This is a genomic window from Rhizobium sp. BK313 (assembly GCF_014193655.1).
GTDB lineage: Bacteria > Pseudomonadota > Alphaproteobacteria > Rhizobiales > Rhizobiaceae > Rhizobium.
The window spans coordinates 1-56279 of the sequence record NZ_JACHZQ010000011.1 but is presented as its reverse complement, the minus strand read 5'-3'; the positions used below and the strand labels follow the sequence as shown (position 1 = coordinate 56279).

The 56279-nt window shown below is 60.2% G+C and carries 54 protein-coding genes (1 of these 54 running past the window's edge); 24 read left to right on the top strand and 30 right to left on the bottom strand.

Annotated features, from left to right (window positions below; translation table 11 throughout):
• The 6 genes from FHT86_RS35115 to FHT86_RS35090 form a co-directional block, all read right to left on the bottom strand.
• A protein-coding gene (locus FHT86_RS35115) for an amidase (RefSeq protein WP_133704541.1) crosses the window boundary here: on the bottom strand, positions 1-359 show its 5' portion. 1009 nt of this gene lie to the left of the window's left edge; the window shows 359 of its 1368 coding nt (coding positions 1-359); its start codon is at positions 357-359; the stop codon falls past the left edge of the window.
• 226 nt (positions 360-585) lie between these two features.
• Entirely contained in the window at positions 586-1416 is an 831-nt protein-coding gene (locus FHT86_RS35110; RefSeq protein WP_133704542.1) for an alpha/beta hydrolase, read from the bottom strand.
• Between the two features lie 37 nt (positions 1417-1453).
• Positions 1454-2701 carry a kynureninase gene (kynU, locus tag FHT86_RS35105; RefSeq protein ID WP_133704543.1) on the bottom strand — a complete coding sequence of 416 codons (1248 nt, stop codon included), beginning with the start codon at positions 2699-2701 and terminating at the stop codon, positions 1454-1456.
• A 16-nt stretch (positions 2702-2717) separates the two neighbouring features.
• A complete protein-coding gene (locus FHT86_RS35100) occupies positions 2718-3641 on the bottom strand; it encodes an ABC transporter permease (protein ID WP_133704544.1) in 924 nt (307 codons plus the stop codon).
• A gap of 4 nt (positions 3642-3645) precedes the next feature.
• Positions 3646-4425, bottom strand: coding sequence for an ABC transporter ATP-binding protein (locus FHT86_RS35095; RefSeq protein WP_133704545.1), 780 nt, complete (start codon positions 4423-4425; stop codon positions 3646-3648).
• Between the two features lie 87 nt (positions 4426-4512).
• Complete coding sequence (locus FHT86_RS35090) at positions 4513-5499, bottom strand: ABC transporter substrate-binding protein (RefSeq protein ID WP_133704546.1); 987 nt, start codon at positions 5497-5499, stop codon at positions 4513-4515.
• Between the two features lie 184 nt (positions 5500-5683).
• Between FHT86_RS35090 and FHT86_RS35085 the strand changes: the two genes are divergently transcribed.
• Both FHT86_RS35085 and FHT86_RS35080 read left to right on the top strand, forming a co-directional pair.
• Positions 5684-6445: a GntR family transcriptional regulator gene (locus tag FHT86_RS35085; RefSeq protein ID WP_133704547.1), complete on the top strand. Its 762-nt coding sequence runs from the start codon at positions 5684-5686 to the stop codon at positions 6443-6445.
• A gap of 130 nt (positions 6446-6575) precedes the next feature.
• Entirely contained in the window at positions 6576-7529 is a 954-nt protein-coding gene (locus tag FHT86_RS35080) for an NAD-dependent epimerase/dehydratase family protein (protein ID WP_133704548.1), read from the top strand.
• Positions 7530-7547: 18 nt separating this feature from the next.
• Here FHT86_RS35080 and FHT86_RS35075 read toward each other — a convergent pair whose 3' ends face one another.
• Positions 7548-8756, bottom strand: coding sequence for a TIGR03862 family flavoprotein (locus tag FHT86_RS35075; RefSeq protein ID WP_133704549.1), 1209 nt, complete (start codon positions 8754-8756; stop codon positions 7548-7550).
• Between the two features lie 248 nt (positions 8757-9004).
• Here FHT86_RS35075 and FHT86_RS35070 point away from each other — a divergent pair, with 248 nt between their 5' ends.
• The 5 genes from FHT86_RS35070 to FHT86_RS35050 all read left to right on the top strand — a co-directional run bounded on the left by FHT86_RS35070 (position 9005) and on the right by FHT86_RS35050 (position 13936).
• Positions 9005-9634, top strand: a complete 630-nt coding sequence (locus tag FHT86_RS35070; RefSeq protein ID WP_133704550.1) for a VOC family protein — start codon at positions 9005-9007, stop codon at positions 9632-9634.
• A gap of 251 nt (positions 9635-9885) precedes the next feature.
• Complete coding sequence (locus FHT86_RS35065; protein ID WP_133704551.1) at positions 9886-10605, top strand: TetR/AcrR family transcriptional regulator; 720 nt, start codon at positions 9886-9888, stop codon at positions 10603-10605.
• Between the two features lie 129 nt (positions 10606-10734).
• Complete coding sequence (locus FHT86_RS35060) at positions 10735-11892, top strand: Gfo/Idh/MocA family protein (RefSeq protein WP_133704552.1); 1158 nt, start codon at positions 10735-10737, stop codon at positions 11890-11892.
• Positions 11893-11905: 13 nt separating this feature from the next.
• Positions 11906-13081, top strand: a complete 1176-nt coding sequence (locus FHT86_RS35055; RefSeq protein ID WP_133704553.1) for a dihydrodipicolinate synthase family protein — start codon at positions 11906-11908, stop codon at positions 13079-13081.
• Positions 13082-13111: 30 nt separating this feature from the next.
• A complete protein-coding gene (locus tag FHT86_RS35050) occupies positions 13112-13936 on the top strand; it encodes a sugar phosphate isomerase/epimerase family protein (protein WP_133704554.1) in 825 nt (274 codons plus the stop codon).
• 89 nt (positions 13937-14025) lie between these two features.
• Here the strand turns inward: FHT86_RS35050 and FHT86_RS35045 are convergent, their stop codons facing one another.
• Both FHT86_RS35045 and FHT86_RS35040 read right to left on the bottom strand, forming a co-directional pair.
• Complete coding sequence (locus FHT86_RS35045) at positions 14026-15132, bottom strand: branched-chain amino acid ABC transporter substrate-binding protein (protein ID WP_133704555.1); 1107 nt, start codon at positions 15130-15132, stop codon at positions 14026-14028.
• A 233-nt stretch (positions 15133-15365) separates the two neighbouring features.
• Complete coding sequence (locus tag FHT86_RS35040; RefSeq protein ID WP_246779811.1) at positions 15366-16358, bottom strand: AraC family transcriptional regulator; 993 nt, start codon at positions 16356-16358, stop codon at positions 15366-15368.
• A 59-nt stretch (positions 16359-16417) separates the two neighbouring features.
• On the opposite strand from FHT86_RS35040, the gene FHT86_RS35035 reads away from it, so the two are divergent.
• Positions 16418-16756: a carboxymuconolactone decarboxylase family protein gene (locus FHT86_RS35035; RefSeq protein ID WP_133704556.1), complete on the top strand. Its 339-nt coding sequence runs from the start codon at positions 16418-16420 to the stop codon at positions 16754-16756.
• A 41-nt stretch (positions 16757-16797) separates the two neighbouring features.
• On the opposite strand, the gene FHT86_RS35030 is transcribed toward FHT86_RS35035, so the two are convergent.
• A complete protein-coding gene (locus FHT86_RS35030; RefSeq protein ID WP_409527647.1) occupies positions 16798-18864 on the bottom strand; it encodes a pyridoxamine 5'-phosphate oxidase family protein in 2067 nt (688 codons plus the stop codon).
• A 59-nt stretch (positions 18865-18923) separates the two neighbouring features.
• Positions 18924-19541, bottom strand: a complete 618-nt coding sequence (locus tag FHT86_RS35025) for a glutathione S-transferase family protein (protein WP_133704558.1) — start codon at positions 19539-19541, stop codon at positions 18924-18926.
• Between the two features lie 128 nt (positions 19542-19669).
• Here FHT86_RS35025 and FHT86_RS35020 point away from each other — a divergent pair, with 128 nt between their 5' ends.
• Positions 19670-20566, top strand: coding sequence for a LysR family transcriptional regulator (locus tag FHT86_RS35020; RefSeq protein WP_133704559.1), 897 nt, complete (start codon positions 19670-19672; stop codon positions 20564-20566).
• Between the two features lie 24 nt (positions 20567-20590).
• Here the strand turns inward: FHT86_RS35020 and FHT86_RS35015 are convergent, their stop codons facing one another.
• Positions 20591-21517 carry a LysR family transcriptional regulator gene (locus FHT86_RS35015; protein WP_133704560.1) on the bottom strand — a complete coding sequence of 309 codons (927 nt, stop codon included), beginning with the start codon at positions 21515-21517 and terminating at the stop codon, positions 20591-20593.
• A gap of 219 nt (positions 21518-21736) precedes the next feature.
• Between FHT86_RS35015 and FHT86_RS35010 the strand changes: the two genes are divergently transcribed.
• The 3 genes from FHT86_RS35010 (at position 21737) to FHT86_RS35000 (ending at position 23801) form a co-directional block, all read left to right on the top strand.
• Positions 21737-22450, top strand: a complete 714-nt coding sequence (locus tag FHT86_RS35010) for an SDR family NAD(P)-dependent oxidoreductase (RefSeq protein WP_133704561.1) — start codon at positions 21737-21739, stop codon at positions 22448-22450.
• 60 nt (positions 22451-22510) lie between these two features.
• Positions 22511-22750 carry a 4-oxalocrotonate tautomerase family protein gene (locus FHT86_RS35005; protein WP_133704562.1) on the top strand — a complete coding sequence of 80 codons (240 nt, stop codon included), beginning with the start codon at positions 22511-22513 and terminating at the stop codon, positions 22748-22750.
• Between the two features lie 91 nt (positions 22751-22841).
• Positions 22842-23801 carry a GlxA family transcriptional regulator gene (locus FHT86_RS35000; protein ID WP_133704563.1) on the top strand — a complete coding sequence of 320 codons (960 nt, stop codon included), beginning with the start codon at positions 22842-22844 and terminating at the stop codon, positions 23799-23801.
• A gap of 59 nt (positions 23802-23860) precedes the next feature.
• On the opposite strand, the gene FHT86_RS34995 is transcribed toward FHT86_RS35000, so the two are convergent.
• The 8 genes from FHT86_RS34995 to FHT86_RS34960 all read right to left on the bottom strand — a co-directional run bounded on the left by FHT86_RS34995 (position 23861) and on the right by FHT86_RS34960 (position 31815).
• Positions 23861-24511, bottom strand: coding sequence for an HD domain-containing protein (locus tag FHT86_RS34995; RefSeq protein ID WP_133704564.1), 651 nt, complete (start codon positions 24509-24511; stop codon positions 23861-23863).
• A gap of 104 nt (positions 24512-24615) precedes the next feature.
• Positions 24616-26001: an FGGY-family carbohydrate kinase gene (locus tag FHT86_RS34990; protein ID WP_133704565.1), complete on the bottom strand. Its 1386-nt coding sequence runs from the start codon at positions 25999-26001 to the stop codon at positions 24616-24618.
• On the bottom strand, positions 25998-26324 hold the full coding sequence (gene rhaM, locus FHT86_RS34985) for an L-rhamnose mutarotase (RefSeq protein WP_133704566.1): 327 nt from the start codon (positions 26322-26324) through the stop codon (positions 25998-26000). Before rhaM ends, FHT86_RS34990 begins: the two co-directional genes overlap by 4 nt.
• Positions 26321-27334 (bottom strand): ABC transporter permease, encoded by a 1014-nt coding sequence (locus tag FHT86_RS34980; RefSeq protein WP_133704567.1) that lies wholly within the window; start codon positions 27332-27334, stop codon positions 26321-26323. Before FHT86_RS34980 ends, rhaM begins: the two co-directional genes overlap by 4 nt.
• The gene (locus FHT86_RS34975; RefSeq protein ID WP_133704568.1) at positions 27331-28335 is read right to left on the bottom strand and encodes an ABC transporter permease; all 1005 of its coding nucleotides are present in this window, start codon (positions 28333-28335) and stop codon (positions 27331-27333) included. The genes FHT86_RS34980 and FHT86_RS34975 overlap by 4 nt, the downstream gene beginning before the upstream one ends.
• A 10-nt stretch (positions 28336-28345) precedes the next feature.
• Positions 28346-29881 carry a sugar ABC transporter ATP-binding protein gene (locus FHT86_RS34970; protein WP_133704569.1) on the bottom strand — a complete coding sequence of 512 codons (1536 nt, stop codon included), beginning with the start codon at positions 29879-29881 and terminating at the stop codon, positions 28346-28348.
• Positions 29882-29953: 72 nt separating this feature from the next.
• Positions 29954-30949: a rhamnose ABC transporter substrate-binding protein gene (gene rhaS, locus FHT86_RS34965; RefSeq protein ID WP_133704570.1), complete on the bottom strand. Its 996-nt coding sequence runs from the start codon at positions 30947-30949 to the stop codon at positions 29954-29956.
• Between the two features lie 53 nt (positions 30950-31002).
• Complete coding sequence (locus FHT86_RS34960; protein WP_133704571.1) at positions 31003-31815, bottom strand: DeoR/GlpR family DNA-binding transcription regulator; 813 nt, start codon at positions 31813-31815, stop codon at positions 31003-31005.
• 206 nt (positions 31816-32021) lie between these two features.
• Between FHT86_RS34960 and FHT86_RS34955 the strand changes: the two genes are divergently transcribed.
• Positions 32022-34118 carry a bifunctional rhamnulose-1-phosphate aldolase/short-chain dehydrogenase gene (locus FHT86_RS34955; RefSeq protein WP_133704572.1) on the top strand — a complete coding sequence of 699 codons (2097 nt, stop codon included), beginning with the start codon at positions 32022-32024 and terminating at the stop codon, positions 34116-34118.
• Positions 34119-34182: 64 nt separating this feature from the next.
• Complete coding sequence (gene rhaI, locus FHT86_RS34950) at positions 34183-35475, top strand: L-rhamnose catabolism isomerase (protein ID WP_133704573.1); 1293 nt, start codon at positions 34183-34185, stop codon at positions 35473-35475.
• A 4-nt stretch (positions 35476-35479) separates the two neighbouring features.
• Here the strand turns inward: rhaI and FHT86_RS34945 are convergent, their stop codons facing one another.
• The 4 genes from FHT86_RS34945 to FHT86_RS34930 all read right to left on the bottom strand — a co-directional run bounded on the left by FHT86_RS34945 (position 35480) and on the right by FHT86_RS34930 (position 40264).
• Positions 35480-35725, bottom strand: coding sequence for a type II toxin-antitoxin system Phd/YefM family antitoxin (locus FHT86_RS34945; protein ID WP_133704574.1), 246 nt, complete (start codon positions 35723-35725; stop codon positions 35480-35482).
• 53 nt (positions 35726-35778) lie between these two features.
• A complete protein-coding gene (locus FHT86_RS34940; RefSeq protein ID WP_133704575.1) occupies positions 35779-37392 on the bottom strand; it encodes a dipeptide ABC transporter ATP-binding protein in 1614 nt (537 codons plus the stop codon).
• Between the two features lie 18 nt (positions 37393-37410).
• Positions 37411-39000 (bottom strand): gamma-glutamyltransferase, encoded by a 1590-nt coding sequence (ggt, locus tag FHT86_RS34935; RefSeq protein WP_133704576.1) that lies wholly within the window; start codon positions 38998-39000, stop codon positions 37411-37413.
• Positions 39001-39061: 61 nt separating this feature from the next.
• A complete protein-coding gene (locus FHT86_RS34930) occupies positions 39062-40264 on the bottom strand; it encodes an ROK family transcriptional regulator (protein ID WP_133704577.1) in 1203 nt (400 codons plus the stop codon).
• A gap of 222 nt (positions 40265-40486) precedes the next feature.
• Here FHT86_RS34930 and FHT86_RS34925 point away from each other — a divergent pair, with 222 nt between their 5' ends.
• The 3 genes from FHT86_RS34925 (at position 40487) to FHT86_RS34915 (ending at position 43924) form a co-directional block, all read left to right on the top strand.
• Entirely contained in the window at positions 40487-41995 is a 1509-nt protein-coding gene (locus FHT86_RS34925; protein WP_133704578.1) for an ABC transporter substrate-binding protein, read from the top strand.
• 115 nt (positions 41996-42110) lie between these two features.
• Entirely contained in the window at positions 42111-43052 is a 942-nt protein-coding gene (locus FHT86_RS34920; RefSeq protein WP_133704579.1) for an ABC transporter permease, read from the top strand.
• Positions 43049-43924 (top strand): ABC transporter permease, encoded by an 876-nt coding sequence (locus FHT86_RS34915; RefSeq protein ID WP_133704580.1) that lies wholly within the window; start codon positions 43049-43051, stop codon positions 43922-43924. Before FHT86_RS34920 ends, FHT86_RS34915 begins: the two co-directional genes overlap by 4 nt.
• 2 nt (positions 43925-43926) lie before the next feature.
• Here the strand turns inward: FHT86_RS34915 and FHT86_RS34910 are convergent, their stop codons facing one another.
• Positions 43927-44574, bottom strand: a complete 648-nt coding sequence (locus tag FHT86_RS34910) for a TetR/AcrR family transcriptional regulator (protein WP_133704581.1) — start codon at positions 44572-44574, stop codon at positions 43927-43929.
• Between the two features lie 201 nt (positions 44575-44775).
• On the opposite strand from FHT86_RS34910, the gene FHT86_RS34905 reads away from it, so the two are divergent.
• Both FHT86_RS34905 and FHT86_RS34900 read left to right on the top strand, forming a co-directional pair.
• On the top strand, positions 44776-45897 hold the full coding sequence (locus FHT86_RS34905; RefSeq protein WP_409527648.1) for an HlyD family secretion protein: 1122 nt from the start codon (positions 44776-44778) through the stop codon (positions 45895-45897).
• A gap of 26 nt (positions 45898-45923) precedes the next feature.
• Positions 45924-47510 (top strand): DHA2 family efflux MFS transporter permease subunit, encoded by a 1587-nt coding sequence (locus FHT86_RS34900; protein ID WP_133704583.1) that lies wholly within the window; start codon positions 45924-45926, stop codon positions 47508-47510.
• A 121-nt stretch (positions 47511-47631) separates the two neighbouring features.
• Here the strand turns inward: FHT86_RS34900 and FHT86_RS34895 are convergent, their stop codons facing one another.
• Positions 47632-48552: a sugar phosphate isomerase/epimerase gene (locus FHT86_RS34895; protein ID WP_133704584.1), complete on the bottom strand. Its 921-nt coding sequence runs from the start codon at positions 48550-48552 to the stop codon at positions 47632-47634.
• Positions 48553-48802: 250 nt separating this feature from the next.
• On the bottom strand, positions 48803-49942 hold the full coding sequence (locus FHT86_RS34890) for a Gfo/Idh/MocA family protein (RefSeq protein ID WP_133704585.1): 1140 nt from the start codon (positions 49940-49942) through the stop codon (positions 48803-48805).
• 508 nt (positions 49943-50450) lie between these two features.
• Here FHT86_RS34890 and FHT86_RS34880 point away from each other — a divergent pair.
• From FHT86_RS34880 to FHT86_RS34865, 4 genes are read left to right on the top strand one after another with little or no spacing between them, the layout of a single operon-like run.
• Positions 50451-50828, top strand: a complete 378-nt coding sequence (locus FHT86_RS34880) for a hypothetical protein (protein ID WP_166656689.1) — start codon at positions 50451-50453, stop codon at positions 50826-50828.
• Between the two features lie 3 nt (positions 50829-50831).
• Positions 50832-51089, top strand: coding sequence for a hypothetical protein (locus FHT86_RS34875; protein ID WP_133704587.1), 258 nt, complete (start codon positions 50832-50834; stop codon positions 51087-51089).
• A 12-nt stretch (positions 51090-51101) separates the two neighbouring features.
• A complete protein-coding gene (locus FHT86_RS34870) occupies positions 51102-52499 on the top strand; it encodes a hypothetical protein (protein WP_133704588.1) in 1398 nt (465 codons plus the stop codon).
• A 9-nt stretch (positions 52500-52508) separates the two neighbouring features.
• Positions 52509-52814: a hypothetical protein gene (locus FHT86_RS34865; RefSeq protein ID WP_133704589.1), complete on the top strand. Its 306-nt coding sequence runs from the start codon at positions 52509-52511 to the stop codon at positions 52812-52814.
• 109 nt (positions 52815-52923) lie between these two features.
• Here the strand turns inward: FHT86_RS34865 and FHT86_RS34860 are convergent, their stop codons facing one another.
• Complete coding sequence (locus FHT86_RS34860; RefSeq protein ID WP_133704590.1) at positions 52924-53676, bottom strand: Crp/Fnr family transcriptional regulator; 753 nt, start codon at positions 53674-53676, stop codon at positions 52924-52926.
• Positions 53677-54099: 423 nt separating this feature from the next.
• Here FHT86_RS34860 and FHT86_RS34855 point away from each other — a divergent pair, with 423 nt between their 5' ends.
• Positions 54100-54498 (top strand): hypothetical protein, encoded by a 399-nt coding sequence (locus tag FHT86_RS34855; RefSeq protein ID WP_133704591.1) that lies wholly within the window; start codon positions 54100-54102, stop codon positions 54496-54498.
• A gap of 239 nt (positions 54499-54737) precedes the next feature.
• Here FHT86_RS34855 and FHT86_RS34850 read toward each other — a convergent pair whose 3' ends face one another.
• Entirely contained in the window at positions 54738-55460 is a 723-nt protein-coding gene (locus tag FHT86_RS34850; protein WP_133704592.1) for a 2'-5' RNA ligase family protein, read from the bottom strand.
• 537 nt (positions 55461-55997) lie between these two features.
• The coding region (locus tag FHT86_RS34845) for an SDR family oxidoreductase (RefSeq protein WP_133704593.1) at positions 55998-56279 on the bottom strand (282 nt) is incomplete at its 5' end.

Genomic DNA, 56279 nt, shown 5'->3' with positions numbered 1-56279 from the left:
CTTACGAGCTCCGCGTCATCAGCCGCCACTACGGGCGAGCGAACGCGGCTGCCAAAGCCGGTCGGTGCGTCGCGGACTTCAATCAAATCCTTGATGGCAACCGGAATGCCATGCAGCGGCCCGAGATCGCGCCCGGACCGGAGGTCGGCCGCTGCACGCGTCGCTTGTTCCAAGGCGGCGCTTCGCATGACATGGGCAACCGCATTCAGGCTTGGTTCGAGCGCTTCAATACGTTCCAACGCCGCCGCGACAACATCGACAGGCGACAGCGAGCCGTTGCGATAACGGCTGCCCAGCTCCCCCACGCTCAAAAATCCGATGTCGCTTTTTCTTTCGCCGCTATCCTGGGATCCGCCCATGGTTATTCCCTTTCATAGTGTTCTAACGGTCTCTCCGCTGGCGGCCGGCCAGCATGAAGCCGTAAAATGACTTTGGCTGAACATGATGGGTCGCGCCTAGCGGCTGACCCTGCCTGGAAGGTCATTGGAGAGAATGCGTTCGCTGATGACGTTCGGCAAGCGCATTGTTATGCCGGTCGGTCAAAGGTGCCAGCCATGAGCAGCGCTTCGAAAATCTCTGGACGCACTATTCGGAAAGCAAGGCCCGCGTCAGCGGATGCGCAGGATCGGCAAGTCCGTCCAATACCGTAAAATGATTTTGGTCGGGTTCAACGACGGCGTTGGTTGCCGCGCCAAGACCGGTCCAGATATTGGCGAGCAGAGCATTCTGGCGGATGAATTCGGCGCGTTCCGCACCGCCGACCCAGCAGGTGAGGCGGACATTTTCTACAGGTTCCAGCAGCGCCGGGCTTTCGGCCGTGGCTTCGGCTGCATCGATGTGCAGGTGCTCGTTCAGAGTCCTCTTCATGATCGGGCGCAGGTCGTGAAGTCCAGAGATGGAGACCACATGGCGGATGCGGGCCTGGACTGGCGCTGTTAGCGGCGACGTGGCCGTGACCACGCGGGTCGCAAGCTGGCCGCCGGCCGAATGTCCGACCAGCATCACAGGGCCATCGACCATATCGGCGGCTTTGCCGATTGCCGCCGCAACTTCCTTGGCGATGCCGGCGAGGCGGATGTCAGGACAAAGCGTGTAGGAAGGGACGGCAACAGCGTAGCCGTTGGCGATGGGGCCAGCGGCGAGATGCGACCAATAGCTCTTGTCGAGTTCCAGCCAGTAACCGCCATGAATGAAGACCACCAATCCCCTCGGTTTCTCAGCGGGCAGGAAGAGGTCGAAACGATTGCGTCCTCCGGGGCCATAGGCGAGGTCGAGGTTGGCGCGCCCGGTGGCGGCGAGGCTATCGCGGAAGGCTTGCGCGGGTTCTACCCAGGCTGCCGGCCAGCGGTCACCGCCGACCACATAGGCATCGCTGGTGTAGGCACTTTCCCAGTCGGTAATCCTGAAATAGCTCATCGCCCGATCCCCCTGCGTTGCCAGCGTCAATCCGATATCACGTCACGGTCGACCGCACGGCAAAGCGCGCTTCCTTCCACGATCCGCTGCTGAGAATTTCTTCCAGCACCTCCGCCGCGTGCCAGACATCGCGGTAGCCGACATAAAGCGGCGTGAAGCCGAAACGCAGGGTGGCGGGGGCGCGGAAATCGCCGATGACGCCGCGTTCGATCAAGGCTTGCATCACTTCATAACTGTTGCTGTGGGCGAAGGAGACCTGACTGCCGCGCCGTTCGCTGTTGCGCGTGGTTTCCAATATGACGCCATATTGGCCGCATTTCGCCTCCACCAACTGGATGAAGAGATCTGTCAGTGCAACACTCTTCCTGCGCAACGCGCTCATGTCGACCTCGTCCCAAACACCGAGCACGCCTTTCAACGCTCTGAGCGAAAGAATGGGCTGCGTGCCGCAGAGGAAGCGCTTGATACCCTCACCACCGGCAAAATTCTGCTCGAAGGCGAAGGGACGGGCATGGCCCCACCAACCACTGAGCGGTTGAATGATCGATGTGTGGTGGCGATACGCGGCATAGATGAAAGCCGGCGAGCCGGGGCCACCGTTCAGATATTTATAGGTGCATCCAACAGCGAAATCGGCATTGGCGCCGTCGAGATCGACAGGCAACGCGCCGGCGCTGTGGCAGAGATCCCAGATCACCAGCGCGCCGGCTTCGTGGATCCTGCGCGTCAGCGCCGCCATGTCGCGCAGCTCGGCGCTTTTGTAGTTGACGTGGTTGACCAGCACGACGGCAACCTGGTCGTCGATCAAATCCTCGATATTGTCCGCATCCTTGCCTTCGAGGCGAAGGGTAACGCCGGGCCGTGTCGAGGCGACACCTTCGGCCATGTAGAGGTCGGTCGGAAAGCTGTCGCCTTCGGCAACGATGACGCTGCGGCCGGAGCGCATCGCAAGAGCGGCATGCAGCGCCTTGTAGATGTTGATCGAGGTCGAGTCGGTGACCACGGTCTGGCCATGTGCAGCACCGATCAGCCGGCCGATGCGGTCGCCGAGTTCGAGCGGCAGGTGGAACCAGCCGGCGCTGTTCCAGCTACGGATCAGGCCGTTGCCCCATTCCTCCGTCGCGGCCTGCTGCAATTCGGAGAAGACGTCATGCGAGGCGGCACCGAGCGAGTTGCCATCGAGATAGATGACGCCCTCGGGCAAGGCGAAGCGGCTACGGAAGGGACGCAGCGGGTCGGCCGCATCCATGGCCTCGACGGCGGCGAAATCGGGAAGGCTGGTCATGGCGTCGGGTCTCTCTTTATTCGCGAATTGTTTCGCGGGCGGGCGCGCCGCCGCGGCTGCGCTTGATGCTGGGCAGGGCTAGCATCAGCAGCACGAATAGGCCGGTGGCCAGCTTCAGGTTCGGCGGCGGCATGCCTGCGGCGAGGCAGAGCGAGACGAGCTGGTAGTAGATGATCGAACCGACGAAGGGTGCGAGCAGCTGCCGCAGCACGGTCTGCTTGCCGGTGAACGCCTCGCCGATCATCAGCGCCGCCAGGCCGTTGATCAGGATGCCGATACCCATATTGACGTCGGCAAAGCCTTGCGATTGCACCATCAGCGCGCCGCTGGAGGCGGAAAAGGCGCTGGCAAGGCCGACACCGCCGATCGTCGCGGCCCACACATTGATGCCTTGCGCTTCGGCCATGTCCGGGTTGGAGCCGACGGCGCGCATGGCCGTGCCCTTTTCCGTCTTGAAATAGAGGTTGAGGGCGACGAGGACGATCAACGCGATCAAGCCGGCGACGACGATCTTGCTTGCCGGAAAGCCCGGCTGGGTCAGCGGCACCCAATCGAACACGGTCGGCGAGCCGAAGACCGAGAGATTCGACTTGCCCATGATGCCGAGATTGATGCTGTAGAGCATGGTCGACATCAGGATGCCGGCGAGCAGCGTATGGATGCGGAAGCGCAGGTGAATGAAGGCCGTGCAGCAACCGGCAGCAAGGCCGACGACAAAAGCCGCGATGATTGCCAGCGGTGGTGCGACGCCCGCGGCCAGCAGGATGCCACAGACGCAGCCACCGAGCGGAAAGGCGCCCTCACTGGTCAGGTCCGGGAAGCTCAGCATGCGGAAAGGGATCATGATGCCCAGCACGACGAAGCTCAGGATGAAGCTCTGCGCCAGCGTGACCGGGATCAGCGAGATGAAACTCGAAACGGTTTCCTGAATGAAATCCATGATATCAGCTCACCAGCAGCATGCGGTCGGTCTTGACGGCGAAATGGCCGATCAGCTCGGGAACGGTGATCCGCTTTTTTGCTTCACCGATGATTTCGAGATGAACCCTGCCGGCGTCGAGCATGATGACGCTGTCGCCGAAGTCGATGGCGTGCTGCATGTTGTGCGTCACCATCAAGGTCGTCAGCTTCAGCGCTTCGACGGTGCGTACTGTCGCCTGCATGACGATGTCGGCCGTGCGTGGATCGAGGGCGGCTGTATGTTCGTCGAGCAGCAGCAGTTCCGGCGAGCCGCCGACGGCCATGATCAGCGAGAGCGATTGCCGCTGGCCGCCCGATAGCAGCTCTACCTTCGTGTTCAGCCGGTTCTCAAGGCCAAGACCAAGCACGGACAGTCTTTCCTTGTAAGTCGCCAGGCGGGCCGCGTTCAGGCCGGGGCGGAGGCCACGCCGCTTGCCGCGCAGATCAGCGAGCAGCATGTTTTCGGCAACCGTCATGCTGGCGGCAGTACCTTTCATAGGGTCTTGGAAGACGCGGGCGAGCCGCGCGGCGCGCTTATGGACCGGCGCGCCGGTGACATCGTCGCCATTGATGATGATCTGGCCGGAATCGAGGTTGAGCGCGCCGGAGATGGCGTTGAGCATACTGCTTTTGCCGGCTCCGTTCGAGCCGATGACCACGCCGAATTCGCCGGTTTTAAGCGATAGGGACAGGCCGTCGAGCGCGATCTTCTCGTCCGGCTGTCCCTTGTAGAAAACTTTGCGCGCGGATTTGATGTCCAGCATCCGTGGCTCCCCCGCAGAATGGGCTTGCAAAATGGCGGCGTTCATGACGCCGCCATGTCGTGAATGGTCCGTCGAAGATGCAGCTTGTCAGTTGACGAAGCAATTGCAATCGGCAAGCGAGGCCGGCACGTCGACGCCGAAAGCCTTCATAACCGTCTTGTTGATCAGCGGCGCGTGATCCTCATAGGCCGGACGCGACGGCTTGATCGTCTTTGGATCGGCGCCCTTCAGGATCTGCGCGGCGATCTTGCCGGCATTTTCGCCAACCTGCTCGTAATTGACGGCGAAGCTCGCGGGCACGACACCAGTGCGGACCGCGGCGTCATCCGAGTTGACGATCGGGATGCCGGCCTGGCGAGCCGCAGCGGAAACGGCGGCGATCGCCGGCTGCAGCAGGTTGGAGGCGGGCGTGTAGATCACGTCGGCCTTGCCGGCGAAGGAAGCGATGCGCTGCTGGATATCGTTGACGTTGTCGACGCCGACGGACACGACTTCGAAACCGGCTGATGGCGCGGCCTGTTTCACCTTGTCAAGCAGGGCGACGTCGTTTGCTTCGCCCGGATTGTAGGGCACGCCGATGCGCTTTGCATTCGGGAACAGCTTCTTCGTGAAGGTCAAGATGGCGGCGATATCCTGTAGGTCGCTCGCGCCGGTAATGCCCTCATCGCCGGCGTCCCAGGAGGGGACGAGCTTGGCGGCGACCGGATCGGTCACGGCCGAGAACACAATCGGAATGCCGGAGCCGGCAAGCGCCTTCTTGGCGATCTGCGAGACCGGCGTCGTGATGGTGTACATCAGCTTCGGATGGTCCGACTGCAGCTTGGCGATCATCTGCGGCACCAGCGAGGCGTCGAAGCTGGTGTTGCTCTCGGTATAGACCACATCCTTGCCTTCAACGAAGCCATTGTCGGCCAGCGCCTTCTTGAAGCCGGCGATCGAGGCGTTGAGCTGCGGATGTTCGCCGAAATTGGCGATCGCGATCTTGATCGGCTCGGCTGCTGCCGTGGCGACGCTCGCCATGAACGCGCCGGCGAGAACTAGTCCCGACAACCATCTGGATGTGGATTTTTTCATGATTTCCTCCCGGATTTTATAGAGAGCCTTGCCCTCTCAGCTTTGTTGCCAGGGATCATAGCGGCTACGGCGTCCCTGTCAATTTGCTATATATGATGTGCCCCATCAACCTGTTTGATATATAATTTCGCCAAAGGCTGGATTTATATATAATCTCAAGCTTCGGCGACCTGGGAACGACGCTATGCAGGACAAGGAACCTTTGACGAAGACGGAAGCAGCCTATTGGCTGTTGCGGCGAGATATTCTCAACACGAGGCTCCGGCCGGGCGCATCGTTGAAGCTCAGCGCCTTGCGGGACGCCTATGGCGTTGGCTGGACTCCGCTACGCGAAGCCTTGTCGCGGCTGGAGGCCGAAAAGCTGGTTACGGCCATCAGCAATCGGGGTTTTGCGGTTGCTCCGGTTTCCCGTATGGAGCTGGAAGACCTGATGCGGGCGCGGATGGTTGTCGAACTGCCGCTGCTGCTGGAAGCGATCGAAAAGGGCGGGCCGGTCTGGGAGTCCGCTGTGGTGACAGCGCACTATCGCCTCTCGCGCTGCAAAATCGTACCCGACGCCGCTTCCGAGGAAATGGCCGACGAGTGGGATGAAAAGCATACGGCATTTCATGCCGCTCTCTTGAGCGCCGCGACATCGAGCTGGCTCCTGCGCTTTCAGGGTACGATTTCCGACCAACTTCGCCGTCATCATCGTTTTCTCGGTCTGGCTCCGACGCAACGGGCCGCCGCCGGGCTGAAGAGCGGTTATGAAAAAGCCGTTGCCGCCTTGCGCGATGCGATGGCGATCGAGCACCATACGGCGCTGATGGAGGCGGCGCTCGATCGCGATATCGAGCGCGCCAGAGTGCTGATGACCGAGCATATCGGCTATACGCTGCAGGTCTATATCAGGTCCGAGGACGAGGACGGCGAGCGTGAGCCATCAAAGTTGCGCAGGAGCGTCTAGCTTCAAAAAAATCCTGTCCTCTTCCGATTGGGGATGACAAGGCGGCCTATGCTCCTATTCTTAGGAGATCATTCTCTTCACTCCGGATTCCGGCATCATCCGATTTTGAAAATATCCCTGGGAGGACATCATGACGCGCGTATTGGTCATAGGAGCGACGGGCCACGTCGGCACTTATCTTGTACCACGGTTGGTAGAGGCTGGGCATGAGGTAGTGACGGTCAGCCGCGGCCAGGCAAAGCCCTATTCGCCCAACCGGGCATGGGATGCCGTCGAGCAATTGACGATGGATCGCGCGGCGATGGAAAAGGACGGCAGTTTCGGGCCGGCGATCCGGGCGCTGAATGCCGATATCATCATCGATATGATTTGCTTCACCCTGGAGAGCGCCAAGCATCTCACTGAAGCTCTCTCCGGCCATGTCGGCCATTTTCTCCATACAGGCACGATCTGGACGCACGGTTTTTCCACCGTCGTGCCGACGCTCGAGGAAACGCCGAAGCGGCCGTTCGGTGAATACGGAACGCAGAAAGCCGCGATAGAAAGCTATTTGTTAGCAGAGGCGCGCACCAAGGCTTTTCCGGCGACGCTGATCCATCCCGGTCATATCGTCGGCCCCGGTTGGGCGCCGCTCAATCCGGCGGGCCATTTCAACCTCGCGGCGTTTTCGACGCTTGCGCGGGGTGAAACGCTCCTGCTGCCGAATTTCGGCCTGGAGACGGTTCATCATGTTCATGCCGACGATGTCGCCCAGATGTTCATGGGCGCGATCGCCAATTGGCGCGCCTCGACTGGCGAGAGCTTCCATGCTGTATCGGGCGGTGCACTGACGCTTAGAGGCTATGCCGAGGCGATGTCGCGCTGGTTCGGTCATGAGCCGAAGCTGGAATTTCTTCCCTATGACAAATGGGCCGAGGGCGAGACGCCGGAGGACGCCAAGGCAACGTGGGAACATGTCGCCCGCAGCCCGAATTGCTCGATCGCCAAGGCCGAGCGGCTTCTCGGCTATGCGCCGCGCTACACGTCGCTGCAGGCTGTGCAGGAGTCCGTGGCGTGGTTGATGGCGAACGGGCGGATTGGGTGAGGGGGAGGTAGGAACCCTTCACCGCTGCAGCCAGGCCTCTATTCCTTTCGCTGCAGCGCGTCCGGTGGCGAAACAGGCCGTGAGAAGATAGCCGCCGGTCGGGGCTTCCCAATCTATCATCTCTCCGGCGACGAACACGCTGGGCAGGGCCTTCAGCATATATCCGTCGTCGACACCGCTCCAGCGGATGCCGCCGGCTGATGATATGGCTTCAGTGATGGGCCGAGGCCTCACGAGCGGGATCGGCAGGGCTTTGATCAGCCGCGATAGCCCTTCAGGGTCTGTCAGAGTCGCGGGCGGAACGAGTTCTCGCAGCAGAGCCGTCTTGACGCCTTCAATTCCGGCACCTTTGCGGAGGCGATTGGAGAGGCTGGCTTTCATGTCCTGCCGCGCCAGATCGCGCGACAGCCGTTCCTCTGTCCTCCCGGGTGCGAGATCGACTACAAGTGCGGCATTCCCGTCGCTTGCAAGCCGGTCACGCAGGCTGGCGGCATGAGCATAGACGAGGCTGCCCTCGATACCGTGTCGGGAAATGACGAATTCCCCGGGGAAGGTGCCGGCGTCAGACGTCGCCGTCACCGCCTTTAACGGCACGCCGGCGAAACGCTCCGCGAAAACTGCGCTCCAAGCGACATCGAATCCACAATTGGCGGGCTGGAAGTCGCTGATGTCGACCCCTCCATCCCGAAGCCAGGTGATCCAACCGGCATCCGAACCGAGCCGGGGATAACTCGCTCCGCCGAGCGCAAGCAGGGCTGCATCGCATCGAATGATCGTCCGCCCCTCAGGCGTCTTGAAGGCGAAGCCGCCTTCAGCAAAACCAGACCAGCGATGCCGAGTCAAAACCTTGACGCCTTGCGCCTCCAGCCTGCCGAGCCAAGCGCGCAGCAGCGGCGAGGCCTTCATGACCTTTGGAAAGACGCGGCCCGAGGAGCCAGTGAATGTCTCCGTGCCAAGCCCCGCCGCCCAGGCTCTGATATCGTTGGGCGTGAAGGCGTCGAGGGCAGGACGCAGGCGTTCGGAGGCCGGGCCGAAGCGATTGGCGAAACGGGCGTAATCCTCGGAATGGGTAATGTTGAGCCCGGATTTTCCCGCCAGCAGGAATTTGCGGGCGACCGTTGGCATGCTGTCGTAGACGGTGACTTGATGGCCGGAGAGCGACAGCACTTCGCCTGCCATCAGGCCTGCAGGGCCGCCCCCGATGATCGCGATCTGTTTTCGTGCCATGAAGCCGCCCGGTGTTGAATAGTTCTTGTTCTCTTGGGCTGAGCCGGCGTTGAAAGCAAGGTACCTTGGCGACGAGTGTCCGATGGTCAGCTTGGAGTCGCCACCCCTCTGGCCAAGGCCGCCATGTCGCCTAAATCAATACTTGGCCATCTATGCGGTCGGCCGAACCATCGTGCTGCGTCATCGGTACTCGTGCAGTTTCATAATCTCCAACTTTGTCTTGAACCTCTAAACGTAGGGAGCCCCGCATGAGCAACATTCAGGTACAAAGCACAACGGCGAGCGAGACCTCGACAACACCAACGGTCGCGCTGAAGCTTGAGGTCGCCGTCCTCCCCGTCGCAGACGTCGGCCGCGCCAAGCGTTTTTACGGAGACCTCGGCTGGCGGCTAGATGCAGACTTTCTTCGAAAGGACGGATCTCGCGCCGTCCAGTTCACGCCTCCTGGCTCGCCATGCTCGATCCATTTGGGGGAAACCTCGAGCCTCTTTCTCGTCGTATCCGATATCGAAATGGCCCATGCTGAGCTCGCCAAGCGCGGCGTCGAGGTCAGCGAGATATTCCACCGCGGCGAGGGGCCGGGCCGTGTGAGCGGTCCGGATCCCGAGCGCCGGAGTTACGCCTCGCTCGCCTCATTCAGCGACCCCGATGGCAACGTCTGGCTGCTTCAGGAAGTTACAGCCCGGTTACCCGGCCGCGTGGACGCGAATGTCACGTCATTCACCTCGTCGACCGAGCTTGCGGCCGCGCTCCGGCGGGCGGCGGAGGCGCATGGCGAACACGAGAAGCGAACCGGGGGCCAACGCGATGAAAACTGGCCGGACTGGTACGCCGAATACATGGTTCGAGAACAAGCCGGCGAGGAACTGCCGCTGTAAGTAGGGGCGGGCCTGCGAAGCCGTTGAAAATCACCCGCTTCGCTCGCCCACCCTGCACGAAAGCATGATCTGTCACCAATGCGGCGCTTCGAGCTTGCGCTGAACTCCTATTGCCAATCGCCAAGTTTTATATAACCATATAGTTACTACGCCCCTCGATTTTTGAGGGCCTGTCAACTTGTGCCACGATCGGTTACTTGTCGGCAGCTAGGAGGCCGCATCGGCCTTGCCAAGTGCAGCCGGGAGTCGCGATGACCGAAGCCAAAGTCACAAAGAGCCGATCGAAGAGCCCAGAGGTTGAAACGGAGGCCGAGACCGCCGATCAAGCGGTATCGGGTGCACCCGCCGAGCGACCGCGCCTCAGGGATGCGGAGCGCACAAGCAAGGCGATCCTAGCTGCGGCGACCAAGGAATTTGCCGAGCGCGGTTACGGTGGTGCCCGCGTCGACGCTATCGCCGAACGTGCCAAGATCAACAAGCGCATGCTCTATCACTATTTCGGCGGCAAGGACGCACTTTATGTCGCTGTCCTCGAGGGCAGCTACGTCGCCATTCGTTCAGCGGAGGCAAGGCTCGATCTCTCGCACCGCACCCCCACCGAGGGCATGCGGGAGCTTGTTGTTTTCACATGGAAATATTTCCTGGACCATCCGGAGTTCCTCGGCATTCTCAGCACCGAAAACCTGCATAAGGCCCGCTTTTTGAAGCGGTCGGCCCGAATTTTCGAGCTGCATTCGCCCTTGGTCGCCGAGATTTCCGGTTTGCTGGACCGCGGCGCTGCGGCGGGTGACTTTCGTCCGGGTTGCGATCCGGTCAAGATCTACATGAGCATCGCTGCCCTTGGGTCTTTCTTCCTGACGAACCGCTGGACGCTGTCGACGATCTTCCGGCGGAACCTCTCCGACAAGTCGGAGATCGACGCCTGGGGCGAGCATATCGTCGACGTCATCTTCGCCTATTTGCGTCCTTAAGCACAGAACTCCTCCAAATCCCACCGAATCCGCGCAGTCGCCGCTACGCCCTTCGATGATGGCCGTTGACAGGACTGCGTCGCCGTGTCAGTTATGTAACTATATAGTTATTTACGGGAGGAGGGAGATATGGTGACGAAGCCGATCGGCATCATCATGCATGGCATCACCGGCCGCATGGGTTATAATCAGCATCTCGTGCGTTCGATCCTGGCAATCCGCGACCAAGGCGGGGTGTTGCTCGCCAGTGGCGACCGATTGATGCCGGACCCGATCCTGGTCGGCCGCAACGCCGAGAAGATCGAGGAAATCGCACGCAAGCATGGCGTCGCCAAGACAACTACCGATCTCGACAGCGCTCTCGCCGATCCCAACAACACGATCTTCTTCGATGCCGGCTCGACGCAGATGCGCGTCTCCCTGCTGGAGAGAGCCATCGCGGCCGGCAAACATGTCTATTGCGAGAAGCCGATTTCCGAGACGCTGGATGAAGCGTTGTCCGTCGCAAGCTCGGCCGAGCGTCGTGGCGTCAAGAACGGCGTCGTGCAGGACAAGCTTTATCTGCCGGGCCTGCGCAAGATCGCCATGCTGCGCGACAGCGGTTTCTTCGGCAAGATTCTCTCCGTGCGCGGCGAGTTCGGCTATTGGGTTTTCGAAGGCGATTGGGGTGTGAAGGCGCAGCGTCCCTCTTGGAACTACCGCAAGGCCGATGGCGGCGGGATGATCCTCGATATGCTGCCGCATTGGCGCTATGTGCTCGACAATCTTTTCGGCGAGGTCAAAGCCGTGAGCTGCTACGGCGCGACGCATATTCCGAGCCGCGTCGATGAAAACGGCAAGACTTATGTCGCCGATGCCGACGATGCTGCTTATGCCACGTTCGAGCTCGACGGCGGCGTGGTTGCACAGATCAATTCCTCCTGGGCCGTGCGCGTGCGCCGCGACGATCTCGTCACTTTCCAGGTAGACGGCACGCAGGGTTCGGCAGTCTGCGGGCTGATGCGCTGCTGGACGCAGCATCGCGTCAATACGCCGAAGCCGGTCTGGAATCCGGATCAGCCGCAGCCGATCAATTTCTTCGATACCTGGGACGAGGTGCCGGACACGCAGACCTTCGACAATGGCTTCAAGGTGCAATGGGAGGATTTCCTGCGGCATGTCGTCGAGGATGCACCGTGGAAATTCACCTTGCGCGAGGGCGCCAAGGGCGTTCAACTCGCCGAGCTCGCTCAAAGGAGCTGGGCGGAGCGCCGCTGGGTCGACGTTCCCTCGCTTTCCGCTCACTAGGAGGTTTAAGACAATGACGAAGACCCTTCGTTTGCCCGGGACCGATGGCAAGCTCGCCGAATTCACCGTCGCTAATACGCCGCTTAGTCCTCCGGAGCGCCCGGCGGGCGGCCATCGTTTCAACCGCGTTGCCTATGCGGCTGCCCATGTCGTTGTCGATCCGCTAGCCAACAACGATCCTTGGCTCGACCGCAACATCGATTGGGAACGGACGATTGCTTTTCGCGAATATCTCTGGGATCTCGGTTTCGGCGTGGCGGAAGCCATGGACACGGCACAGCGCGGCATGGGCCTCGACTGGACCGGCGCCAAGGAGCTGATCACGCACGCGCAATCGGCCGCCCGCAATCGCTCGGATTCGTTGATCGCCTATGGCGCCGGCACCGATCATCTGGCACCCGGTCCCGACGTCACCATCGATGACGTCATTCGCGCTTATGAGGAGCAGGTCGCCTTCGTCGAAGGCCAGGGCGGGCGCATCATCCTGATGGCGAGCCGCGCGCTTGCCGCGGCCGCAAAAAGCCCGGACGACTACGTCCTTGTTTATAACCGCATCCTCGGGCAGGTCCAACAACCGGTAATCATCCACTGGCTTGGCTCGATGTTCGATCCGGCGCTGGCCGGTTATTGGGGTTCGTCCGACGATATGCACGCGATGGATACGGCGGTCGCGATCATCAACGACAACGCCGCCAAGGTGGATGGCGTCAAGATCTCGCTGTTGTCGGCGGAAAAAGAGATCGTCATGCGCCGTCGTCTCGATCCAGCGGTCAAAATGTATACCGGCGATGATTTCAATTATGCCGAACTGATCGCGGGGGATAAACAGGGATATTCGCATGCGCTGCTTGGCATCTTCGACGCGATTGCGCCGGCGGCGAGCGCCGCTCTCTCGAAGCTTGCCGAGAACGATCTCGACGCCTTCCACCAGATGCTGGCGCCGACCGTTCCGCTGTCGCGGCATATCTTCAGGGCGCCGACGCGCTTCTACAAGACCGGTGTGGTCTTCCTCGCTTATCTCAACGGCTTCCAGGACCACTTCCAGATGCTGGGCGGCCAGCAGAGCACGCGCTCCATCGTACACTTGTCGGAGCTGTTTCGCCTCGCCGATGCGGCGCGTGTTCTGAGAGACCCCGATCTCGCTGTGCGGCGGATGAAGACGATCCTTGCCACGGTCGGTGTCGCCTAATCGAAAGCAGGATCTGGGAGGATCATCAGAATGGCTATATCAGGCCTTTCCATCAATCTTGCGACCGTGCGCCAGCAATATGACATGCGCCAGGCGGTCGAAGCCTGCCTGAAGCAGGATATTGTCGCGATCGCTCCCTGGCGCGACCAGGTACACGCGATCGGCTTGGCGGAAGCAGCAAGGATCGTTGCCGATAACAGGCTGAAGGTCACCGGCCTTTGCCGTGGCGGCATGTTCCCGGCGGCCGACCCCGAGGGCCTGAAAGCAGCGATCGATGACAACAGGCGGGCGATCGATGAAGCGGCGGCGCTGAATGCTGATTGCCTCGTGCTCGTTGTTGGCGGCCTGCCCAAGAGTTCGAAGGATATCGCTCACGCTCGCGAAATGGTGTCGGACGGCATTGCGGCGATCCTGCCGCATGCGCGCAGTGCTGGCATTCCGCTGGCGATCGAGCCGTTACACCCGATGTATGCCGCCGACCGTGCCTGCGTAAACACGCTGGAACAGGCGCTCGATATCTGTGACCTTCTTGGCGAGGGTGTCGGCGTCGCCGTCGATGTCTACCATGTCTGGTGGGATCCGAAGCTTTATGATCAGATCGCGCGGGCCGGCGCCAACGGCCAGATCCTGGCACACCACATCTGCGATTGGCTGGTACCGACCAAGGATCTGCTGCTTGATCGCGGCATGATGGGAGACGGCGTCATCGACCTGAAGCGTATTCGCGCTGCTATCGAGAAGGCCGGCTTTTTCGGTCCGCAGGAAGTGGAAATCTTCTCGGAAGCGAATTGGTGGAAAAGGCCGGGCGAGGAGGTCCTGTCCACCTGTGTCGAACGCTTCCGCACCGTTTGTTGAAGGGGCATGGCGGGGCCGACGATCAGGCAAATATAAAAATGCCGGGCCACGAATGGCCCGGCGAAATTTAAAGACTTGGATCAAGCGGCTTATTCGGCCGGGACGATCTTGCCGGCATCCCACTTGTAGAGTGAGAAGCTCTGCGAGGTGAGGTCGCCGGTTTCGCCATAGGTGACCTTGCCGATAGCGGTTTGGATCGGTTCGCCGCTCTTCAGTGCGGTTGCGACGGCTTCGGCGTCGTCGGCGCTGCCGACCTTTTCGATGCCGGCCTTCAATACCTGCACGGCAGCGTAGGCGTTCAGCGTGAAGGCTTCCGCCGGGATGTTGCGCTCCTGCAGCGCCTTGGCGGCGCTCTGCGAATCCGGGTTCTTCAGCGCATCGGAAGCGTTTGTGAAGATCGTGCCCGCGGCGGCTTCATTGCCGATTGCCCAATATTCGGTGTTCGACAGGCCGTCGCCGCCGATGAGCTGCGCCTTGACGGAGATGTCGTGCAACTGACGGGCAAGAAGACCGCCTTCCGGATGATAGCCGCCGAAATAGACGACATCGACGCCGGCAGCCTTGAGCTTCGCCGTCAGTGCGCTGTAATCCTTTTCGCCAGGGGTCAGGGAATCGTCGAGCACTTCAGTGACGCCGCCGGCATTGAGCGTCGCCTTGAACGCGTTCGCCAGACCTTTGCCGTAGGCCGCCTTGTCGTTGAGAATGGCGATCTTCTTGTCCTTGAAGTTCTTCAGCACATATTGCGCCGCAACGTCGGCCTGCTGATCGTCACGGCCGCAGGTACGCAGGATATTGGTCAGGCCGCGTTTGGTGAGATCCGGCGCAGTCGCGGTCGGCGTTACCATCAGGATGCCGTTTTCGGCGAGCGCATCCGAAACCGGAATAGCGACGCCCGAGGTTACCGGACCGACGACGAAACGAATGCTCTGGCCAACGAAATCGTTGGCGACGGAAACGCCCTGCTTCGGATCGCCGGCATCGTCCCCCAGCTTCAGGACCAGTTTCTGGCCGAGAACGCCACCGCTCTTGTTGATCTCGTCGATGGCGGTCTGTGCGCCGTTCTTGACCTGGTCACCATAAGCGGCGACGGGGCCGGTTAGAGGCGCGATCAGACCAATTACGATATCCGCATGCGCGAGTGGCGCGAAGGCCAGCGAGGCGACGAACGTCGCGGCCGTCAATGTCTTCAGACTCATTTTCTCTCTCCTTGGATGGGCGCGGCAGCGCCCTTTGAACCCGCCGCAATGGCCTGTCGTGACGCGCAAACTGCCGTAAGGCGCCTGAAAATGGGGACAGGAAGTGACATCAAGGCTGATGATCGCTTCCGGACATTTTTGACCTCAAAAGCGTTCATAAGGGCAGTTTCTGTATGAATATTACTGCGATTCCGCAAGAAAATAACCATCGCGAGGACAATTTTGACGATTTTTCAGAAATTTCTAGCGGAAGAGCGCTGCCGGAACTTGGCGGGCGTGAGGCCGTTTTTGGCTTTGAATGTCTTGCCGAAGGCGGCTTCCGATTCATAACCGATTTCAGCGGCTATATCGGCGATGCTGCGCGTCGTGCCGCGCAGCAGATCGCTTGCAACCGACATCCTCAGGGAAGTCAGGAAATCGCCGATCGTCATTCCGGCACAGGCCGTGAATTGTCGTGCGTAGGTCGCGCGCGACATTGCCGAGAGGTTGGCCAGCCCCTCGATCGTCCAGCGGTTTCCGGGCGCTGTCATCACGGCTCTTATGGATTTGCTCAAGCGGGGATCGGCGAGCAGCGCAAGAAGACCCGGTGTTCGGTCGGGCGCGGTGTTGCGTGTCCGCAGCGCCAGGATGAGCAAAGCAAGGCACATGCCTGTGACGATCACCAAGGCCCCTGGTAGCCCGAGCATCGTTTCCTGACGCAGCAGGTGGACGAAACTCTTCAGCATATCGCCACTTTGGACGCTTGCCAGCGATGCGTGGAACGGATCCGGCAGGGAGTCGAGGAGTAAGGCAGACGATTCCGGTGCGCATTTGAAGTGGCCGCAGAGCAGGTCGACATCGACCGCCCCGCCGTTTTGCCGCAGCGGCAGCATGCCGTCATAGGATAGTATGAGCGGCGCAGCTGGCTCGTCGGCGTCGCCAAGATTTTTGAGGATATGTGCGCTGCCGCGCGGAAGCAGTAGGAAATCGCCGGCTTTCAACACGATCTGTCGCCCGGAGCGCAACTGAATGGTGCAGCTTCCGTCGAGGACGAGATGAAAGGGGAGCACACCTTCCTGCGCCGGCTCGTGATCAATATGAAATACGCCCTCGAGCCGGCAGCGAATATCGAGTGTCGGCTGCAAACGGGAGAGTTCGACAAGGCGGCTCAGTGTGTCCATGAGATGAGACGATTGCGCTATGAGATGAGCGTTTGGAACATTCAACGTATCGATTATTGAAGGCATAGTCCTTTCCAACAGCCGAGGCAATCACGCCGCTGCTGAGATCGCAAAAGGAGATCGTCATGTTGAATTGGAAGGAATATCGCTCGCAGCTGTTCGGTCGCATCGGCGAGATCGCCAAGGTGGCGCCGGAAACAATCAAGGGTTACCAGACGCTGTCGGCCGCCGGCAAGTCCACCAACTATCTCGATGCCAAGCAGCGCGAGCTGATCGCCCTTGCCGTCGCCGTCACCCTGCGTTGCGACGGTTGTATTGTCGTCCACACTACCGAAGCAAAGAAGCTTGGCGCCACCAAGGAAGAGATCGCCGAGGCCCTGGGCGTCGCCATCTCCGTCAATGCCGGTGCCGCTCTGGTCTATTCGGCCCGCGTCATGGATGCCGCCGAAGCCGTTGCGAGTTAATGGCTCGTCAGACAAGCCTGCGCAAGCAGACGTCAGCGCAACTACAAATCCAGTTGTAGTGGTTGGCCCTCGTCGCCCTCGGTCGCTGCCGGCACGGAGCAGCAGATCAGTGCTTCGTCCTCGCCGACAGGCGCGGTCGGCGTTCTGGTATAGGCGACCCTGCCGGCGATGATCTTTGTCCGGCAACTGCCGCAATTGCCGAGACGGCAACTGAATTGCGGCGACAGACCGCGTGCTTCGGCAAGTTCCAGCAAGGTGCCGGAGCCGGGCTCCCAGCGGGCTTCCTTGGCCGAGCGCATGAACTGCACCGGTACGGAAGTCTGCGCTGGGGTGTCGAGGAGAAGCGCTTTCGATGCGTCGGATTTCCGGACCAAAGAGGCGGGGCCGAAGGCCTCGGCGTGGATTCGGGCGTCGGCGACGTTGAGGCCTGTGAGGCCGTCATAGATTGACTGCATAAACGTCGGTGGTCCGCAGAGATAGAAGTCGTAGTCATTGAAGGGCAGGACCGAGGTCAGGAGCGGCATGTCGATACGCCCGATCCTCTCATAGTCTTCGCCGGCTGTTGAACCCACCGAATTGCTGAGGACGCGGACAAGACGGATCATGCCTTGTGCTGCAGCAACGAGGTCCTCGATCTCGCGATCGAAGGCCCGGTCGGCCTTGCTGTGTGCGGAATAGAACAGCCACGTCGGACGGATATATCTCTTTCGAAATCCTTCATAGACAATGTGGCGCAGCATGGCGATGAGCGGCGTAATGCCAATGCCGGCTGCGAGCAACACGGCCGGTCGTTTCTCCGTGGCATCGATGGTGAAGAGACCGGCTGGCGCCCGGGCTTCGATAATGTCGCCTTCGCGGATGGTGTCGTGCAGGTGCCGAGACACCAGACCTTCGCGCTTGACGCTGATGCGGTAGAGACCATCCGATGGCGCCGTCGAAAGCGTAAAGGTGCGGAAGACCGGTTTGTCTGCGCCCTTTGGCGTTAGTCGGATCGGTAGATGCTGGCCGGGCAAATGCGGGATCAGCCCATTGCCGTCGGCGGGCTCCAAATGAAACGAGCGGATGACAGCGCTCTCGTCGACGATCTTGGCGACACGGAACGGCCGCCAAGCCGTCGGCAGTTCCGCTGCCTTCAACCGACTCGCGGCGTCGTCCCAGCTGCCGGTCATGAGCGAATTGGGCGACCAGCCGCGTTCGCGGAACTTCCAGCGCAACGGCAACGCGCCCGGACGGCGGACGATCTGACGCGGGGTGAAGCGCCACAGCCGCTCGGCGCCCTGAAAGGCTGATAGCTCCGGCGACTCCAAAATAACCTCCGCCTCGCCGGTGAGCTGCAGCAATTCGCCGCTGTCGAAATCGGCAAAGACCAGTCCGGCCTTCGGATTGACGAGGAAATTGCCGAGCGTGTTGAAGAAGAGATTGCCCGCGAAATCCGGAACGGTCAGCACGCCGTCGCTGCCGATGCGCACGAAGCCGGCCTTGCCGCCGCGATGCGACACGTCGACCTGCCTCTGCCCATTCTCGCGGTCGACATAGGAGGCGACGAAGAAGGTATCGGCGTTCTTGATCATGTCCTTTGCCCTGCCGTCGAGTTCAGCGAGATGCAGCGCCGGCTGATCCGTCCGTTCGGACGGATCACGGACGAATTCGAAATCCCGCAACTGGATATATTGCGGACAATTGCCGTAGGACTGGCCGATCGTAACATCGAAACCGTCATTCCGTTGCCGGTGGATCATACCGTTCAGACGGTTGCGGCGGCGGGTATGGAGCTCGATGCCGAGCATGCCGATGGCGTCGCCATCGTTCATGCCCGCGTCGGCGGGATCGGCCGGATCGCGGCCAAGATTGACACTCAGCGTATGGATGTCAGGGCTATGCAGAAAGCCCGGATGGGCGGCGCGCAGCGTTGCCCAGACATCGCCTCTGGTATCGACGGTGCCAAGCACGATAAAGGGAAGCTGCGGGTAGAAGTCGCGGTGCTGATCGATCAAATGATCGCGCAGCACGCGCTGGCCGATTTCGCTCATCCGCTCCGCCACCCCGGCCTTTTTCTGCAGGGTTATTTCCCCGGCATGCCAGGGAGCGGCATTTTCGGTTCTGTTCATGGTCAACATGACCTAGCCTTTCGAAAGAAGGGGGAGCGGTGATGCTTCTGGGAGGGGTGTCAGGCCACGTCGGCGATGCCGATCGGCGTTTTCTGGAAGGCGTAAAAGCCTGGAAGAGATTCGACGCGAGCAAGCCAGGCGCTGACATTATGATATCGGAAACGGTCGACATTGCCTTCCGGCGCGCGGGCGATATAGCTGTAAAGCGCCACATCGGCGATCGTCGGATGATCGGCGGCAATCCATTGGCGCGTCGCGAGTTCATTGTCGATCAGCTTCAAGATGACATGGGCGCGAGCGATCACCTCATCCGCATTGAACTTGGCGCCGAAGACCGTAACGAGACGTGCGGCGCAGGGACCGTAGGCGATTTCGCCGGACGCGACCGAAAGCCAGCGCTGCACGGCAGCGGCTCCCACAGCATCTTCCGGCAACCAGCTGTTTTCCGCGTATTTCTTGGCGAGATAAACCAGGATTGCCGTGGAGTCGGCAATGACAGTGCCATTGTCGTCCAGCACCGGAACCTGCCCGAAAGGATTGAGCGCGAGGAACGCCGGCGTTTTGTGCTCAGCCTGCGTGAGGTCGACTTCGACGATATCGGCGTCGACGCCAATCAGCGACACGAATAGGTGGGCGCGGTGGGAATGGCCGGACATTGGATGGATGTAGAGCTTCATGATTTTGGTCTCCGGGTTGATAGTTGTTCGTCTTAAAAATGATTGTTTCTCCAGAAAACAGAAGTACGATAGTGAACAAGAAACTGTTTCGTTAAATGGAATAATCCTGAGTGTGACAGGAGAATCGGTTGGACAAGCTGCAATGCATGAAGGTGCTGGTGAAAGTGGCCGATACCGGCAGTTTCGCCGATGCGGCGCGGCAGTTGCACATGAGCCCGCCGGCCGTCACCCGCGCGGTGGCCTTTCTGGAGGAGGTCACCGGTGCGCGTTTGTTTCTGCGTTCGACGCGTTCGGTGAAGCTGACGGCACAGGGCCACCACTATGTCGAGGATTGCCGCCGCGTTCTCAGCGATATCGATGAGGCCGAGGCCTCCGCCGGCGGCTCCTACGCGACGCCGTCCGGCGTATTGACCGTCACCGCGCCGGTGCTCTTCGGACAATATTACGTCATGCCCATCGTCACCAAGTTCCTGGCGCTGCATCCGGCGGTCACCGGTCGCGTGCTGCTGTTCGATCGCATCGTCAATCTAGTGGAGGAGGGGATCGATGTCGGCGTCCGTATCGGCCACCTGCCGGATTCCAGTTACAACGCCACCAGGGTCGGCACTGTGCGTCGCGTCGTCTGCGGTGCGCCGTCCTATTTCGAGCGCCATGGCGTGCCGCAGACGCCGGTCGATCTCGCTAGCCATACGATCGTTGCGAACACGGGATCATCGGCGCCGCTCGAGTGGCGTTTCGGCCCTGAAGCCAAATCGTCCCCCGCCCTCCATCCGCGTCTGTTCTGCAACACCGTCGAGGCCTCGATCTCGGCGGCATTGAGCGGCTGGGGTCTGGCACGCACGCTCTCCTATCAGGTTGCAAAGCCGATCGCCGACGGCCGATTGCGCATCATTCTGGAGGAATTCGAGGAGGAACCGTTGCCCATCCACGTCGTGCATGCCGAAGGCCGGCATGTCTCCGCAAAGACGCGCGCCTTTGTCGATTTCGCGGTGGAGCAACTGCGGACGGGGCCGACAATCCGTTAGCGGCTGGCCATTCCTCGGGCCGCTTCAGGTTTCCTGGCACAACCGGGCGAAGCGGCTGAATTCCGCTCGCAGCCGCGGAACGGCATCGTCGACAAAGGCCCGCACTTTGGGAACGGAGAGGCGCCCCTCAGGCACCACAACATGAACCGGCAGCGGCGCGGCTTCGTCTTTTGCCAGGATGATCTTCAATTCGCCACGGCTGACTTTCTCCGCAATATGATAGGAGAAAACGCGGGTGACGCCATGGCCTTCGGCGGTAGAGGCAATCACTGTGGCTATACCATTGACGATAAGCCGTGGTGAAATATGCACGAGCCGTTGGGCGCCATTCGGTGAAGTGGCGGGGAAGCTCCAGCTCGTTTCGCCGAATTGGGCGAGCGCCACGCATTGATGATTGGCGAGATCGGCGGGCTCCGTGATCGGGGGATGGGCATCGAGGTAGGATGGGGCCGCGCAGATCACGCGTCGCACTTCGCCGATCCTGATTGCCACCATACTGGAGTCGGCGAGATGCGCGATCCGTAGGCCGACGTCGATACCTTCATCCACCAGACTGACCGGGCGATCGAGCAGCAATAGCTTCGCCTTGACCTCGGGATTGCGGTCTAGAAACGCGTCGAGGATCGGCTGTACGATCGCCACGCCGGCGATAAGCGGCGCGGTTATCGTCAGCAAGCCGCGCGGCGCTTTGGTTTCGCCCGCAGCCAAAAGATCCGCCTCCTCCATATCCAACAATACGCGCCGGCAGGCGGCGGCATAGCGCTCGCCGGCTTCACTCAGCCGAATTGTCCGGGTGGTCCGGTGCAGGAGCTGGACACCGACATGGTGTTCCAACGCTGTGATGGCGCGGGTGATCGCGGCAGCGGAACGCCCGAGCTTGCGGCCGGCCGCCGCCAGGCTTCCTTCGTCCAATGTCGTGACGAACACCTTCATGGCCTCGATGCGATCCATATTCTTCCTCAGACTGCAATACTGACTTCCGATGGGCGATTATTCCGGCGATCTTTGCAAGATACTATGTTGTTTGCAAGCGAGGCCAGGGTGCCTCGCCGGCCTCTTAAGGGCATCCGTAACATCGAAACGAAGTTCAAGGCGTGCGGAGCGAACCGCCACGGCGCGGTCCCCTGCGCCCTGTGAGCGGGCCTCGGCCCCTCTTAAGGAGAGAAGACAATGAGCAATGAACAAAAGGTCGCAATCATCACTGGCGCATCGCAGGGCATCGGCGCGGCCCTTGTCGCCGCCTATCGCAAAAACGGCTATGCCGTTGTTGCCAATTCGCGTTCGATCAAGCCATCCTCGGATCCCTCCGTGGTCGCTGTCGACGGCAATGTCGGTGATCGCAAGGTTGCTGAGCGCATCGTTCAGACGGCATTGGAGCGGTTCGGCCGCATCGACACGCTGGTCAACAACGCTGGCATCTTCATCGCCAAGCCGTTTACCGAGTACACAGTTGAGGATTTCAGAAACGCTTTCGCCGTCAACGTTGAAGGCTTCTTCCACATCTCGCAACTGGCCGCTACCGAAATGCTGAAGCGCAACAGTGGTCACATCGTCCAGATCACCACCACGCTGGTCGACCAGCCGATTGCCGGCGTTTCGGCCGCACTTGCCTCACTGACCAAGGGTGGGCTCGACGCTGTTACACGGGCCCTCGCTATCGAATATGCCAAGAGCGGCATACGCGTGAATGCAGTTGCGCCCGGCATCATCAAGACGCCGATGCATGCGCCGGAGACACATGAATTCCTGGCTGCCTTGCACCCGGTCGGCCACATGGGTGATATTGCCGACATTGTCGATGCCGTTCTCTATCTCGAAAAGGCCGGCTTTGTCACCGGCGAGACGCTGCATGTCGACGGCGGCCAGCATGCCGGTCGCTGGTAGACCGAATCTGAACAACGAGCGGCGCACCGTGATGCCGCCGCTCCAACGAGGAGCCCAATCATGCCCTATGTAAACATCCAGGTAACCCGCGAAGGCACCGTACCGGGCGCGACTCAAACCACCGCCGAACAGAAGGCCGCCCTGATCAAGGGCGTCAGCAACCTTCTCTTCGATGTTCTCGGCAAGCCGCAAAACACCACCTTCGTCGTCATCAATGAGGTGGAGATGGATAGCTGGGGTGTGGGAGGCCTGCCGGTCGAAGACTACCGGCGGCAGCTTGCCGCATCGAAAAGCAAATAGCTGCATGGCAATTGCGCTTTCTATACGCCGATAGCCAATTTCGATTATACCGCATTCCGTTGTCTATTTGATTGGACGGAGTGCGGTTTCGATGCGGTCGGTCGCGATGATCATTTTTCCGGGGGTACAGGCCCTCGACGTCTCCGGCCCGTTGGACGTATTCGCCGAGGCGAATGCGTTTATCGCCGATGGCGACGGATATAGCGTGGCCTTGATCGGCCCGGAGCGGCAACCGTTCCGCGCCTCGAACGGCATGCTCCTGGTGCCGGATGTCACCTATGAGGAAGCTGAGCCCGGCTTCGATATGGTGCTGGTAGCGGGAGGGCCGGGGCTTCCCGAAGCCGCACCCGACCCACGGTTGATCGCCTGTCTGCATAGCATCGTCGGCGCGGCCGCACGTTACGGCTCGGTCTGTACCGGCGCCTTCGCGCTTGGTCACGCAGGGCTTCTTGATGGCCGACTGGTAACGACTCATTGGCAAAATGCGCCGGTGCTGGCGCGGATGTTTCCTCAGGCGAATGTCGATTTCGATCGCATCTATATCCGCGATGGCGCGCTTCTGACCTCGGCGGGCGTCACCGCGGGCATCGATCTTGCCCTCGCAATCATCAATGAGGATCACGGCGCCGCTGTCGCGCTCGCCGTTGCCAAACGTCTTGTCGTCGTGGCTCAGCGTCAGGGCGGCCAGTCGCAGTTCAGCCCCTACATTGCAGCGCCGGCGGAAGAAGGCTCACCGATCGCCAAGGTCTATCTGCATGTCATGGCGCATCTGCGCGATCGCCTCTCCGTTGCCGATCTCGCAGAACGGGCCGGCATGAGTCCGCGGAGTTTCGCCCGTGCCTTCGTGCAGCAGGTTCAGGCCACGCCGGCCGAGTTCGTGGAACAGGCACGCGTCGATGCGGCTCGCAATCTACTGGAAGGAAGCGATCTGGCGCTGAAGGCCGTCGCCTTCGAATGCGGCTTCGGCAACGTTCAGCGTATGCGGCTAGTCTTTGCGAAACGCCTGGGCGTGACGCCGAACCAATATCGGGCAAGCTTCAGGCGGAGTTAAGCTTGTAAAAGGAGGCCCGCCGACACTATGTCCTGCAGGCCTCCGGCTGGGATCGAGGATCAGCTATCCCACGCCGAATCCATGATCAATTCGGCGAAATTCACCCGTTTGTAGGTTGGATCCATGCGCTCCAGCACGTCGGCCTTGACGTTGCCGAATGTGGTGTCCGGCTTCTTGATCGTGCCGTAGCAGAAGGCCGAGAGAATGCCGTGCTTGAATTTCAGGCCGCGCGGATGGCAGGTGCAGACCTCATGGCGCTGCTCCTCGGTGAAATCATGATAGGCAATGCCGAGCACGTCCATCTCGACACCGGCGGTGACGAGAGCGACCGTCGGGCGCTTGTGTTGCGGAATGCCGGGGGTCGTGTGCAGCGCGATCGAATCCCAGACATCGTCGACATCGCGTTCGGAGACGTCATAGGCCTTCAGAAAGTCACGGGCGGCGTTGGCACCGTCTACCTCGAAACGCTCGGTCTCGCTGGCGTGGGAATCGAACAGGCCCATATCGTGAAACATGGTGCCGATATAGAGCAGTTCTGGATCGTAGTTGAGCTTCTTGCGCTCGCCTGTCAGTGCGCCGAACAGGAAGACGCGGCGGGAATGATGGTAGAGCAGGTCGGTCTCGGTGTCGCGCACCAACTCCGTCGCTGCCTTTGCCATCTGGCTGTCCGGTATCCTGATTCCGGCAATGATTTCGCTTCCCTGGGACATGGTCAAATCTCCTTATCGTGCCAATCAGCGGATGCGGAGATGATCGTGAAAGGTGCCGTCCATCGCAATTGAAGCGATGCGTGGAATTCGGACAAAGGAGGCGTTTATTCTGCCAATGCCTGATGCCAGGCTTGGCGGTATTCTCGCAGACCCATCAGATCGATCCGGATAGGCGGATTTTCTGGTGGAGTCGTGGGCTTGATGCCGGTCAGCAGCGCGGCACCCTGGCTGGTGCCGGTCGAACCGGGCAGGGCGACGACGTCCGAGCCGGTCAGCGAAGACAGAACGGCAAGATAGGTCCGATTGAGCGCGAAGGGGCCTTCGACGAAGACCGGGCCTTTGGCGCCGATCAGGCCAAGGCAAGCCTCGGTCATCAATGCCAGATAGAGACTGGCGGCGGCGAGGCGTTCGGCCGGGTTGGCTTGGGCTTGCCCGATCCAGCGCATCTTCTTGCCGGGGAAGGGGCCGGACCCCTCGACCACATTCGGCAGCAGCATGATGCCTTTTTCAATCACGGTTTCGAGGGCCGTTTCCGCCGCCTCCGGCGATACAGGTCCGATATCGGCCGCCAGGATCTCGAATTCCCGCCCGCCCATGAAACGCGAGGAAGGCACGGCGCGGCCATAGGCATCGACATTGGCGAGCGCATCACGCGCCGGGTCGAGATGGTCAAGGTCGCCGCCAACGGCGAAATTGATCACCCAGGTCCCGGTCGAGACGACGGCGAAGGGCGCTTCGTTCTCCACGAGATGCGGCAGCAGCGAGGCGTTGGAATCATGGATACCGCAATAGACCGGAACCGGAGCATCGAGACCGATATTTTCAGCGATTGCCGGCAACAGAGACCCGAGTACATCGAAGGCGGAGCGAATGGGGGCCATCAGGGGGCGAATGCCGAGCGTATCGACCAGCGAGGAATAAGCGCCGGCAGTCGGGTTCCAGAGATCGGTATGGCAACCGAGCGAAGTCACCTCGTTGGCGGCAACGCCGGTCAGCCGAAAGGCCCAATATTGCGGATATGTCAGGATCGTGCTGACGCGGGCGAAATTGCCGGGAAATACACTTTTCTGATAATGGATCTGCGCGCCGACATTCAGGCCGCCGGAAAGTCTCGGCGAAAACGTCTCGCCGAACGGCGGGCGCAGGCGCTCATAAGCCTCCTGCACGGCTTCTGGATAGTGATGCTCGTAATCGAGCACGGGCAGGGCGAGGCTGCCATCCTGAGCCAGAAGAACGGCGGAGGCGCCATGCGTGGTAATCGATATCGCGTCGAAGCCGGGCATGGCGGCAAAATCCTTCAGCGCGTCGATGACGAAATCCCATAACCGCTCGATGTCGTAGTGCGGGTAGGGGCCGGTCTTCAGCGTCGTATTGGACGTCCGTACGACGGCAATCTCTGCACCGGTCTGCGCGTCGAGCACCACGACCTTGGCATTGGTCTTGCCGATATCGAGGACGGCGATGCGGCGATAGGTCGACGTAGCGATCATGGCAGATGGAAGACCGTCACGAGATCGCTCTGAACGGGCGAATTGTCAGGATTGGTTGCCATGATATCGGCCATGTGCGCCCACCATCTCTTCATGACGGGATGGTCGGGAAGGCTGGCCATCGTGTGGTCCTTCGGCCGCGTCAGAACGCCGAACAGCGTGTTCGTCTCGCGGTCGAGATGGATGGAATAGTCGCTGACGCCGGCCTGGTGCAGCAGCTCGATCAGTTCCGGCCAGATCTCGTCATGACGTTTTCTATACTCGGCCTCCATGCCGGGATTGAGCGTCATCTTGAAAGCGTGGCGTTCGAGGGAGGAGGTCATTTCGAGCTCATGGCTTTGAGGCGCCGTGCAACGATCGGCAGCGCGATGGTGATGATCAGGAGTAGGCCGATGAAGATCGACATGACGATGCCGGGCACGTTGAGAAGGCCGAGACCGAAGGTCACCAGACCCATGACGAAGGCGGCGATGACGACGCCGCCGATCGTGCCGGAGCCGCCAAGGATCGAGACACCGCCAAGCACAACCATGGTCACGACTTCCAGCTCCCAACCGAGGGCGATCGACGGTCGCGTTGAGCCGAGACGGGAGGTCAGGCAGACGGCGGCGATGCCGCTCATGATGCCGGTCAGGAGGAACAGGATGAATTTGACCCGTTCGACCGGGATGCCGGAAAAGCGCGCCGCAAAATCATTGTTGCCGATCGTATAGACCTGCCGGCCAAAATTCGTCGCATGCAACAGGATGGCGAAGGCGATCGCCAGCACGATGAAGAGAACGAATTCGAAGGAGAAGACCCAGAAAACATAGCCCTGGCCGAAATAGGCGAAGGCCTCGGGATAGTTGCCATACGCCTGGTCGCCGAGGACGATATAGGAAATGCCGCGGAACAGGCTCATCGTGCCGATGGTGACGACGATCGACGGCAGTTTCAGCACTGAGACGAGAAAGCCGTTGAAAAGGCCGCAGACGAGCCCGACACCTAGCCCGATTGCCACCAGCCCCACCGTGTCGACACCCACCTGTGCCGCAGCGCCCATGGCAGTCGAGGCAAGAGCGATGATAGCGGCGACGGAAAGATCGATTTCGCCGGCAATGACCAGCAATGCCATGGCAAAGGCGATCATCGCCTTTTCGGTGAAATTGAACGTCGCATCCGAGAGATTGTAAGGGTCGAGGAAATAGGGTGAGGCCAGGGAATTAAAGATGAAAATGGCAATCGCGACGCCGAGCAGCAGGACTTCCCAGCTCGCCATCACGCGCTTGAAGGGCGTACCCAGACGGTCGGGAATGCTGCGCTTCTCCGGCGTGGTTTCGGATACGGTGCTCATGCGGTTACCTCCTTGCTCGAGGTTTCCTTCGCCGCCTGATCCCTAAGGATGATGCGGCCGCGATTGCGCTCGCGCCGGGCGTTGAAGACGACGGCGAGGACAATGACGGTGCCGGAGATCGCCATCTGCGTGAACGGTGAGATGCCGATGACGGGCAGGGCATTCTTGATGACGCCGAGAAACAGCGCGCCGAGCACGGTGCCGGCAACCGAGCCGACACCGCCGGCAATCGAGATACCGCCGATGACGCAGGCCGCGACGCTGTCCAGTTCGAAACCGTTGGCGATGTCGACATAGGCGACGGCATAGCGCGATACCCAGAGATAGCTGCTGAGGCCCGCGAGGGCGCCCGACAGCACGAAGGCGAGGAAGCGCGTCCAGCCGACATCGATACCCGCATAAACGGCCGCAACCGGATTGCCGCCGCTGGCATAGGTCGAGCGTCCGAAGCGCGTGTAGCGCAGCAGGAAATACATCATCAGCACGATGGCGATGGCGATCCAGGAGAGGACCGGCAGGCCGAGCAGCGGCGTACGGGGTACGCTGAGGAAGGTCGGGGTGAACTGGTGGGCATTGACCCATGCACCGCCGGACAGCACAAAGGCCATGCCGCGATAGATGGTGAGCGTGCCGAGGGTGACGACGATCGGCGGGATTTCCAGAGCCCAGACGAGATAGCCGTTGATGGCGCCAAGCACTGCGCCCATGACGACAGCGGTGATCACGAGAACGATCAGCGGCAGATCGGGATAGGCAGCATTCAACATGGCGATGGCCATGCCGGTGAAGGCGAGATTGGCGGCGACGGAAAGATCGATCGATTTCGTCAGGATGACCGTCATCTGCGCCAGCGCCAGGATGATCAGGATCGACGTATCGTTGAAGATATTGGCGAGATTGGCGGGCTCGGCAAAGCCGGCCGCACGCGTTGCGAAACCGGCGATCATCACGATGATGATGACGAAGAGCAGCGTCTCGCGTTTTTTGAGGATGCGTGGCATCCGACCCTCCCTATGCATTGCCTGTTGCGGCGCGCACCAGCGTTTCCGGCGTCAGCCCCTCGCGGTCGAACAATCCGGCCGAAAGTCCCTCTTTCATCACCAGCACCCGGTCCGACATGCCAAGGATTTCAGGCAGTTCGGAGGAGATCATGATGATGCTGAGACCTTCTGCCGCCAGCTCGCTGATGAAGCCGTGCACGGCAGCCTTCGAGCCGATGTCGATGCCCTTGGTCGGCTCGTCGAGAATGATGATCTTCGGCTGCGTCGCCAGCCATTTGCCGATCACAACCTTCTGCTGATTGCCGCCCGATAGCGTGCCGACCGGTACGGAGAGGGCGGCGGCGCGCAGGTCGAGCCGCTCGGCATATTTGCGGGCGAGTGCGAACTCGTCGGCTGCCTTGAGGAAACCCTTGCGCGAGGTGCGCCCGAGCGAGGGCAGCGACATGTTCTGATAGATCGGCATCGGTAGCGCAAGGCCGTGACGACCGCGTTCCTCCGGCACATAGACGATCCCTACGCGGATGGCGTCATGCGGCGAATGAATATGGATTTCCTGGCCGCTCAACGTCAGCCGTCCGGAGAGCGGTTTGGTGATGCCGAACAGCGATTGACAAAGTTCGGAACGGCCGGCGCCGATCAGTCCGTAGACGCCGAGGATTTCGCCGCGCCGAAGCTTGAACGAGATGTCCCGAAATTCGGTGCGGTGGCAATAGTTCTCGACCTCGAGCACGGTGTCGCCGATCGTGACCGGCACCTTTGGGAATGCATCCTTGACATCGCGGCCAACCATCATCCGGACAATCTCGTCCTGCGGCGTCTCCTTCAGCCGGCCGTGCCCAACCGCGCGGCCATCACGGAAGACGACGAAATTATCGGCGATTTCGTAGAGTTCGTCGAACTTGTGGCTGATGAACAATATGGCCTTGCCCTTGGCCTTCAGGCTCTCGACGATACGGAAGAGATCGTCGATCTCCTTGCGGGAAAGTGCGGCCGTCGGTTCGTCCATGATGACAATGCGGGCATCGATCGACAGAGCGCGGGCAATCGCCACGAGATGGCGCTGCGCGATGGAGAGGTCCTTCAGGCGGATCGACGGATCGATGGTGCTTTCCAGCGACTCCAGCAGGATCCTCGCCCGGCTGTTCATCGTCTTCCAGTCGATTGTGCGGAATTTCGTGCGCGGCGCATGGCCGAGAAAGATGTTTTCGGCGACCGTCAGCTCATCGAAGAGCACGGTCTCCTGATGTATGGCGGTGACGCCTGCGTCGATTGCGGCCTGGGCGCTATGGAACGCCGTCGGCTTGCCGTCGACGAGGATTTCGCCTTCGTTCGGACGGTAGATACCGGTCAGAATCTTGACAAGCGTCGATTTGCCGGCACCGTTTTCGCCGATCAGGGCCGTAACCTTGCCGGGATAAAGCGAGATGCTGACGCCATCAAGCGCCTTCACGCCCGGAAAGATCTGTGAAATGCCGCGCATTTCCAGAATGGCCGTATTGCCTAAGGTTGGCATGCCTGCGGCGGGTCGTTGAAGGACTGTGGTCATCAGGAATGTACCGGATAAGTGAACCAAGTCCGGCGGCCGAAGCCGCCGGAAAGTTGCGAACGGGATGGTCGATCAGAAGACCTTGGAGAACTGATCGATATTCGAAGCGTTGTAGACGAAAGGATCGGCCATGGCGGCTTCGCCGTTTTCTCCGACCTTGATCTTGCCCATGCGGCCGGCATTGATCTCGCTGCCCGGCTTGCCGTCGGTTTCACCCTTGACGAGGCGGTAGGCGATCTGCGTTGCCGAATAGCCGAGATCGATCGGGTTCCAGATCGCGAATTCCTTCGTGGCGCCCGACTTGATGGCGCCGGCCATTTCAGACGGCAGGCCGAGACCGGTCACATAGACCTGGCCGATCTTGCCGGCATCCTTGACGGCCTGCGAAGCAGCGAGCACGCCGACGGTGGTCGGAGCGACGATGACCTTGACTTCCGGATGCGATGTCAGGAGGCCCTGGGCTTCGCGGTAGCTCTTATCCGAAAGGTCGTCGCCGTAGACAGTCGTTACCAGGTTGAGGCCCGGGAAATCCTTGAGCTGCTTCTTCATCTCGCCAATCCAGATGTTCTGGTTTGTGGCGGTGGAAGTCGCCGACAGGATGGCGAAATCGCCCTTGCCGCCGTCAAGATGATCCTTGGCGAGCGTCAGGCACATCTTGCCGATCAGCTCGTTCGAAGACGGATTGAGCTGCAGGATGCGGCCGGCCGGAGCTACGCCGGAGTCCCAGGAGATCACCTTGATGCCACGCTGTGTAGCTTTCTTCAAGGCAGGCACCACAGCATCCTTGTCGTTGGCGGAGATAGCAATGGCGTCGACGCCTTGTGCGATCAGCGAGTTGATGACTTCGATCTGGGCTTCAGCGGTCGGCTGCGTCGGGCCGGTGTAGATCACCTGGACGCCGCCGAGTTCCTTTGCAGCTTCCTGAGCGCCCTTGTTGGCCGCTTCGAAGAAGCCGTTACCGAGCGACTTCACCACGAGGCCGATCTTGACGTCTTTTGCACTTGCCGTGCCAGCCATCATTGCGACGGCCAGCGCTACGCCAATCGCCAATTTCTTTGCAATATTCATGTCTCTTCCTCCCAAAGTTGTAGGCTATGCTCACCCCGCCACAGCCGCATATCTTATGCGACCGACGGGGAATCCTCCCTCTCGGCCTGCGCCTCGACGCTTGTTGTGATCAGGGATACGCCCGCATCCTCAATCATCCGTACAGTCTCCGCCGAAATGCCGTCGTCGGTGATGATGGTCGTCACTTGTTCGAGCGGACACAGGATCAGGCTGGAGCGCTGATGAAACTTGCTGGAATCGACCATCACGACCAGTTCGTCGGCCTGGCGCATCAGCTTCTGCTCGCTCTGGATCACCAGGGCATCGGCCTCCATGATGCCGAGCGGGCCAACACCCTGTGCGCCGATGAACATGCGCCGCGCATAGAAGTTCCGGGTCGTGTCATTGTCGAAGGGCGACAAGATCAGGCTCTGCTCGCGATAGATCGCGCCGCCCGGAACCGTCACCGTGTTTTTCGAGTGCTTAACCAGATGTTCGGCAATGGCGAAGGAATTGGTCATCACCTGCATCCGGTAGGCCGAAATATAATGCACGAGCTGGAATGTCGTCGTGCCGCCATTGATGATGATGGCGTCGCCCTGGCCGCACAGTTCAGCGGCCTTGCGCGCAATTGCGCGTTTCTTATCGATATTGACGCCTTCCGAAACGCGGAAGGGGCGGCCAGCGAGATTGCCGAGTTGCGGAGGGTGGATCGATTCCGCACCGCCGCGCACACGCCGGATCTTTCCCTGCACATGCAGGGCCGCGATATCACGGCGGATCGTCGCTTCCGAGGCCTCGGTCAATTCGGAAATATCCTGAATCGTCACCACAGGTTTTTCCTGTACGGCGCTCAAAATGATGCGATGGCGTTCACGTTCGTGCATCGGCTCCTCCTTCTTGGGTTATTTCGCAAATGTGACAAAGTGTCAATCACAAACGCTCAAAAACTTTCATATTGCATCGCACCATTATCAATTATGATCGTTTTCGATTGACAAATCGACTATGCGTGAGCGATATCGTGATTGCAAAGGGCGGCGCGAACATGTTTCGGTCCCGCCTGCAAGACATGATCTTATGGGAGGATGATATGGCCGCTGAGGTTCAGCTTCTGGAAAACCGTTGGGATGATGCATATGCGGCCCGCCTTGATGAGCCGGGCAAGCTGCTCTACCGCTCCAATTTGCTCGGCGCCGATAAGCGTATCACCAACTATGGCGGCGGCAATACGTCTGCCAAGGTCATGGAAACCGATCCGCTGACCGGCGGGAAGGTCAAGGTCTTGTGGGTAAAGGGCTCCGGCGGCGATGTCGGCACCATCAAGCTCGACGGTTTCGCCACGCTCTATCAGGACAAGCTCGACAGTTTGAAGAGCATCTATAAGGGTGTGGCCGATGAAGACCGCATGGTGGGTTTCCTCCCCCACTGCACCTTCAACCTCAACGCACGCGCCGCTTCGATCGACACGCCGCTACATGGTTTCGTGCCCTTTACCCATGTCGACCACATGCATCCCGACGCGATCATCGCTATTGCCGCGTCGAAGAATTCCCGGGAGCTGACGCGCGAGATTTTCGGCGACGATATTGGCTGGCTGCCCTGGCGTCGCCCCGGTTTTCAGCTTGGCCTCGATCTCGAAGCCTTCGTCAAGGCGCATCCGAACGCCAAGGGCGTCGTACTCGAAAGCCATGGTCTGTTCACCTGGGCCAACGACGCCAAGGCCTGCTACGAATTGACCCTTGCGATCATCAACAAGGCGATCCAGTGGTTTGCGGCGAAGACCGAAGGCAAGACCATTTTCGGCGGCGCTGTCGTCGAGAGCCTTCCGCCAGCGGAGCGCCGGGCAATCGCCGCCAAGCTGATGCCGGAAATTCGTGGCCGTATCGGCAAGGCGGAGCGTAAGCTCGGTCATTTCGACGATCAGGCCGCGGTGCTCGAATTCGTCAATTCAAAGGATTTGCGTCCGCTCGGCGCATTGGGCACCAGCTGCCCGGACCACTTCCTGCGCACCAAAATCCGGCCGCTGATCGTCGACTTCGATCCGGCGAAACCTGACGTGGAGGCAATTATTGCCGGACTCGACAAGGCGCTGGAAGATTATCGCGCCGACTATGCGCGCTATTACAACGACTGCAAGCACGACAATTCACCAGCCATGCGCGATGCGAATCCCGTGATTTTCCTGGTCCCCGGGGTCGGCATGCTGTCCTTTGCCCGCGATAAGGCAACTGCCCGCATCGCGAGCGAATTTTATGTCAACGCCATCAATGTCATGCGCGGCGCGTCAACGGTCTCCGAATATCAGGGCCTGCCGGAGCAGGAAGCTTTCGATATCGAATATTGGCTGCTGGAAGAGGCAAAGCTGCAGCGCATGCCGAAGCCGAAGAGCCTTGCCGGCCGCGTTGCTTTCGTTACCGGCGGTGCCGGTGGCATCGGCCGCGCCACCGCGGCGCGTCTGGTGGGCGAGGGCGCCTGCGTCGTGCTTGCCGATATCGATCAGGCGGCGCTTGAGAGCACCCAGGAAGACTTTGTCAAGAAATTCGGTGCAGATGCGGTGCGCAGCGTCAAGCTCGACGTGACCAAAGAAGACGCCGTCATTTCTTCCTTCGCCGAAGCCTGCGTTGAGTTCGGCGGCATCGACATTCTTGTCTCGAATGCCGGCATTGCTTCGTCCGCGCCGATCGAAACCACCGAGCTTTCGATGTGGAATCGCAATATCGACATTCTCGCGACCGGCTATTTCCTGGTCTCGCGCGAAGCTTTCCGGCTCTTCCGCCGTCAGAATCTCGGCGGCAATGTCGTTTTCGTCGCTTCCAAGAATGGTCTTGCCTCGTCGCCGAATGCCGCCGCCTACTGCACGGCAAAGGCCGCCGAAATCCATCTGGCGCGTTGCCTGGCGCTCGAGGGTGCGGATGCGGGCATTCGCGTCAACACTGTCAATCCCGACGCCGTCCTGCGCGGCTCCAAGATCTGGAACGGCGAATGGCGCGAACAGCGCGCCGCCTCTTCGAAGATCGAGGTGGACGAGTTGGAGGAACATTACCGCAAGCGCTCGATGTTGAAGCTCAACGTTTTCCCGGAAGATATTGCAGAGGCTATCTATTTCCTCGCCTCCGACCTTTCCGCGAAGTCGACCGGTAATATCATCAATGTCGATGCCGGCAACGCGCAGAGCTTCACGCGCTAGTTCTATTCGGCTTGCGCCGGCCGGGACAAACGCCGGTGCGGGCCTCAGATTTTCGGGAGGAAGAATGGCCGAGTTCAGAATTGCGCCGGATCTGGTCGCTGCGGAAAACGATAAGCGCGCCGCTGCGCTGAATTCCGACTATGAGGCGCTGGGCGCCACACTTGACCGCCGAGGCGTCGATATCGAGTCGGTGACGAAAAAGGTCTCAGAATTTTTCGTCGCCGTGCCCTCCTGGGGTGTCGGCACCGGCGGAACGCGCTTTGCCCGCTTTCCGGGCACCGGCGAACCACGCGGCATTTTCGACAAACTCGACGATTGCGCCGTCATCCAACAGTTGACGCGGGCGACGCCGACGGTCTCGCTGCATATCCCCTGGGATAAGGCGGATGCGAAGGAATTGAAGGCAAAAGGCGATGCGCTCGGCCTCGGCTTCGATGCCATGAATTCCAACACCTTCTCCGACGCACCCGGCCAGGCACATTCCTATAAATACGGCTCGCTCAGCCATGTCGATGCGGCGACGCGCGCGCAGGCTGTCGAACACAACATCGAATGCATCGAGATCGGCAAGGCGATAGGTTCTAAGGCACTGACGGTTTGGATCGGCGACGGTTCGAACTTCCCCGGTCAAAGCCACTTTACCAAGGCATTCGAACGTTACCTCGCTGCGATGGCGGAGATCTACAAGGCGCTACCGGAAGACTGGCGGCTTTTTTCCGAGCACAAGATGTACGAGCCGGCCTTCTATTCGACCGTCGTGCAGGATTGGGGTACAAACTATCTGATCGCCCAAACCCTCGGGCCAAGGGCCTTCTGCCTCGTCGATCTCGGCCACCATGCCCCGAACACCAATATCGAGATGATCGTCGCCCGCCTTATCCAGTTCGGCAAGCTCGGCGGCTTCCACTTCAACGATTCGAAATATGGCGACGACGATCTCGATGCCGGCGCGATCGACCCCTATCGCCTGTTCCTCGTCTTCAACGAATTGGTCGACGCGGAGCATCGTGGCGCGAAGGGTTTCCATCCAGCCCATATGATCGACCAGTCACACAATGTCACCGATCCGATCGAAAGCCTGATCTCCAGCGCCAACGAAATCCGTCGCGCCTATGCGCAGGCTTTGATCGTCGATCGCGAGGCGCTGGCGGGTTATCAAGACTCTAACGACGCCCTGATGGCCTCCGAAACCCTGAAGCGTGCCTACCGTGCCGATGTCGAGCCGATTCTTGCGGAAGCCCGCCGCCGCACCGGAGGCGCCATCGATCCGGTGGCGGCTTATCGGGCAAGCGGTTATCGCAAAAAAGTTGCTGGCGAGCGTCCGGTTTCCGCGGCAGGCGGTGGCGGGATTATTTGAGAGATCAAAATTCGAGAAGCCGGCAGCGCGCCGGTTTTCTCACCGGAAGATCGTCCTCTTCAAGCGGAGCGTTGGCGAGCAGCCAACCGAGGGAAGGCACCATCTGCTTCAGCCTTCGATATTCGCCGTAGGACAAGATCACTGCGGCACGTTCGCCTTGACGCGTGATGACGGAGACGTTTCCGTTGAGCGCATGATCGGCCAAAGTCGAAAGAACACTCCCCGCGTCGTCGATTTCAATCGTTTTCATCAGCTTACCCATCAGCCTATACAGCTATAGGATGCGATTAACCTGATGTCCCGTCAATGCGCCGTCAGATTTTGCCCTGGGATCGCCGACAGCAATTCCCGCGTATAGGGATGCTGCGGATCGTTGATAAGCTCTGCCGCCGGCCTCAGTTCCACGATTTCGCCACGGCGCATGACGGCGATGCGGTCGCAGACCTGAGCGGCGACATGCAGGTCGTGGGTGATGAATAGCATCGCGAGATCGAGGCGGCCTTTCAGCTCTTCCAGCAGTTTCAACACCTGCGCCTGCACAGTGACGTCGAGCGCCGAAACGGATTCGTCGGCGACAAGAACGTCGGGTTTCAAGGCGAGCGCACGGGCAAGGCCGATACGCTGACGCTGGCCGCCGGAGAATTCATGCGGGAGACGATCGACAGCGCGCGGATCAAGACCCACGAGGGTCAGGAGCTGGCGGGCTTCCTGCATTGCCTCCGCATGACTGACGCCATGCGCCAGCGGACCATCCGCGATGCTGAGGCCGATCTTGCGTCGCGGGTTGAGCGAGGCGAAAGGATCCTGGAAGACCATCTGGATGCGCTTGCGCGCCTGTCGCAGCTTCGCACCCTTGAGCTTGGTGAAGTCGTCGTTGGCGAGCATGACCTGGCCGCTGTCGGGATCGATCAGCCGGGTCACCAAGCGGGCGACCGTGGATTTGCCTGAGCCGGATTCGCCGATCAGACCTAGCGTCTCGCCACGCCGGATTTCGAAGCTGACTTTGTTGACCGCCTGCGTCCGGCGCTTCGGCTGCAGGAAGCCACCACCGGAAACATAAGTCTTGCACAGCTTGTCGACGGAGAAGGCGATCGGTCGCGCGGTGGTCGAGGCGCGTTCTGGCGGAATCGCCGAAGGTACGGCGGCGAGCAATGCCTTGGTGTAATCCTGTGTCGGGTGTTTCAGCACGCTTTCGGCCGTGCCCTGTTCGACCATCAGGCCCTTCTGCAACACCAGTACCTTGTCGGCGATATCGGCGACCACGCCGAAATCATGGGTGATGAAAACGACCGACATGCCGCGCCGCTGCTGGATGTCGCGGATCAGCCGCAGGATTTGCGCCTGCGTGGTGACATCGAGCGCCGTCGTCGGCTCGTCGGCGATCAACACTTTCGGCTCCAGCGCCAGGGCCATGGCGATCATCGCGCGTTGGCGCTGGCCACCGGAAAGCTGGTGCGGGAAAGAGCGGACGATACGCTCGGGATTGGGCAGACCGACTTCGGTTGCGAGCGTCACGGCGCGCTCCGCGCGTTCCTTCTCGGTCAGCAATCCATGCGCTTCGAAGACTTCGGCAATCTGGTCGCCGATGCGCATCGAGGGGTTCAGCGCCGTCATTGGCTCCTGGAAGATCATAGAGACGCGCTTGCCGCGCAGATCACGCAGCACCGGCGGCGGTGCGCTGATGATATCAGCCCCCTCCAGCAGGATTTCGCCTTTCTCGATGCCGATCGCTTTGGGCAGCAGGCCCATGATGGTCTGGGCGCAGAGCGATTTCCCCGATCCGGACTCGCCGACGATGCAGAGAATTTCTCGCTCCGCCAGATCGAAGCTCAGGCCTTGCAGCGCATATTTCCGGTCTCCGCCCTCGGGAAGCGTAAGGGTCAAGTCGCGGACGGAGAGAACGGAAGCAGACGTCATGGTTTCAATATCCCAAACTCAATAGCCGAGGGCGATGCCGTCCTTGCGATGGTCGGATGCGCCGAGCAGGACGCCGCGTTCATGATCGATCATGATCGCCTGCGCGCCTCCGATTGGCTCACTGGCCCATTCGGTGACATGGCCGCGGCGTTCGAGATCCAGTTTGATCTCTTCCGAAATCGTCGGTTCGAGAGCGAGTTTACCGCCGAAGCAGAAGCTGCGCGGCTGGTCGCTCGCTTGCTGCGGATCGAGATCGCGGTCAAGGATTTGGCTCAGCATATGGGCATGACCGGTAGCCTGATATTGCCCACCCATGACCCCGAAGCTCATGCGCGTCTTGCCGTCTTCCATCAACATGGCCGGAATGATGGTGTGGAAGGGCAGCTTGCCAGGGCCGATTGCATTTGGATGTCCCTGCTTGACGACGAAACCTGCGCCGCGGTTCTGCAGCAGAACGCCGGCGCGCGGCGCGTAGATGCCACTGCCGAAAGCAAAGAAGATCGAGTTAATCAGCGAAATCGCGTTACCGTCGCGGTCGACCACCGAAACAAAGACCGTGTCCTTATGTGTCGGACCATCCCAGATAGACGGGTCGGCGGCATGCTCGAGGCTGATCTGCGAGCGCATGGCGGCAACGGAACGATCCGACAGCAGTTCGTCGATGCTGAAGGTCAGGTGATCCGGATCGCTGATGAGCTGGTCGCGCTTGGCATAACCCGCCTTTGTCGCCTCTGCGAGCAGATGGATGCGGTCGGCTTCGGTCAACTTGGGATCGCGAAGATCGAAACCGTCGAGAATGCGGGTGATCAGCAGGGCGGCCAGACCCTGACCGTTCGGGGGGCATTCGAGCAGGTCGCGGCCGCGATATTTGCTGGAGATGGGCGTGGTCTCGAAAGCTTTGTAATTGGCGAAATCACTTTCTTCATGCAATCCGCCAAACGATTGCAAAACCTGGGTAATTTCCTCCGCCACCTTGCCGCGATAAAAGGCGTCGCGACCGTCCTTGGCGATTGCCTTCAGCGTAGCGGCAAGAGCAGGATTGGCCATGCGTTCGCCGGTGCGCGGTGCGCGGCCATGCGGCAGGAAATAGGCTGCTGAGGCCGGGTATTTGGCGACACGGTCGCCATAGCGGCGCCAGTCGAGTTCGACGCGCGGTGTGATGCAATAACCGTCTTCGGCGGCTGCGATTGCCGGCGCAAGCACACGGCCCATATCGAAACGGCCATAGGAGCCGATCAGCCGGCACCAGGCATCGACCGCGCCGGGAACGGTGACCGCGTGCGGGCTGTCGTCGGGAATGGCGGTGAAGCCCTTCTCCAGGAAGTAGTCAAGCTTCGCCTTTTGCGGTGCGCGGCCGGAGCCATTGAGTGCTATCGGCGTGCCGCCGGCAGGGCTGTAAAGAGCGAAGCAATCGCCGCCGATGCCGGTCATGTGCGGATCGATGACCGACTGCAGTGCGACCGCCGCGACTGCCGCGTCAACCGCGCTGCCGCCAGCGCGCAAGATATCGACCGCCGCCAATGTTGCCTGCGGATGCGAGGTCGCCGCCATGCCTCTGTCGGAAATTGCGACCGAACGGCCCGGCTTGAAAAAATCCCGCTGCTGCATGTCTTCAATGTCCTTTATCTGCCTGTTGCTGCTCGCCTCTGATGCGAGCTTCAATATCGTTTTACGATGTTTTCTCCGCCATGAAAGCCATGCCGAGATCGGCGCGCCCTGGAATCTCGAACAGCGTCTCGCGGAACTGCTCAAGCGCGATGGCAATGGCGCCGAAAAGGCCGGCCTGGCTGCCGAGCGGGCTGATGGTGCAGGACAGCGGCACCGGCACGCAACGCGACAGATAGAAGCTGATCCGCTCCACCAGTTCAGGCCTTGCCCCGACGCTGCCGCCGAAAATCACCACTTCCGGATCGACGACCGCGGAGATGGCAACGAGCGAGGTCGCGACGACGCGCGCTACTTCGTCGATCACCATGCCCGCTGCCGGATCATCCTTACGCTCGAACAGTTCGCGCACAGTCAGGCCCGGCGTGCCGCCGAGCGCTTCGTAGCGGCCGCGGATGGCGATACTGCCGATTGCCGACTCCAGCGCGCCGGCCATGAAGGTACGGGAATCGAAGGGATCGGCGCCGATCGGCAGGGTGGCGATTTCGCCGGCTGCTCCGCGGGCGCCGCGGACGATGCGGCCCTCGTTGACGATGCCCATGCCGATACCTGTACCGAGCGCCACGAAAACGAAATTGTCGATGCTGCGGCCGTTGCCTAGCCATTGTTCGCCCTTGGCGGCCATGTTGACATCGTTCTCGATGAGGATGTCGTAGCCCAGCCTGTCGCGGAGAACGTCTTCAAAAGCCAAGTCCGTAAGACCTGGGATATTCGGCACCATGGTGAGTTGCCGGCTCTTTGGATGGACTGCACCGGGGATGCCGATTGCGCCCATCTTCACGGCCTTCTTGGCAATGCCGGTCTTTTCCAACAGAGCGTCATGCATGCGCACTATCTGGTCGACAACGCGTTCCCCGCCGCGCGAATCCGTGCTCTCTATGATCTCGCCGGCGATTGCGCCAGTAAGATCGGCCAGTGCGGCATGGATCTTGGTGCCACCGATATCGACACCGAAGACGAAGGCCTTGCGCGGCTCGAGCTCATAGGTCACCGCGCTTCGCCCGACCGCGCCCTGAGTTCGGCCGGTTACGCGCAGCCAGCCCTCATCCTCAAGATCGCGCACAATCTCGGACATGCTTTGCTTCGACAGCCCCGTCAGGCGCGCCAGTTCAGCACGCGACACGGGGGCATTTTCGAAGACAGCGCGCAGCACGGTGCGCGATGTGATCTGCCGGGTGAGGGGAACGGATGTTGAAATATCTGTCATGGCCTAATTTTTTGTCAGTTTTGAGAACAAACTACCGAACGGAAGAGAGGCGTCAAGGAGAATTTTCGGTATAAATGGTGGATTTTTAATCGCCGCCCATAGTTTGATCAAATCTTTAGTCAGGATACTTTACAATCGCAAAAAACCATGCATCACTTATGGCTGTATAAAATCTGGGCAGGCGGGCCGGTCTCATAGGGGTACGCCACAAGGAGATAATTTATGGGAACTTCCATCAAGGCATTTATGATGGCGTCGGCCATCGCCATGACGATTGGATCCGCGCATGCAGCAACATTGCGCGTCGGAATGCAGGATGATCCGGATGCGCTCGATCCGGCAACGAGCGGCACCTATGCAGGCCGTATCGTTTTTGCCGCCATGTGTGACAAGCTGGTCGATATCAACGCTAATCTCGACATCGTGCCGCAACTCGCAACCGCCTGGGCGTGGAACGACAAGGGTACGGACATTACCTTCACCCTGCGCAGCGGCGTCACCTTCCAGGATGGCACACCGTTCGATGCTGCCGCCGTCAAGTTCAACATCGAGCGCATGAAGACGCTGAAGGAATCGAACCGCAAAGCCGAGCTGGCGCCGATCGACACCGTCGAGGTGGTCGATCCGACCCATGTAATCTTTCATTTGAAGGCGCCGTTCGCGCCGCTGCTCTCCGTGCTCAGCGACCGCGCCGGCATGATGGTGTCGCCGACCGCCGTTCAGAAGGGCGGTGAGTTCGCAGCCAACCCGGTCTGCTCCGGTCCTTACATGCTGAAGGCGCGCAAGCAGCGCGACTCCATCACCCTCGACAAATATGCTGGCTACTGGAATGCCGGCGCCATCGGCTATGACGAGATCCAGTATCTCTATATTCCGGATTCGACCGTCCGTCTGTCGCGCCTGCAGGCTGGCGATCTCGAAGTCGCCGAGCGTATCGCGCCGACCGACCTCGCCACCGTGCGTTCGGACAACAAATTGGCGCTGCATTCCTCGCCCGGTCTTGCCGTCTCGCATCTGATGATCAATGTCGGCAATGGCGACAAGGCCAAGACTCCACTCGGCACCGATCCCCGCCTGCGCAAGGCGCTGGAATTGTCGCTCGATCGCAACGTCATCAACCAGGTTGCTTTTAATGGCGAATTCATCCCCGATAATCAGATGATCCCGCCGTCGAGCGCCTTCTACAGCAAGTCGCACGCGATCCCGGCGCGCGATGTCGACAAGGCGAAGGCGCTGATCGCGGAAGTCGGCGGTCCCGCGCCGAAGCTGGAAATCACCTATGAAAACTCGCTGACAGACGGGCGCGTGGCACAGATCATTCAGTCTCTCGCGGGCGAAGCCGGCTTCGACGTGCAACTGCTGCCTCTCGAGACAGCCTCGGCCGTGCAGCGCTACCTTGCCGGTGACTTCCAGGCCTATATCGGCAACTGGAGCGGCCGTGCCGATCCGGACCCGACGCTTTATTCCTTCTTCGGTTCCGACGGCAGCCAGAACGTCAACAAATACAAGAACCCGGAGATGGACAAGACGCTGGTCTCCGCCCGCCAGGCATCGGATGAAGCAACACGCAAGCAGCTCTACGAGAAGGCGACGGACATCTATTTGACCGACCTGCCGACTATTCCGCTCTATCACCCGAACTGGTTCTATGCATCGAGGGCCGATGTGACGGGCATCACCATCTATCCGGACGGCATCCTGCGCCTGCAGGGCGTCAAGCCTGCCAAATAAGCGATCATCCGCTGAGGATGGCGCGGGGCCGCCGCGCTATCCTTTTTCCGGTTTTGCATGATTTCGTCCCAAGACCGCATCGCAGCTTTCGGGATCATGCAGCAAGAGAAAAGCCATGTTTCTTTTTATTTTGCGCCGCCTGGCGATCGCCATTCCAACCTTGTTGCTGGTATCGATCCTGGTCTTCGGTCTGCTGAAGCTTCTGCCTGGCGATCCGGCGATTGCGCTGGCGGGTGAAGAGCGCGATCCTGCCGTCATCGACTTCCTGCGGCATAAGTACATGCTGGATCAGCCGCTTTACACCCAATATGTCCATTGGCTCTGGGGCATCCTGCAAGGCGATTTCGGGCTATCGATCCGCACGAAGCTGCCGATCGGCGAGATGATCCTCGAGAAATTGCCGGTCACTATCCAGCTTTCTGTCATGGCGATGATCCTCGCGCTGGTTATCGGCATTCCCGCTGGTGTCATCGCGGCGCTGAAGCGCGGCACGCCGGTCGATTATGGTGTCAGCATTCTCGGATTGGCTGGTCTTTCGGTTCCGAGTTTCTGGCTCGGCATCATGCTGATCCTGGCCTTTGCGGTGCGGCTCGGCTGGCTGCCTTCCGGCGGCTATGTCGGTCTGTTCGATTCTCCGCTCGACAATCTGCGTTACATGCTGATGCCAAGCATCGTCCTGGGGACCGCGGCGTCGGCCATCGTCATGCGTCATACCCGCAGCTCCATGCTGCAGACGCTCCGGCAGGATTATGTGCGCACCGCCCGTGCCAAGGGCCTGAAGGAGCGCATCGTCGTCATCCGGCATGTGCTGCGCAACGGCTTGATCCCCGTGGTCACCGTCAGTTCGCTGCATTTCGGCGAGCTTTTGTCCGGTGCGGTGCTGACCGAACAGGTCTTCGGCATTCCCGGCTTCGGCAAGATGGTGGTCGACGGTGTGTTCGGCCGTGACTATGCCGTCGTCCAGGCCGTCGTTCTCTGCTCGTCGGCGATGTTCCTGCTGCTCAATCTCTTCGCTGATATCGCCTATGTCATTCTGAGCCCGAGGTTGCGCGGATGAACACGACCGAAGCCACGCTCGCCATTCCCGCCGCCTCCGGCAATCGTAAATCGGCACTGCGGCGCTGCCTCAGTCAGCCCAGCGCCATCATCGGTGGCCTGATCGTCCTTTTCTTTGTGTTCGTCGCGATCCTTGCGCCTGTCATCGCACCGTTCCCGCCGAACGTATCGAACTGGCTTACGGTCCGACAGGCGCCTTCGGCGCTGCATTGGTTCGGCACCGACGATCTCGGCCGAGATATCCTCTCTCGCGTCATCTTCGGCGCTCGTGCTTCGCTGCTTGTCGGTCTTGTCTCCGTAGTGATCGCGATCGTCATCGGCGTGCCACTCGGCCTGATATCCGGCTATTTTGGTGGTCTCGTCGATGTCGTGATTTCGCGCTGCACCGACGCGCTGCTGTCCTGCCCATTCCTGGTGCTGGCGATCGCCTTTGCAACCTTCCTCAATCCAAGCCTTGAAAACGCGATGATCGCCATCGGCATTTCGGCGATGCCGATCTTTGTCCGTCTGACGCGTGGGCAAGTGCTGACTGTCAAGACCGAGGACTATATAGCCGCGGCGCGGCTCCTCGGCGTGCCCAATATCAAGATCATGGGTGTCTATGTGATGCCGAATATCCTGGCGCCAGTCGTCGTGCAGGCGACGATCACCATGGCGACGGCGGTGCTCGCCGAAGCGAGCCTTGCCTTCCTCGGCCTTGGTCAGCGCCCACCGGACCCATCCTGGGGTTCGATGCTCGATACGGCGCGGCAATTCCTGCAGCAGGCGCCGTGGATGCCAATCTGGCCGGGCGTGGCGATCATCGTACTGGTCATGGGCTTCAACCTGCTTGGTGACGGCCTCAATGACGCGCTCGATCCGCGCCAGGATTGATTTCAAACCTGGCAGCCTTTCAGGAACACCTCCGTGCAGATTCGCGCCCGCCGGCTGATCTCCGCAATGTTCGGAGGAGGGAGCTGGCGCAGAATCGCGGCGCGCTGCGGCTCCATGATCATCATTCCACGCAGCATGCCGGAGGCCATATGCGGGTCTTCCAGGCGGATGAGCCCGCGTTCGCACTGGGTCGTCAGCCATTTTTCCATGACGGCGTTCGAGCCGATAATCGCCGTCTCATAGAAGGATGTGGCGATTTCCGGAAAGCGGTCCGATTCCGCGATGACAAGACGCATCATGTCGACGGTGTCGTCGGACATTGTGAGCATGCCGTAGGCCGTCAGCAGTCGCTCCAAACCCTGCCGCAAATCCATCGTCGCCAGCATCGACTGGTCGAGCGCCAGGAAAAACCGGCCTATGCGGTCGGAAACAATGCTTGAGAACAGATCCGCCTTGGTCGGAAACAGCCGATAAAGCGTCTTGGTCGAGACGCCGGCGGACTGGGCGATCGCATTGATGCTTGCGGCCGCGTAGCCGTTTTCACGGAATTGCACGTCCGCAGCCTCGATGATCAAGCCTCTCGTATCATCGTCGCAGCGAAGTTGAGGTCTGCCGCGTGGGCGCTTCTCAATTAATTGAATTTCGACCATGATGATTTTCCAAATTCCTGTTGACTTCCATTTTATAGAGCATATTTTGGAAAACATCAAGTTTCCTAAATACCCAACCGGGAATTTTTGCGGGCCATCCGCCCTCCTAAGACGATCGGCCCATCAGGAGAGACAACAGTGGAAAACAAGGTTCATGTATTGAATGCCAATAAGCAGGCACCGGTCGCCGAGGCCCCGACCATGGACGCCGGCAAGCCGGATCTGTCGGTCGAACTGGCGCGTATCGTCGCCGAGGAAAAGCCGGCCGCCAAGAAGCGGGGGAAATCGTTCCTGCTCGGCGCCACAGCGCTCGTCGTCATCGCCGCTGCCGCATATTACGGTCATAACTATTGGACGGTCGGCCGCTTCCAGGTATCGACCGACGATGCCTATGTACAGGCCGACAACAGCGCCATTGCGCCGAAGATTTCCGGCTATATCACCGATGTCGTCGTCAACGACAATCAGAGCGTCAAGGCAGGGCAGGTGCTCGCCCGCATCGATGACCGCGACTTCAAGACGGCGCTCGATCAAGCCAAGGCCGATGTTGCCGCCGCTCAAGCCGATGTCGAGGCCAAGCAGGCTTCCCTCGACATGCAGCAGTCATTGATTTCGGCTGCCCAGGCGACCGTCGATGTCGACAAGGCCAACGAGACCTTCGCCGAGCAGAATGACAAGCGCTATGCGAGCCTCTCGGTCAACGGGTATGCGCCGGTTCAAACCGCACAACAGGCCGCCTCTCAGATCGCCGCCGCCCGCGCCGCAATCGATCGTGATACGGCGTCGCTCGCGGCAACGACTAAGCAGGTCGATCTGTTGAAGGCCCAACTGGCGCAGGCCAAAGCGATACTCGCCCATGACCAGGCCGTCCAAAACCAGGCCGACCTCAATCTGTCCTACACGACGATCACCGCACCGCTCGACGGCGTCGTCGGCAACCGCACGCTCCGCGTCGGCCAATATGTGCAGGCCGGCACGCAATTGATGTCCGTGGTGCCGACGTCGGCGGCCTATATCGTAGCCAATTACAAGGAAACCCAATTGACCGACGTGCATGCCGGCCAGCCAGTCGACATCGAAGTCGATATGTTCCCCGGCCGGGTCTATCACGGCCACGTCGACAGCCTGGCGCCTGCCAGCGGCCAGGAATTCGCACTGCTGCCGCCGGATAATGCCACTGGCAATTTCACCAAAGTCGTGCAGCGCATCCCGGTCAAGATCGTGCTCGATGGCGACAGCGCCACGTCCGGCGACCTGCGCCCCGGCATGTCCGTGCAGCCGAGCATCGACATCAAGACGGCCGACCAGGGCCATGGCGCGTGAACGGTGAGAGATGAGGAGTACTAGCCATGTCCACCATCGCAGCCACCTCCGCCACCGCCGTTCCCCAACCAGCCGGCGCCAGCCTTAGAGATTGGATCGCCGTCCTAGCCGGCATGATCGGCGCCTTCATGGCGATCCTGAATATCCAGATCACCAACGCCTCGCTGCTCGACATCGAGGGCGGCATCGGCACCGGCGTCGATAACGGCGCCTGGATATCGACCTCCTATCTGATTGGCGAGATCGTGGTCATCCCGCTGACCGCCTATTTCAGCACTGTCTTTTCGTTTCGCCGCTACATGTTGGTAAACGCGGTGCTGTTTCCGCTGTTCTCGATCGCCTGCGCCTTCACGCATGATCTCGGGTCGATGATCGCCATGCGCGGCCTGCAGGGTTTTGCCGGCGGCATTTTGATCCCGATGGCCTTCACCATGGTTTTGACCAAGCTGCCGAAATTCCAGCAGCCGACGGGGCTTGCCATCTTCGCGCTTTCCGTCACCTTTGCTCCGGCCATCGGTCCGACCATTGGCGGTTACCTGACGGAGAATTACGGCTGGCAGACGATTTTCTTCATCAATGCATTTCCGAGCGCCATCATGGTCGTGGCGCTCGCCGCGACGTTGGAAAAGCAGCCGATGCGGCTGAGCCTGCTGAAAGAGGGCGACTGGGCCGGCATTATCACCATGGCAATCGGGCTCGCCGCCTTCCAGACGGTGTTGGAAGAAGGTAACAAGGACGATTGGTTTTCATCCCCCTTCATCCTGCGCCTTGCCATCATCGCCGCCGTGTTTCTCAGCGCCTTCATCTGGATTGAACTGACGGTCAAGAAGCCGCTCGTGCAACTGCGGCTGTTGAAGCAACGCAATTTTGGCCTCGGCGTCCTGTCCAATGTCCTGGTCGGCTTCGCATTGTTCGGTTCGGTCTACATCCTGCCGCAATATCTCGGCCAGGTGCAGCGCTACAATGCCGAGCAGATCGGCAACGTGCTTGCCTGGACCGGCCTGCCGCAGCTGATACTCATCCCGCTCGTGCCGATGATGATGAAGCGCTTCGACGTCCGCTATATCGCCTTCCTCGGCATCAGCATCTTCGCGATTAGCTGCTTCATGAATGTCACGCTGTCCGGGGACACCGCCGGCGATCAGTTCTGGATTCCGAACATCGTGCGGGCCATCGGCCAGGCCATGGTCATCACCCCGGTCACGGCGATCACCACCGGCCTCATCGCGCCGAAGGACGCCGCCGCCGCATCCGGCCTGACGAACATGCTGAGAAATCTTGGTGGCGCGGTCGGCACGGCGACGCTGGGTACGGTGCTTACCAAACGCGAGCAGTTTCATTCCAACATCATCGGCCAGTCGGTGACGTTGTCGCGGGAAGAGGTGAGAGATCGGCTGACGCAGATGACCAATTATTTTCTGGCGCATGGCGTCTCGGACCAGGCTCTTGCTAAGCAGAAGGCAATCGTTGCGCTTGGCAATATCGTCAAGCGGCAGGCGCTGATCATGGGTTTCAGCGATACCTTTGCAGTCATCGGCGTATTGCTGGCGATCGCGGCAGTCGCGGTGCTCTTTGCCCGCAAGGCGCAAGGAGGCGGAGCCGGCGCACATTAAACAGGCCCGACCACCGGTTTCTCTTGAAAGCATAACTTGGATCGCGACAAGCTCCACCAGCTTGCCGCGATTTTTTCTGCTGATCTCTTTCTCAAACCACGTTTGACGAACGTTTCAGCGGTTAAACCGCCGGCCTTCGCAATGCCCGCAGGTATTTGGCGCAGACGATGGCACTTTCCAACGGCGGCATGGTCGGCCGGTCGACTTCGGCGACGATCCAACCATCGAAACCAGCACCAAGTTCGGCGAGCATGGCCTTGATGTCGAGATTGCCCATCCCCGGTTCAACCCACAGGCCGTCCAGCGCCGTCTGCGGGTAGCTTTTGCCGGCTGCGATCGCCGCGTCGCGGATGTCGAGCCTGATGTCCTTGACGTGCATAATGCTGATGCGGTCCTTATAAGACCGGAACAGGCCCAGCACATCGGCGCCGGCCCAGGAAAGATGGCCGCTGTCCGGGCCGAAATTCAGCGTGCGCGGACCGATGGCGTCAAGCGTCCGGCGCGTCTCGTTTTCGGTCTCGATCCAGGTTCCGACATGCGGATGCAAGGCCGGCATCACGCCTTCGGCTTTCAGCGCCTCGGCGGCCTTGCCGAGCTGGTCGATGATGAAATCGAGCCGCGCTTGGTCAAACATCGTACCGATTGCCGGCTTGTCGACGCGCGGACGCAGCTTCGGCGGCATGTGAACGGCGATGAAGATGTCCTTGACCCCCAAGGCGGCCTGCCGGCCACCAGCAAGCTTTGCCTCCTCCAGGGTTTTTTCGAGCGGCACCTCCGCCTCGGGGCTCGGGATGCCGAAATAGCTCGGGCCCGGTAGGATGCGGGCACGTTCGAAAGCGGCCTTGTAGTCCTCCAGCGATGTACCGGCAGGAATCGTGATGACGGCGGCGGGAAAGCCTGCCTGTTTGATTTGCGCCAGGAAGTCATCGAGCGGCGGCGCCTTGCTGCGGTCCAGGAAGCCATCATCGGATGCCAACCACTGAATGGGGTTGATGGCGATCCGGTAGCCGTCCGCGGATACTCGGGGCGATAGATCAGACATGAAAGCTGTTCCTTTCGAGTTTGGATGTAGCCGTTGGATCGAGAGGTCTAGGGCTCGAGCCTGCGCCGGCGGCTGGCTGGCCGAGGATTGTTGATCACTGGATCATCTGGGGATGCCATAGGATGTGGCTATGGTTAGGCTTGCCAATGAGGCATGGCGCCGCACGATTGGATAAGGGTGCCCTGCTGCGCTGTTGATCGGCGTAAAGCCAGTCTCTACCGGCTGTGAAGGCCGCCGGGCGAACATCGCATCAAGCGTCGAAAACCTCCTCATCTGCGCCTTGCGGTACGGCCGCCGGGCGCTCGCAAGGCGTAGTGATGGCGATGTGCCGGCCTTCGACCGAAGAGCGCTCGAAACCTTCCAGAACTTCGAGCACATGCATGGCCATGTCGCCGTTGGCGCGGTGCGGGCGGTTGTGGCGGATGGCCATGGCCATGTCGACAACGCCGATCATGCGGTAATCCGCCTCCGAGCGGCCATCATCCATCACACGGTTCGGCCTACCGAAGGGATAGGCGGAGATATCGACATTTTCCCAGTCGCCGCCGGCCTTGGCGACCTGCGGCGTGCCGCCGAAGAAGTTGGGATCTGGAATGACGAGGCTGCCTTCCGTGCCGTAGATCTCCGTGTGCGAACGACGATGCTTGTGCACTTCCCAGGACATCGAGATCGCAACATTCGCGCCGCTCAGGAATTCCAGCGAGCCGTTGTAGAAAGTCGGGACTTCGACGTCGATCACGGCGCCGGTCAGCGGCCCCTCGACGACTCCGCGTCGTGGAATCCCGTTGGTGGAGATCGCTGAAACGCGCTTGATCGGGCCTAGCAGATTGATGAGTTGCGTCAGGTAATAAGCGCCCATGTCAAGCATCGGCCCGCCACCCTGTTTGAAGATGAAGAAGGAAGGATTGGCATAGCGATGCGCCGAGCTGCGGGTCATGAAGGTGGCCGCGCCACCAACCGGCTTGCCGATGCGGCCGGCATCGACCAGTCCACGGGCGGCCTGATGCGCGGCGCCGAGGAATGTGTCGGGCGCGCCGCCGACCCGCAGGCCCCTGGCGCGCGCCGCCTGCATCACCGGACCCGCTTCGGCGAAGGTCGCCGTCAGCGGCTTTTCCGAGTAAACATGCTTGCCGGCCGATATGATCTGGTGGCTGACTTCTGCGTGTACCATTGGCAGCGTGAGATTGACCACGAGCTCGATCTCCGGATCGGAGAGCAACCGATCAACGGTGACAGCCTCAACCCCAAACGCTTGCGCCTTGGCTTCCGCCGCCTCCATGCGGATGTCCGCTATCGCTTGGACTTTGATAAGCTTCGATCGCACCGCACCCTTCAGATATGAGTCGCTGATATTGCCGGCGCCGATGATGCCAATCTTGACAGGTTCCATGTACAACTCCCGTACAGGCTAGATAAAAATCCATTTGAGTGCGGTGGTTACGATCGGAACTACCGCACCCAATATTCGTGACAAATCCGCACCCACAGCCGGACGTCCGCGAGTGATGATGCTGCCTTGAATCGTCCAAAATCGCTGTTGTAAGCCATTGAAATATAACGCTTGGTTTTTTGCGCCTTTGATTGTTCCGATTTGCAGGCTTGCGTCTTCCAAATGCCGGCCGCGCCTATCGATAGCACAAAAAAAGGCCGACGAAGTCGGGCATGGAGATCTGATTTCTCTGATTTTTAAAAGAGAGCTAAAGGGTCGATAGTTCGCTCCGACCGCGTGCGCGATCCTCCACAGTTTGCAATTAAACCGGGAGCCTTTCCACAATGGAAAGTATAGGTTATGATATACTTAATTACCTGCCGTGATCATGCGACCCTCATCAGCGACGTAATCGAGTCGTGTGTTTGCGTTGAAGCCGTGCTCCGTAGAAGACGGAAGGAAAGGCTCAATGGCTCTGAAGAAAAAGGTGAGTACTCCCAGGAAATCACCGGACAACGTTCTTGGCGAGGCCATGCGGAAATTTGAAGGTGCCAGAACGCGGCGCCTCGGGTCCATTCTGATACGGTTCATAGGGGAGGAGGGCGGCGATTTCTACGTCCACTCGCATGCCACCGGCTGCAAACTGTCGCGGGAGGCTGAGCTTGCGCCGCCCTTGGTCGAGATCATCGGCGATGCCGCGCAGATCCGGGCAGTTCTCGACGGAAGCAGGGAGGGTGTCGCACAGTTCTACCGAGGCGGCATCCGCGTTCGGGGCGATCTCCAATACCTGAGTGAAGTCGCTCATGAGCTGGGGTTCATCCGAGAGCCGTTCTTCGTGGGAGGGTGAGCCATGGCGACGACGATCGGCTTCGTTCAGAGGCTCACGGTGCTCCAGCCGAGCTTGGCATGCGCCTTCATCGGTCCGGCGCCCACCAACACGGCCATTCTCATCATACAGGGCAACCCTGAGGACACGCTTGCCCAGCTGGCCTTCAAGACAAGTATGATCGACGCACTGACGGCGGCGATGACCACGCGGCAGCAGGTACAGGCCCAGCACGGTGACACGGACTCCAATATCACCGGACTGACCCTGGGTCCCGGCTGAGCAGGTGGGGCCATGGCAACCACTTCCGGCTTTGTGATTTCCTTGACCTGGGTAGGCAATCTGGTTTGCTCCCAAATCGGAGCGCCCGGGGCGGCGGAGCTGTTGATCGTCCAGTTCAACTCCGACGACCCGTCCGACGTGCTCCTCTTGAAGCGCTCCATCGTGAAGGCGCTCGTGCGTGCGAAGCATGCTGGCTACGCGGTGACAGCCACCCACGGCGACGCCGACGCTCTCATCGCGAGCATACAGTTCAACGGCTTCGACATCTGTCCGTCGCGTGCCGTCACCAACGACTTCTTCACCGTGTCCAGCGTCAATCTCCCGGACGATGTTGTGGTGGACTTCGACGGACCCGTCAACGTCGTGACTGTCACCCCCGATGTCGTCCGGCCCGATTGGGTTCTGGTGGCGCAATTGCCGCCTGCGATCCCCGCCGTCCGACATGACGTCCGGCTGCGTTCGCCGTCAACCGGCTGGACGAGCAACGCGGTGCCCGTGGACGTATCTTCCGGCCCGCTGGAGTTCGTCAGGCGTCTCTACACGGGAGCGCCCAAGGATCGTCCGTATACCATCACTTTCATTGGCAACCCGGTGATCCGCCGGTTTTCAGGAGCCCTGATCGCCGATCCGCTGACTACAAACAGGCCCTCGTTCCACAGGACGGTGTGGCGCTCGATCGACAATATGCTCCGGTCAACGGAGGACGTGCTGCGAGCGGGCGGTCTCGACAGGCACATACAGTTCGCGTGCATCTTCGATGCCACCCGCGCCATCGCAGACGCCGCCGCCCTTGTGCAGGAGGACAATACCAACATCATAGGGCCGCGTCGCACCCTGTTCCGGGGCTTTACCGATGGTTACTCCGTTTACTCGGACGTCAGCTTCGCCCTCTGCGAATCTGCGACGCACACCAGATCGTCAGCATGGTTTTCGACTGATGACACCAGCGGCACGTCGGTAAACTTCACCTATGACGGGACTAACCATAGCCACGGGCGCTTCGCCAGCATCCCGGGAACCATCGCGCTCAGCACTAGCCTCGGCAGCATGACGCCGCTTCACGAATTCGGGCACGCCTCATCCGACTTCGCCAATGGCATTGTCGATGATCTCTACGTCGATTCGCAGCGACCGGGGCTGAACGTCAACAAGAAGTTCAGGACGGCCTCCACCAACCCGATTCCGGCCACCTTCGGAAACTATAACGGCACTTCACGCAATTCGGACCAGAACCGGGACGGAATCGGTTACCCCACGACGTGGGTCTCCTATCATTGCGAGCTGATCGACAATGCGAGACCCAACCTCATGGACAACTACAATTTTGCCGATAATCCCCGACGCTGTCGTCTCGATCGGATCACCCATCAGTGGCTGACCGACCGGCTCTCAGCCAAGGTCTTTCGATAGGAGCCTGCCGTGGATCCGCTTTCTCCAGAATTCCGCCGTCTCCTGAAGGGGGCACACCCGGGATTGAGGGATGTCGACATAGACCGTCTCGAGGAGTTGACCGCGAGGCGCTTCCAGATGCCCCCCGAAGAACGTTCCGGAGAACTCGCCTATGAACGGTCAGAGCACGCTCGGATCATTGATCGTCAAATTTCCGAATTGAAGCAGGCAAGGATGCCACACTTCGACCGGATCGCACGCGAGTATGCTGCGATGCGGCGCGCGGAGGCATCCATCCCTGAGGTCCCGAAGATGACGATCAGACCGAAACGCTGAGAGGAGAATAGGCCCTCTCGGCCGTTCACGTTGGCACATCTCGGGAAGACATTGTTCATCGACCTGCGCGATGGGCCCATCGGTCACGACCAGCGCTCGCGGGTATCGGCTATTGCAGGTACGATGAATCAAAATCAGCCAGGCGCTCCAGTCTTTTGGAATCGAGGAGCTCCACCCATCCTTCATGAAACGTCATTGCATTCAACTCGCGCAACTGCCTGAGAACGCGATTGAAATGGACTGCGGTCAAACCCAGCGCATCGGCGATCAGCAACTGGGTTAAGGGACATTGATATGCCGTCTTCGTCCCTAGACCGACCAGACTCAAACGCGAGCCCAGCTCAAGGAAGAAATGGGCCACCCTATCGATGGGTCGGCGTCGACCGACGTCAACCAGATGCTGGACGACAATAGCCTCGTCCCTCAATGTCGACCAGAGTATCGACATGGCAAGACGGCCATTGCCATCAAACGCTTCAAGCAGTTTTTCGGCGTTTATCTCTCCGACCTCAACGCGTGTTATGGCGCAAAGGTTATCATCGGAATTGGCGAGCAGAAGTCTCCGAATGCCAATGAGGTCACCCGGAACGTAGAAATTGATCACCTGCCGCGTTCCATTGCGCATAAGCTTATAGGAGCACAGCCAACCTGCGCAGAGGATGTATGCATTTTTGAGCTGTTGTCCCTCGTGAATGATGTCGCATCCTTTCGTGAAGACGCGCTTGCGGATTTCGAGCGAGTCCAAAACCGTCTTGTCTTCAGGCAGGAAGGCGATATGCGTGTCAGGCTTACGCGCGACGGTGCGTCTCGGGAGCGGAAGAGGTCTCGTTTTGGTCCCGAGCAGGGATAGATCATGTGGCATGAAAGTGCCTTCAAGGTTCGAGATCGATATACAACCCCCTACGGCAGATATCGTACCGGAATACGCCACCCACAAGCTCAAGCCAGATTAACAAATGGTAGGGAAACGAAGGATCGTCGCGTGTCAAATCGCGAAGATTCTTCAATATTCGCAAAGCGTTAGCAACATACAAGCTCCTTCTGCCGTGCTTCACCGATCCCGCACTTCCTAGTGAAGCTGACGTGATTGGCTGCCCCAGGGTGCTGCTGTGCATCGATGTCGCGCGCGGCGGAAAAGTTCCAATTTATTAATTGAGATCATATCGAGGCCACGCGGAACAGCCCATGACTGGAGCGTGCGCAAGTTTCCACAAACCAGCGCACTTCGGAAACTTGAAACCATGCCCGTTCAAGAAACCGGCAACAGCTCCAATTGGAGATTGAGATGTTCAGAATGCCCAAACCGACCATCGTGTTCGTCCTCTTGGGAACGAGTTTTGCGGCTCTTACGGCTTCATCTGTTCCTGGCTTTGCTGCACCCACTTGCGTGGGAGACCTGCGGCTCACCGGAACGGAGCTGCGCGACACCCCGAGCGGTCAACAAAAGAGTGAAGCCATGGGGCTCTATTCCTCGGCGATCAATGCGCACTACAACGGGCAGGAGAGACGATGCCTGGGCGACCTAAATGAGGCCTCCACGGTCCTTGCCTCTATCCCTTCCTCCTTGTACCCCTTTGAACCAGGCGACGTTGGTGTGGAGGCTCCCTCTCATCCGGAGCACCACCATGGCGAACATGACCACGACCACGACCACGACCATGGCCATGGCCACGAGCGCGGCTAGACCCGTATCGCCAAATTTGGCGAACGGATAGGTAGGGCATGGCCCGCAAAGCGAGTTGCGGGCTGTGTCTTACGCCCAACCCGACGTCGCCCCAAAAAGTCAACGACGCCTATATAGCTGGTCAGAGGACGCGTTACCTCTCGAACCGCTGCCTTCAGGGGCTAGCTCGGCCAATGCGCCAACTGCAGCCACCGCTACTTTCGCGGGCGGGTTGAACAGGATCGGGCCGCCACGCTGTATCAGGGGCCAAAATGCAGGTCCTTAAGCTTCTTCCTCGCTGTACCGAACGTTCCAAGCTGGTATACAGATGCCCCGGTTGGGGAGAAAGTGAACGCCTCGAAAGGTTCTGCCAGCATTCCCTTGAGATAGGCTTGCGTGGCTACCCCGATTGTGACGTGGGGATTGAATTTCTCTCCGGCGGCAATCGACTCAAAGTTGGACACATAGTCGATCAAAGATGATTGGATGTCTCGGCCTTGCTCGGTGGACATGAAAGCCGCAGCGGTCCCGGTTTTCTCAGTGAAAGGCGCAACTGCGTCGATCACCTCGCGCTGTAGCCTGATCAAGTCTGGCGTCGGTTCCACGACGATGCCCGCAAGGCCAAATTCGGCATCGGGAATATAGTAGTATTTATTGGCTGTTAGTTTCCAGTCAGCGGGCTTTTCATCGCTCATAACCTTGTCAACCGCAGCGTAGACCTTGTCGAGATCGGCGGTGCGGACGAATTGCTGCAGGATGGTGACGTGGGGGTGGTGCGACTCATCGAGCGCGAAGCCCTTCGGGAATGTGCCAAGGAGGCGGGTATTGGCGGCCTTCGCTCGCTGGAGCATTGTTGCGTCAGGCTCGAGTGCGATGTCGATTGCCGTTGTCGAGTTCTCATCAGCGTGGGAAGTTGTCGGGGAAGAAGCTATAACGAGGCTTCCAACGAGGAATGCGGCTGCGAGTTTCGCATGGCGGAACATTGCTGCTTCCTTTCCTTTGCGTCGCGTTGTCCAACGGAGTGATCCGCCAAACTGTGCGTTTGCGAAGCTCCGTGTCTAACTGGGATATTAAGGAGACTTGGCTAAGGAGGCTCCTGGACGGTATCCCCATCCTAGTTTGATGGAGTTCGGCCTGCATTGCTATTGCACCTTGGGGAAGTCTATGTGGAGCAGCGAATGAGGCGCTGGGCAGATGTCCGGTAACTCTCACCGCAAAGAGGCCGAAACAGCCTGATGGGCATCTAATCCGTCGAGTTTTGCGACAATACCGGCCAATGCTGCCCCTGTGCTGGCGGCGTTTGCCATCTAACCCCGAAAACATCCGTGGACCGGTCGGCGATCACGATTTCAACAGCTTCTGGCTGTGCTTTGATCCCCACCAACGGTGACCAGGGTCTGGAGCCCGGAATGACCATTTGGTTTGCCCTGACAGGCGGGGCCTCCCTACCTAACCGTGCCAAAAGTTGACGAGGATACCGAGGCTACTGCGGTTTTGCCTGACGCTTTCCAAAAATGTGCCTAGACCGATCGGATCAATCCGCCGTCGACCCTGATGCGGGCGCCTGTGATGTAGGATGCCCGCTCGCTGGCGAGGAAGGCAACGACATCGGCAAGCTCCTCCGGTCGGCCGTAGCGGCCGGTCGGGATGGTGGCGATCGACGCGGCGCGGACCTGATCGAGTGTGATGTTCTGCCGCTCGGCCGCTGCCGCGTCGAGCTGGTCGACGCGGTCGGTATGAATGCGGCCCTGGACGATGACGTTGACGGTGACGCCCGCCGAGGCGACTTCACCGGCCAGGGT

What these genes read in the sequence shown, in the direction of transcription:
- FHT86_RS35110 (WP_133704542.1), bottom strand. Translation starts at nt 1,416, where the DNA reads ATGAGCTATTTCAGGATTACCGACTGGGAAAGTGCCTACACCAGCGAT.
- kynU (WP_133704543.1), bottom strand. Translation starts at nt 2,701, where the DNA reads ATGACCAGCCTTCCCGATTTCGCCGCCGTCGAGGCCATGGATGCGGCC.
- FHT86_RS35100 (WP_133704544.1), bottom strand. Translation starts at nt 3,641, where the DNA reads ATGGATTTCATTCAGGAAACCGTTTCGAGTTTCATCTCGCTGATCCCG.
- FHT86_RS35095 (WP_133704545.1), bottom strand. Translation starts at nt 4,425, where the DNA reads ATGCTGGACATCAAATCCGCGCGCAAAGTTTTCTACAAGGGACAGCCG.
- FHT86_RS35090 (WP_133704546.1), bottom strand. Translation starts at nt 5,499, where the DNA reads ATGAAAAAATCCACATCCAGATGGTTGTCGGGACTAGTTCTCGCCGGC.
- FHT86_RS35085 (WP_133704547.1), top strand. Translation starts at nt 5,684, where the DNA reads ATGCAGGACAAGGAACCTTTGACGAAGACGGAAGCAGCCTATTGGCTG.
- FHT86_RS35080 (WP_133704548.1), top strand. Translation starts at nt 6,576, where the DNA reads ATGACGCGCGTATTGGTCATAGGAGCGACGGGCCACGTCGGCACTTAT.
- FHT86_RS35075 (WP_133704549.1), bottom strand. Translation starts at nt 8,756, where the DNA reads ATGGCACGAAAACAGATCGCGATCATCGGGGGCGGCCCTGCAGGCCTG.
- FHT86_RS35070 (WP_133704550.1), top strand. Translation starts at nt 9,005, where the DNA reads ATGAGCAACATTCAGGTACAAAGCACAACGGCGAGCGAGACCTCGACA.
- FHT86_RS35065 (WP_133704551.1), top strand. Translation starts at nt 9,886, where the DNA reads ATGACCGAAGCCAAAGTCACAAAGAGCCGATCGAAGAGCCCAGAGGTT.
- FHT86_RS35060 (WP_133704552.1), top strand. Translation starts at nt 10,735, where the DNA reads ATGGTGACGAAGCCGATCGGCATCATCATGCATGGCATCACCGGCCGC.
- FHT86_RS35055 (WP_133704553.1), top strand. Translation starts at nt 11,906, where the DNA reads ATGACGAAGACCCTTCGTTTGCCCGGGACCGATGGCAAGCTCGCCGAA.
- FHT86_RS35050 (WP_133704554.1), top strand. Translation starts at nt 13,112, where the DNA reads ATGGCTATATCAGGCCTTTCCATCAATCTTGCGACCGTGCGCCAGCAA.
- FHT86_RS35045 (WP_133704555.1), bottom strand. Translation starts at nt 15,132, where the DNA reads ATGAGTCTGAAGACATTGACGGCCGCGACGTTCGTCGCCTCGCTGGCC.
- FHT86_RS35040 (WP_246779811.1), bottom strand. Translation starts at nt 16,358, where the DNA reads ATGCCTTCAATAATCGATACGTTGAATGTTCCAAACGCTCATCTCATA.
- FHT86_RS35035 (WP_133704556.1), top strand. Translation starts at nt 16,418, where the DNA reads ATGTTGAATTGGAAGGAATATCGCTCGCAGCTGTTCGGTCGCATCGGC.
- FHT86_RS35030 (WP_409527647.1), bottom strand. Translation starts at nt 18,864, where the DNA reads ATGAACAGAACCGAAAATGCCGCTCCCTGGCATGCCGGGGAAATAACC.
- FHT86_RS35025 (WP_133704558.1), bottom strand. Translation starts at nt 19,541, where the DNA reads ATGAAGCTCTACATCCATCCAATGTCCGGCCATTCCCACCGCGCCCAC.
- FHT86_RS35015 (WP_133704560.1), bottom strand. Translation starts at nt 21,517, where the DNA reads ATGGATCGCATCGAGGCCATGAAGGTGTTCGTCACGACATTGGACGAA.
- FHT86_RS35010 (WP_133704561.1), top strand. Translation starts at nt 21,737, where the DNA reads ATGAGCAATGAACAAAAGGTCGCAATCATCACTGGCGCATCGCAGGGC.
- FHT86_RS35005 (WP_133704562.1), top strand. Translation starts at nt 22,511, where the DNA reads ATGCCCTATGTAAACATCCAGGTAACCCGCGAAGGCACCGTACCGGGC.
- FHT86_RS35000 (WP_133704563.1), top strand. Translation starts at nt 22,842, where the DNA reads ATGCGGTCGGTCGCGATGATCATTTTTCCGGGGGTACAGGCCCTCGAC.
- FHT86_RS34995 (WP_133704564.1), bottom strand. Translation starts at nt 24,511, where the DNA reads ATGTCCCAGGGAAGCGAAATCATTGCCGGAATCAGGATACCGGACAGC.
- FHT86_RS34990 (WP_133704565.1), bottom strand. Translation starts at nt 26,001, where the DNA reads ATGATCGCTACGTCGACCTATCGCCGCATCGCCGTCCTCGATATCGGC.
- rhaM (WP_133704566.1), bottom strand. Translation starts at nt 26,324, where the DNA reads ATGACCTCCTCCCTCGAACGCCACGCTTTCAAGATGACGCTCAATCCC.
- FHT86_RS34980 (WP_133704567.1), bottom strand. Translation starts at nt 27,334, where the DNA reads ATGAGCACCGTATCCGAAACCACGCCGGAGAAGCGCAGCATTCCCGAC.
- FHT86_RS34975 (WP_133704568.1), bottom strand. Translation starts at nt 28,335, where the DNA reads ATGCCACGCATCCTCAAAAAACGCGAGACGCTGCTCTTCGTCATCATC.
- FHT86_RS34970 (WP_133704569.1), bottom strand. Translation starts at nt 29,881, where the DNA reads ATGACCACAGTCCTTCAACGACCCGCCGCAGGCATGCCAACCTTAGGC.
- rhaS (WP_133704570.1), bottom strand. Translation starts at nt 30,949, where the DNA reads ATGAATATTGCAAAGAAATTGGCGATTGGCGTAGCGCTGGCCGTCGCA.
- FHT86_RS34960 (WP_133704571.1), bottom strand. Translation starts at nt 31,815, where the DNA reads ATGCACGAACGTGAACGCCATCGCATCATTTTGAGCGCCGTACAGGAA.
- FHT86_RS34955 (WP_133704572.1), top strand. Translation starts at nt 32,022, where the DNA reads ATGGCCGCTGAGGTTCAGCTTCTGGAAAACCGTTGGGATGATGCATAT.
- rhaI (WP_133704573.1), top strand. Translation starts at nt 34,183, where the DNA reads ATGGCCGAGTTCAGAATTGCGCCGGATCTGGTCGCTGCGGAAAACGAT.
- FHT86_RS34945 (WP_133704574.1), bottom strand. Translation starts at nt 35,725, where the DNA reads ATGAAAACGATTGAAATCGACGACGCGGGGAGTGTTCTTTCGACTTTG.
- FHT86_RS34940 (WP_133704575.1), bottom strand. Translation starts at nt 37,392, where the DNA reads ATGACGTCTGCTTCCGTTCTCTCCGTCCGCGACTTGACCCTTACGCTT.
- ggt (WP_133704576.1), bottom strand. Translation starts at nt 39,000, where the DNA reads ATGCAGCAGCGGGATTTTTTCAAGCCGGGCCGTTCGGTCGCAATTTCC.
- FHT86_RS34930 (WP_133704577.1), bottom strand. Translation starts at nt 40,264, where the DNA reads ATGACAGATATTTCAACATCCGTTCCCCTCACCCGGCAGATCACATCG.
- FHT86_RS34925 (WP_133704578.1), top strand. Translation starts at nt 40,487, where the DNA reads ATGGGAACTTCCATCAAGGCATTTATGATGGCGTCGGCCATCGCCATG.
- FHT86_RS34920 (WP_133704579.1), top strand. Translation starts at nt 42,111, where the DNA reads ATGTTTCTTTTTATTTTGCGCCGCCTGGCGATCGCCATTCCAACCTTG.
- FHT86_RS34915 (WP_133704580.1), top strand. Translation starts at nt 43,049, where the DNA reads ATGAACACGACCGAAGCCACGCTCGCCATTCCCGCCGCCTCCGGCAAT.
- FHT86_RS34910 (WP_133704581.1), bottom strand. Translation starts at nt 44,574, where the DNA reads ATGGTCGAAATTCAATTAATTGAGAAGCGCCCACGCGGCAGACCTCAA.
- FHT86_RS34905 (WP_409527648.1), top strand. Translation starts at nt 44,776, where the DNA reads ATGGACGCCGGCAAGCCGGATCTGTCGGTCGAACTGGCGCGTATCGTC.
- FHT86_RS34900 (WP_133704583.1), top strand. Translation starts at nt 45,924, where the DNA reads ATGTCCACCATCGCAGCCACCTCCGCCACCGCCGTTCCCCAACCAGCC.
- FHT86_RS34895 (WP_133704584.1), bottom strand. Translation starts at nt 48,552, where the DNA reads ATGTCTGATCTATCGCCCCGAGTATCCGCGGACGGCTACCGGATCGCC.
- FHT86_RS34890 (WP_133704585.1), bottom strand. Translation starts at nt 49,942, where the DNA reads ATGGAACCTGTCAAGATTGGCATCATCGGCGCCGGCAATATCAGCGAC.
- FHT86_RS34880 (WP_166656689.1), top strand. Translation starts at nt 50,451, where the DNA reads ATGGCTCTGAAGAAAAAGGTGAGTACTCCCAGGAAATCACCGGACAAC.
- FHT86_RS34875 (WP_133704587.1), top strand. Translation starts at nt 50,832, where the DNA reads ATGGCGACGACGATCGGCTTCGTTCAGAGGCTCACGGTGCTCCAGCCG.
- FHT86_RS34870 (WP_133704588.1), top strand. Translation starts at nt 51,102, where the DNA reads ATGGCAACCACTTCCGGCTTTGTGATTTCCTTGACCTGGGTAGGCAAT.
- FHT86_RS34860 (WP_133704590.1), bottom strand. Translation starts at nt 53,676, where the DNA reads ATGCCACATGATCTATCCCTGCTCGGGACCAAAACGAGACCTCTTCCG.
- FHT86_RS34855 (WP_133704591.1), top strand. Translation starts at nt 54,100, where the DNA reads ATGTTCAGAATGCCCAAACCGACCATCGTGTTCGTCCTCTTGGGAACG.
- FHT86_RS34850 (WP_133704592.1), bottom strand. Translation starts at nt 55,460, where the DNA reads ATGTTCCGCCATGCGAAACTCGCAGCCGCATTCCTCGTTGGAAGCCTC.